The sequence below is a fragment of the Pseudomonas resinovorans NBRC 106553 genome, from assembly GCF_000412695.1.
Classification (GTDB): Bacteria; Pseudomonadota; Gammaproteobacteria; order Pseudomonadales; family Pseudomonadaceae; genus Metapseudomonas; species Metapseudomonas resinovorans_A.
Genome location: NC_021499.1, coordinates 2,261,464 through 2,317,644, shown reverse-complemented (window position 1 = coordinate 2,317,644; position 56,181 = coordinate 2,261,464). Strand labels below are relative to the sequence as shown.

Genomic DNA, 56,181 nt, shown 5'->3' with positions numbered 1-56,181 from the left:
AATCGCTGTGGGGGTAATCGCAGGCACGCAGCCCCGCCAGCAGCTTCGCGCGCAGGCCATCGTCGTAGGGGTGGCTGAAGTCGATATGGGTCACATGGTCCAGGTCACCCTCGAAGAAGGTGCCGATGCGGCCATGGCTGTAGTCGATCAGTTGGTGCGGCACCACCAGGTGGCCGCTGCCCATGGCCGGATGGATGCCGCCCACGGCGTTCACCGCGATCACCGCCTGGGCACCGGCATGCTTGAGGGCCCAGAGGTTGGCGCGGTAGTTCACCTGGTGCGGCGGGATCCGATGCGGATGGCCGTGGCGCGCAAGGAAAAGCACATCCTGGCCAGCGTACTCGCCCTGGACGATACCGGCCGAGGGGGAGCCGTAGGGCGTGTCAGGATGGAGCAGCGCTTTCATGCTCAGGCCGTCGAGCTGGGTCAGGCCTGTACCACCGATGATGGCGTAGACGGTCATGTCGGTTCCTCAATCGATCAGCTGGGCTTCGCGCAGGGCCGCGACGGCCTGCAGCCAGCGGGGTTCCTGGCGGTATTCGATGCCGGGGAACGCGCGGCGGCGCATCCGCGCAAGGCTCTGTGGCGGCGTGGCGCCCAGGCGCTGCAAGCGCTCCAGGGCCAACTCGGCGGCGGCGCGGTCATTGCAGACCAGGCCCATGTCGCAGCCGGCACGCAGCGCCGCTTCGATGCGCTCGGCGGCATCACCCACCACGTGGGCGCCGGCCATGGACAGGTCATCGCTGAAGATGACGCCGGAGTATTTCAGTTCGCCGCGCAGGATGTCCTGCAGCCAGCGACGGGAGAAGCCGGCAGGCTGGTTGTCCACCTGCGGGTAGATGACGTGAGCCGGCATCATGCCGTCCAGCTCGGGGGCCAGGCGGGCGAAGGGAACCAGGTCGCTGCTGCGGATCTGCTCCAGGCTGCGCTCGTCGGTGGGAATGGCGACGTGGGAGTCCGCCTCCGCCCAACCATGACCGGGAAAATGCTTGCCCGTGGCGGCCATGCCGGCCTGGCGGAGCCCGCGAATGAAGGCACCGGCCAACGCCGTGGCGCGCGCCGGATCACCCTCGAAAGCACGACTGCCCACCACCGCACTGCGCTGGTGGTCGAGGTCCAGGACCGGCGCGAAGCTGATGTCCAGCCCTACCGCCAGCACCTCGGTGGCCATCAGCCAACCGCACTGCTCGGCCAGCGCCTCGGCGTTGTCGTTATCGGCCAGGGCGCGCATGGCCGGCAGGCGCAGGAAGCCCTGGCGCAGGCGCTGCACGCGACCGCCTTCCTGGTCCACGGCGAGGATCAGGTCGGGACGCACGGCGCGAATTGACGCGCAGAGCTCGCGCACCTGGCGCGGGCTCTCGATGTTACGGGCGAAGATGATCAGGCCGGCGACTTCCGGCTGACGGAGGATCTGCCGATCCTCGGCGGTCAGCCAGGTGCCGCCGATATCCAGCATCAGAGAACCTTGCATGAAAAATCCTTAAGAGAGTTGAGTCGCGGCCCAGACCGGGCAAGGCGCTTCGTCTATGCGTACCGCACAGTGGACGGGCACGCGCTCGAAGAGTTCCAGCACATCGGCATTGCGCAGACGAATGCAACCGTGGGAACGGGGCACGCCCATGGGCTCGGTATCCGGTGTGCCGTGCAGGTAGATGTAGCGGCGGAAGCTGTCCACCTTGCCGAGGCGGTTGCGGCCGGGCTCGCAGCCACTGAGCCAGAGGATGCGCGTGAGTATCCAGTCGCGCCCCGGGAACTGCGCATGCAGCTCGGCGTTCCACACTTCGCCGGTCCAGCGCCGGCCACGCAGCACGGCGCCACGAGGTAGTCCCTCGCCGATCCGCGCACGGACCTGGTGCAGGCCACGGGGGGTGCAATTGGAGCCATTGGTTTCACCGGCACCGTTCAGGGCGGTGGACACGGACACGCGCAACACCAGCTGCCCGTCGGCGAAGCCATAGAGCTGCTGGTCGGCAATGGAGATATGCAGGAGATCGAGGTTTTGCATGGGCCGCAAGCTTAGCCGATCAGGCAGCCTGCGCCCATATGGTTTTATGCCTTGGCAGGTACGGCCGGGGCCTTGTTGCGAGGTTTGAGCACCGCGCCGGCCAGGGCTTCGTCGGTCAGGCCGGTTTCGGCGCGCATGCCGGCGGCCAGGAATGGCACCATCAGGCGCATCACCTGTTCGATGGAGGTGTTCACGCCGAAGTCGGTCTCGGCCATCGCGCGCAGCGCCTTGATGCCGGACATGCTGAAGGCCGCGGCGCCGAGCATGAAATGCACCCGCCAGAACAGCTCGAGCGGCGGCACCCTGGGCGCGGACTCGTTCACCAGCAGCATGTAACGGCGGAACACCTTGCCGTAAACCTCTTCGAGGTACTTGCGCAAGTGACCCTGGCTCTGACTGAATGCGAGACCGAGCAAGCGCATGAAGATCGACAGGTCGTTGCCGCTCCGGGGCTTAACCGCCAGCGCCTGCTCGACGAGCATCTCCAGCAGTTCCTCGAGGCTGGCCTTGCTCTCGGCCTTGCCCTGGCGACGATCGAGTTCGCGCTCCAGGCTCTGGCAGAAAGGCCCGAGGAAGCGCGAGAAGACCGCCTGGATCAGGGCCTTCTTCGAGCCGAAGTGGTAGTTCACCGCCGCCAGGTTGACCCCGGCCTTGCTGGTGATCAGACGCAGCGAAGTCTCGGCGAAGCCTTTTTCCGCGAACAGCTGTTCCGCAGCATCCAGAATGCGTTCAACGGTTTCCGACTGGGCCATGGCTCCTCCACCTGACAAACACTTGTTTGAAACATACGTTTCAGCCGGACCGTTTGTCAAGCCGCACACACCATTATCTGACGCAACGGTCATCTCGCCAGGCACAGCGCCCTGTCTCGGCCACGAATGCGCGAGCGCCGAAAAAGAAGCGTTGCCAAGACCGGATCACTGTATATAATCCCAGTCACTGTATAAAAAAACAGAGCGCCGCCATGCTGAAACTGACGCCCCGCCAAGCCGAGATTCTCGCATTCATCAAGCGCTGCCTTGAAGACAACGGCTTCCCCCCGACCCGCGCCGAGATCGCCCAGGAGCTCGGCTTCAAGTCACCCAACGCCGCCGAGGAGCATCTGAAGGCCCTGGCACGCAAGGGTGCTATCGAGATGACCCCGGGCGCATCCCGCGGCATCCGTATCCCAGGCTTCGAACCCGGCGGCCATGAAGTAGACGGCCTGCCGGTGATCGGCCGGGTCGCCGCCGGCGCCCCCATCCTCGCCCAGCAGAACATCGAGGAATCCTGCCGCATCAACCCCGAGTTCTTCCATCCCCGTGCCGACTACCTGCTGCGCGTTCGCGGCATGTCGATGAAGGACATCGGCATTTTCGACGGTGACCTGCTCGCCGTGCACAGCACCCGCGAGGCCCGCAACGGCCAGATCGTGGTGGCGCGCCTGGGCGACGAAGTGACGGTCAAGCGTTTCAAGCGAGAGGGCGACAAGGTATGGCTGATTGCCGAGAACACCGAGTTCGCCCCAATCGAAGTGAACCTGGATGAACAGGACATGGTGATCGAAGGTTTGAGTGTCGGCGTGATCCGCCGCTAAAGGAGGCCTTATGCAGTTCCCGCAGTCCCTTGGTCGTTCGCAGCTCCCGCTGTTCCACGATGCCATCCTGGCCAACCCCGCCGTTGTGCCGATGCTGACCGACGTGGTGGAAGAACCCCGCCCGGAAGAACCGGAAGCCTTCAGCGAGCTCTCGCTGCGCGGCGCCACCGGGCACTGCCGTAACCTGCTGGCTTCCGTGCTGCGGGAACTGAGTGAAGAACAGGATGCACGCTGGCTGACGCTGATCGGCGCCCCGGCGGGCCTGACCCGCGACTGGCTGCGCGACTCCGGCCTCAACCGCGAACGCATCCTGATCCTGCAACCGCGAGGCGAACAAAGTGCGCTGGAACTGACCTGCGAAGCGCTCCGCCTGGGCCGCAGCCATACGGTGGTCAGCTGGTTGCAGCTGGGGCAGAAAGCCAAACGCCAGCTAGCCCAAGCGGCACGCCAGGGCGGCGCGCAAAGCCTGAACATTCTGCTGGGTTGAGAGGAAGCGGGCGCCGGGCGCTGGCCTGGCCCCTGAGACATCAGCCTGTAACCGAATCAGTGCAGGATTCGGCTACGAACCTCAATGCAGAACGCGCGGACCTTCCTGGTGGTCCATATCACCCTCGGCCAGGCGGCCGGCCATCTGCACACCAACGTTCAGCATGGCTTTGGCGACTTCCAGGTGATGCCCTTGAAGAAACGCCTTGGCATCAGCGGAAAAGTCCAGCGTTACCAACGCCTCCTCGTCCTCGGCCCGGCGCAGGATAATGCGCCCATCAGGCAGTTCGACTATTTCCAGAAAGGACGTAGGCATAGATTCAGCTCTCCACGAAAGGCGGCCATTGTAGCAGCGAGCCGCCATCACGCCCTAGTCCGTCGATCAAATCAGCACTCGCTGAGGGTTTCTCGGAAGCGCAAGGCCAGGGATTTCAGGTTCTGCCGCCAGGACTCCAGCGTCTCCCGCGACAGCGGAGCCGCATCCTCGTCCACACTGACCGCCACAATCAGCGGCAGGGTCGGGTCAACCTTGGCTTGCTTGGGCGCCTGCGGCGGCTGGAACAACGCGCCATAGGCGGCCAGCAACTCGGCCAACCAGGTTTCACGCTGCTGGGCCAACTCCACCAACTCGGCGAGCTCCGGACTGGGCGCCATCGCCAGCACATCTGCCGTCAGCAGCAGCTCCACGCGCGGGGCATTCGCCTCGGGCAGGCGGTAATAGCCGGCGATTTCATGGCACAGGCCGAGCGTCGCGCCGTAGAGGTGGAAGAGCGAAGCCTCGCGCTCGGCTTGCACCAGTGCCTGGGCGTTCATCGCCCGCCCCTCCTCCGCCTTGCGCCAGGACTCCAGCGACAGACCGGCGAAGAAGAGTTTCTGGTTCGTGCGGGTATACAGCTCATGGGCCATGACGGCGCCCTCCACAAGTGACTCGGGCAGTATATGCGCGCCCATTGCCGGGCGCGCTGCAGTCGGTCAGCGCTTGTCCTCGACCTTCCACTTGCCGCCATCGTAGAAAGCACGCCAGCCAGTGGGCTTGCCATCCACTTCGCTCTGCACGTACTGCTCCTTGGTCTTGCGGCTGAAGCGGATCACCGCCGGACGCCCTTCGGGGTCATTCTTCGGCGCATCGAGCAGGAAGTGGTACTTGGCGTCCAGCTCATCCTTGTGCGGGATCAGCTCCAGCACCAGCGGCGCGCGCGTCTCGCGATTCTTCGGGAACTGGCTGGCAGCCAGGAACAGTCCGGAAGCGCCATCACGCAGCACGTAGGTGTCGTCCACCTTCTCGCACTTGAGCTCCGGCATGCGGATCGGGTCGATCTTCGGCGGTGCGGCCTCGCCGCTCTTGAGCAGCTTGCGGGTGTTCTTGCAGCTGGCGTTGGTGCAGCCGAAGAACTTGCCGAAGCGGCCGGTCTTGAGCTGCATCTCGCTACCGCACTTGTCGCACTCCAGGCTTGGACCCTCGTAGCCCTTGATGCGGTACTGGCCCTGCTCGATCTCGTAGCCCGTGCAATCCGGGTTGTTGCCGCAGATGTGCAGCTTGCGGGTTTCATCCAGCAGGTAGGCGTCCATCGCGGTGGCGCAGATCGGGCAGCGATGCTTGCCGCGCAGCACGCGGGACTCGGACTCACCCTCGTCGTCCGCGGCGATCTCGTCGCCCGGCACCAGGTTCACTGTGGCCTTGCAGCGCTCTTTCGGCGGCAGGCTGTAGCCCGAGCAACCCAGGAACACGCCGGTGGAGGCGGTACGGATCATCATCGGGCGGCCGCATTCGCGGCAGGGAATATCGGTCGGGGTCGGTTGGTTGGCGCGCATGCCCAGATCAGCACCCTCGGCCAGCTCCAGCTTCTTGCGGAAATCACCGTAGAACTCGTCCAGCAGGTGCTTCCAGTCGCGCTCGCCCTGGGCCACATCGTCCAGGTGCTCTTCCATGCCGGCCGTGAAGCCGTAGTCCATCAGGTTGGCGAAGCTTTCGTTGAGGCGCTCGGTGACGATGTCGCCCATCTTCTCCGCGTAGAAACGGCGGTTGTGCACCGTCACGTAGCCACGCTCCTGGATGGTGGAGATGATCGCCGCGTAGGTGGACGGGCGGCCGATACCGCGCTTCTCCAGCTCCTTGACCAGGCTGGCTTCGGAATAACGCGCCGGCGGCTTGGTGAAGTGCTGGCTGGGGTCGAGCTTGAGCAGGTCGAGCAACTCGCCTTCGTTCATCTCCGGCAGCACGTCGTCCTCGCCCGGCTTGCTCTGCTGCGGCAGGACACGGGTGTAACCGTCGAACTTGAGGATGCGACCCTTGGCGCGCAGCTCGAACTTGCCGGCGGCGACGCTGACGCTGGTGGACAGGTACTCGGCCGGCGGCATCTGGCAGGCCACGAACTGGCGCCAGATCAGCTCATACAGGCGCTCGGCGTCACGCTCCATGCCGGACAGCTGCGTGGGACGCAGATTCACGTCGGACGGACGAATCGCCTCGTGAGCCTCCTGGGCGCCTTCCTTGCTGGAATAGACGTTCGGCTTGGACGGCAGGTACTTCTGGCCGAACTCGCCCTCGATGAAGCTGCGCACCATGGAAACCGCGTCGGCCGAGAGATTGGTCGAGTCGGTACGCATATAGGTGATGTAGCCGGCCTCGTAGAGACGCTGGGCCATCATCATGGTCTTCTTCACCCCGAAGCCCAGGCGGTTGCTCGCGGCCTGCTGCAAGGTGGAGGTAATGAATGGCGCGGACGGACGGCTGGAAGTCGGCTTGTCCTCACGCTTGGCCACGGTGTAGCTGGAGCTCTTGAGCTTCTCCAGGGCCGCCATGGCCTGGGCCTCGTTCAGCGGCTTGAAGGCCTCGCCGTTCTCGCGGGCCACTTCGAAGCGCACCTTGGCGCCCTTGCCGGTGCCGAGGTCGGCATGGACTTCCCAGTATTCTTCCGGGACGAAGGCGCGGATCTCGCGCTCGCGCTCCACCACCAGCTTCACCGCCACCGACTGCACACGGCCGGCGGACAGGCCACGGGCGATCTTCTGCCACAGCAGCGGCGAGACCATGTAGCCCACGACGCGGTCGAGGAAGCGGCGCGCCTGCTGGGCGTTGACGCGGTTGATATCGAGGTCGCCCGGCTGGGAGAAGGCTTCCTGGATCGCCTTCTTGGTGATTTCGTTGAACACCACGCGCTTGTAGCGGCTGTCGTCACCACCGATGGATTCCCGCAGGTGCCAGGCGATGGCCTCCCCTTCGCGGTCCAAGTCGGTTGCGAGATAGATGGTGTCGGCATCCTTGGCCAGGCGGCGCAGTTCCTCGATCACCTTCTCCTTGCCGGGAAGGATCTCGTACTTGGCCTTCCAGCCGTGCTCGGGATCTACCCCCATGCGCGCAACCAGCTGGCGCTTGGCCTTTTCCTTGGGGGACAGCGCCGGGGCTTCGGCAGCGGCGGCCTTGCCGCGCTTGGCCGGCTCTTTGGCGGCGCTCGCCGAACCGCTGGTGGGGAGGTCACGGATATGGCCGATACTCGACTTCACCACGTACTGGTTGCCCAGGTACTTGTTGATGGTCTTGGCCTTGGCCGGGGATTCCACGATGACCAGCGATTTGCCCATTGATCGGTTTGTTCCTGAATGAAGAAGGTAAAAAGCAGAAGCCGCCTGTCGCGGCACCGCTATATATAGTGGCCAGCGCGGCGCGGTCAAGCGCGCCCCTGGCAGTGCCCGCGGCCATCAGGGCCGCGGAAAGAGGTCCGACTCGGCGTTCACCAGGGCGAAGCGCGCGATCTGCTCGCCGTTCACCTGCACGGTTTCGGTGAACATGCTGAGCGGGCGAACCCAGAGGCCGTACTCGCCATAGAGGGCCTGGTACACCACCAGCTCCTCTTCCGTTTCGGAATGCCGGGCAACACCGATGACTCGATACTGTTGACCCTTGTAATGACGATAGAGACCCGGTTGCAGGCTCATGGTTGCCTCACAGTAATAAATGCAGGCTACCCCGCAAAGGTTGCGCATGGTGCCGTGTGATGCGGCGCGAAGCCAGCCCTTGCTCGAAATTTCCTGCGAAGTCTCTCCACATGAAAGCAAAAACCGGGGCACTTGGCCCCGGTTTGTTCATCATTCAGGCATTCAGAGCCGGTTCACGATCTTGCGAGCTAGCGCCATGCAAGGCAAAAGCAGGCGAGGACGCGGAGTTTACAGCTGTAAATGAGCAGTCCGAGCCTGCTTTTAACGCAGCAGGGCCGACGCGCAGCTGATCGTGTACCGGTTCTTAGACGCGCTCGAAGATGGTGGTAATGCCCTGGCCGAGGCCCACGCACATGGTGGACACGCCCAGGTTGCCGCCGTTTTGCTTCATCACGTTCAGCAGAGTGCCGGAGATACGCGCTCCGGAGCAGCCGAACGGGTGACCCAGGGCGATGGCGCCGCCGTGCAGGTTGACCTTCTGCTCCATCTTGTCGAGGAGCTTGAGGTCCTTCAGCACCGGCAGGGCCTGTGCGGCGAAGGCTTCGTTGAGCTCGACGAAGTCGATGTCGTCCATGGTCAGGCCAGCGCGCTTGAGCGCCTTCTGGGTGGACGGTACCGGACCGTAGCCCATGATCGCCGGGTCGACGCCGGCAACCGCCATGGCACGTACGACGGCCATGGGCTGGATGCCCAGGTCCTGGGCGCGCTGGGCGCTCATGACGATCATGCAGGAAGCGCCGTCGGTGATCTGCGAGGAAGTACCCGCAGTCACGGTGCCGCCTTTCGGGTTGAACGCCGGCTTCAGGCTGGCCAGGCTTTCCAGGGTGGTTTCCGGACGAATGGTCTCGTCGAAGTCGAACACCTTCAGGAAGCCGTTCTCGTCGTAGCCTTGCATCGGGATGATTTCATCCTTGAACTTGCCTTCGACGGTGGCCTTGTGGGCCAGTTGGTGTGAACGCACACCGAACTGGTCCTGGGCTTCACGGCTGATGCCGTGCATCTTGCCGAGCATTTCGGCGGTCAGGCCCATCATGCCCGAGGCCTTGGCGGCGTACAGGGACATGTGCGGGTTCGGATCGACGCCGTGCATCATGCCGACGTGGCCCATGTGCTCCACACCACCGACCACGAAGACGTCGCCGTTGCCGGTCTGGATGGCCTGCACGGCGGTGTGCAGGGCGCTCATGGAGGAACCGCACAGGCGGCTGACGGTCTGGCCGGCACTGGTGTGGGGGATCTGGGTCATCAGCGACGCCATGCGTGCGATGTTCCAGCCCTGCTCCAGGGTCTGGTTCACGCAGCCCCAGATCACGTCCTCGACTTCCGCCGGGTCGACCTTGGTGTTGCGCTCCAGCAGCTTGCTGATCAGGTGGGCCGACATGTCCTCGGCACGGGTGTTGCGATGCATGCCACCCTTGGAGCGACCCATCGGGGTGCGGCCGAAGTCGACAATGACTGCATCTCTAGGATTCAGGCTCATATTCTTCACTCTCGCTCAATTAGCCGAAAAACTTCTGGCCGTTCTTGGCCATTTCGCGAAGCTTGGCGGTCGGGTGGTACAGCGCGCCCAGGTCGGCGTACTTGTCGGCCAGGGCCACGAACTCAGCCACACCGATGCTGTCGATGTAACGCAGCGCACCACCACGGAAGGGCGGGAAGCCGATGCCGTAGATCAGGCCCATGTCGGCCTCGGCAGCGGTCGATACGATGCCGTCTTCCAGGCAGCGCACGGTTTCCAGGCACAGCGGGATCATCATGAAGTTGATGATGTCCTCGTCGGTCAGCTCGCGCTGTTCCTTGACGATCGACTTGAGCACTTCGTAGGCAACCGGATCGGTGACCTTCTTCGGTTTGCCACGCTTGTCGGTTTCGTAGGCGTAGAAGCCCTTGCCGTTCTTCTGGCCCAGGCGATTGGCTTCGTACATCACGTCGACGGCGGTCTTGCCTTCCACGGCCATGCGGTCCGGGAAGCCTTCAGCCATCACGTCACGGCCGTGGTGGCCGGTGTCGATGCCGACCACGTCGGACAGATAGGCCGGGCCCATGGGCCAGCCGAACTTCTCCATGATCTTGTCGATGCGGACGAAGTCGACGCCGAACTCCAGCAGCTTGGCGAAGCCACCGAAATAGGGGAACAGCACGCGGTTGACCAGGAAGCCGGGGCAGTCGTTGACCACGATCGGGTTCTTGCCCATTTTCTTGGCGTAGGCAACGGTGGTGGCCACGGCCACGTCGCTGGACTTCTCGCCACGGATGACTTCGACCAGGGGCATCATGTGCACGGGGTTGAAGAAGTGCATGCCGACGAAGTTCTCAGGACGCTTCAGCGCCTTGGCCAGCAGGCTGATGGAGATGGTGGAGGTGTTGGAAGCCAGGATCGCGTCCTCGCGTACCACGCCTTCCACTTCAGCCAGCACGATCTGCTTGACCTTGGGGTTCTCGACCACGGCTTCGACGACGATGTCGACAGCGCCGAAGTCGCCATAGGACATGGTCGGGCGAATGGCGGTCAGGGCCTCGGCCATTTTCGCCGGGGTCATGCGGCCTTTCTCGACGCGCTTGCCGAGCAGCTTGGAAGCCTCGGTCAGGCCCATCTGGATACCCTCTTCGCGGATATCCTTCATCAGGATCGGGGTGCCCTTGGAAGCCGACTGGTAGGCGATGCCGCCGCCCATGATGCCAGCGCCCAGCACGGCAGCCAGTTTCACGTCGCGAGCGATCTCATCGTGCTGCTTGGCTTTCTTCTTCAGTTCCTGGTCATTCAGGAACAGGCCGATCAGGCTTGCCGCAACCGGGGTCTTGGCCAGCTTGACGAAGCCGGCGGCCTCGACTTCCAGGGCCTTCTCGCGACCGAAGTTGGCGGCTTTCTGGATGGTCTTGATGGCTTCGACCGGGGCCGGGTAGTTCGGACCGGCCTGGCCGGCGACGAAGCCCTTGGCGGTCTCGAAGGCCATCATCTGCTCAATGGCGTTGAGCTTGAGCTTTTCCAGCTTGGCCTGGCGCTTGGCCTTGAAGTCCAGCTCGCCGGCGATGGCGCGCTTGACCAGGTCCAGGGCACCGGCTTGCAGCAGCTGGGGAGCGACCACCGCATCGACAGCGCCGACTTTCAGCGCGTCTTCGGCACGGTTTTCCTTGCCGGAGGCGATCCACTCGATGGCGTTGTCGACACCGATCAGGCGCGGCAGGCGCACGGTGCCGCCGAAGCCCGGGTAGATGCCCAGCTTGACTTCCGGCAGGCCGATCTTGGCGGCGCTGCTCATCACGCGGTAGTCAGCCGCCAGGCACATCTCCAGGCCGCCGCCCAGGGCAATGCCGTTGATCGCGGCGACGGTGGGGACTTCCAGGTCTTCGAAGGCGCTGAAGATCTTGTTGGCCTCGAGGTTGCCGGCAACCAGCTCCTCGTCGGGCAGCTGGAAGTTTTCGACGAATTCGGTGATGTCGGCGCCGACGATGAATACGTCCTTGCCACTGCTGACGATCACGCCCTTGACCGAAGCATCGGCCTTGATGGCTGCAACCGCATCGCGCAGTTCGTTCAGGGTGAGACGGTTGAACTTGTTGACGGACTCACCCTTGAGGTCGAATTTCAATTCGACGATACCGCCCTCAAGAGCCTTAACCGTGATGGCTTTACCTTCGTAAATCATCAACTGATTCTCCACGGTTTGGGAAACTGGACTGTACGCATCGGAGCCAACCGGCGGACTGGCCTCCGGCGCTGCCGGAGCATAGTCCCGATCGATCGGGCACACCCGCCGACGCGATATTCGGGCTGCATCGGAAGCGTCAGACAAGACAAACGCTTGATTCATACGCCCGTTTGATTTGGGTGAGCGCAGATTCAGGGAAAAGTCCGTACTTGTCAATCTCGCAACGTGACCGACCAGCCACTATAAAAACGGCTCTGCGATTGGCCCCGCAGCAAATCCGGGAACCGGGGAATGGAAGATTCATCCGAGCGATGACACTCCATCACGGCCATCACTGATAGGCGAAAAAGCTCGCGGGAGCCCGCTGGCAAATTGCCTTTTGCCCTAGTACATTCGTGCCACTCGGGCCGTCAGGATCCGATCCCAGAACAACAACAAACAAGGCCAACGGCCCACGGAGAAGCACCAATGACGAGCCGCCTGCTTGCCATTCTGCTCGGTACCCTGCTCACCCTTCCCGCCTTCGCTACCGCCCAGCCCACCTCGGCGGACAGCCTTCTCAAACTGCACCAGATGCGCCTGGCCGCCCAACGCAGCCTTGGCGACTTCTATATGTTCAACGGCATGGAAGGCGACCAGCGCTATGCGCGCCAGATCGATGAGTCAACGCAAAAGGCCGATGCCCGCCTGAAGGAACTGGGCGAGATGCCTGGCGAAGCCTCCAAGGCCCTGCGCGCCCAGCTCGCCCAGGAATGGCAGAGCTACAACAACGAATTGGGCGGCCTGGTCAGCGCCCTCCGGCAAAAAGGCTTCACCGACCTGCAACCGGTAGCCGACCTGACCGAGCGCAACAAGCGCCTGATGGATCTCGCCAACGAGCTCTATACCAAGATCCAGCAGGAAGGCAGGGCCCAGGTGCCGCCGCTCACCCAGCGCAGCCGCGACCAGAGCCTGCTGATGCAGACCATCGCGGTGGACTACGCCTCGCGCAGCGCCTCGGTGGGCGGCAGCTTCATGGGAGGTAACGGCGGCAAGGCCATCGACGAGCTGGCCGGCGAGTTCGCCAATCAACTGGCCGGCCTGGAAAAGGCACCGCAGAACAGCCCGGAAATCCGCCAGACCCTGGACGGCATCAGCACCAAGTGGCGCTACATCGAGAAATCGCTGAAGAACTACAACGAAAACAGCGTGCCGTTCCTGATCAACAAGTATTCGGACAGCATCATCGACGGCCTGGAGAACGTCTCGGCCCAGTACCTGGCCGCCAGCAGCTGAGGCCCCGGAACCCGGTGCGACGGCAAGACCGCCGCACCCCGCTCCGCAGAACCCGTTTACGAACTAGCGATCGTAAAAGGTTCTCAGGCCAGCGCCTTCAGCGTATCGGCGATGCGCTGGAGGTCTTCCGCCGTACCGCGCTCCCCCCAACAGAGGGCGATCATCTGCGAGCTTGCCTCGACCTTGTAGACATCCCCGGGCAAACCACTCAGGTGCGCCAGCACTGCCGCATCTTCGCAAGGCTCGCGCCACTGGTTCAGCCAGATGCCCGGCTCGCTCTGCCAGTAGCACCAGGCTTCGCGCCCGCGCAGGCGCGGCCGATGGTACTGGGCGCAGGCGGTTGGCGGTTCCCGGACCAGCCAGTGAGGCCAGTCCTGGCGCGACAACTGCATCGACATCCCCATCCGCCGCGCCGCCAGGCGCAGTTCCATGCGTCCCCGCTGCCCCCGGGACGGAATCAGCCAGACAAGCGGACTGACCACCGCCAGGAGGAGCAATAGGACGATCCAGAAGGTCATAAAGGTAAACCCCGCGCAAAAGCCTGTGTTAAACGTTCCGGACAGCCATACTTGTGATCATGCGCAACCTTAAGGAGGAGTCACCCATGCCCTACCAGCACATTCTGGTCGCCGTCGACCTGACCGATGAATGCCATCCAGTGGTGCGCCGCGCACAGCTGCTGGCTCAGGCCAGCAACGCCAAGCTGTCGCTGGTGCACATAGTCGAGCCCATGGCCATGGCCTTCGGCGGTGACGTACCCATGGACCTGTCCATGCTCCAGCAACAGCAATTCGAACAGGCCCGCGAGCGGCTGCAGAGCTTCGCCGGCATCTACTCCGAACTGACCGCCGACCAACGCCACCTGGCCTACGGCCAACCGCGCCAGGAAATCCACCGACTGGCCGAAGAACAGGGCTGCGACCTGATCGTTGTCGGCAGTCACGGCCGCCACGGCCTGGCCCTGCTGCTCGGTTCGACCGCCAACGACGTACTGCATGGCGCGCCTTGCGACGTGCTGGCGGTACGCCTGAAGAAAGCCGAATAAATAGAAGAACCGCGGGCGTGGGCTTCAGTCGAAGCCTTCGCCCGCACTCATGACCAGGGGCCGGACCTTCTGCAACTGGGTTTCCAGCGAATAGGTCATGCTGGATGCCATGGAGAAGAAGGTCAGGAAGGCCTTGAGGTTGGAGTCCCCTTCGCAGGTATCGTGGATACGCTGCCAGAACGCCTGGTTCACCAGCTGCAACTGCTGGAACAGCCGCACCAGCCCTTTCAATTCCCAGTCCGCATGGCGCCCTTCGCGGAAGTTGAAATACTGCCGCGCCAGGTAGAGCGACACCGCCCGCAGGATGAACTCCTGGTTGCTGGCGAACGGCAGGTGCTGCTGGGCCATGGGCTTGAGCTTGCCCAGCACCGGACAGGCGCTGGTGGCCATGATCACGCCCAGCAAGGCCCGCAACCCCTCTTCCAGCCCCACCTGCTTGGTGTACTCGCGCTCAGGCGTGCGCACCCAGACCTGCACCTTCTTGAAGGCCGGCAAGCCCTGGAAATCCTCGATCACCCGGTGCAGGTCAACGGCCGCCGGGCAATGGCTGTAGGCCTCGCGACTGAGGGGGCAATTGCTGCACTGCTGATGCTCCAGTCGCGTCCACTTCGGCGCGACGGACGCGCCTTCCGGGTCGTACTCACGATCCAGCTCGATGCGATAGCTGAACTCGTGCAGGTCATTCAGGCTGATGCGGTATTCGATGGCCATCGGTGCTCCGGCTCAGATCCTCAACTGTCTTCCAGTTCCGCCCAACGCTCGATCAGGCGGTCCAGGTCCTTCTGCAAGCCATCCAGACGCTCCAGCACCGCGCGGGTCTGCTCCTGCGGACGCTGGTAGAACGCCGGGTCGTTGACCTCTCCCTGCAACTTCTCCTGCTCCGCCTCCAGGGCTTCGATCTCCCCCGGAATGGCTTCGAGCTCGCGCTGCAGCTTGTAACTGAGCTTCTTCTTCGGCGCCTCCGCCACCGCCGCAGCGACCACCGGAGCGGCCTCGACCGGCTTGGCGACGTCGGCCTTGGACTCACGGGTATCGCCTACGCCCAGCAGGCGCGGCGAGCCACCCTGGCGCAGCCAGTCCTGGTAGCCGCCAACGTACTCGCGCACCCGGCCCTGCCCCTCGAACACCAGGGTGCTGGTCACCACGTTGTCGAGGAAGGCCCGGTCGTGGCTGACCATCAGCACGGTGCCAGGGAAAGTCAGAAGAACCTCTTCGAGCAGCTCCAGGGTTTCCACGTCCAGGTCGTTGGTCGGTTCGTCCAGCACCAGCAGGTTGGCCGGCTTGCTGAACAGCTTGGCGAGCAACAGACGTGCCCGCTCGCCGCCCGACAGCGCCTTCACCGGTGTGCGGGCCCGCTGCGGGCTGAACAGGAAGTCGCCCAGGTAGCTCAGCACATGGCGATTCTGGCCGTCGATGGTGATGAAGTCGCGGCCTTCGGCAAGGTTGTCGATCACGGTCTTGTCGAGATCGAGCTGGTGACGCAGTTGGTCGAAATACGCCACTTCGAGGCGAGTACCCACCTCGACCGCGCCGCTGGTGGGCTGCAGATCGCCAAGCAACAGCTTGAGCAGTGTGGTCTTGCCGGTGCCGTTGGCACCCAGCAGGCCGATTCGGTCGGAACGCTGCAGGACCATGCTGAAATCACGGATCAACGGCTCGCCACCCGGATGGGCGAAGCTGACGTTGTCCACCACCATCACCTGCTTGCCGGACTTTTCCGCCGCTTCCAGCTGGATGCTCGCCTTGCCCTGGCGCTCGCGACGCTCGGAGCGTTCGACACGCATGGCCTTGAGCGCACGTACCCGGCCTTCGTTACGGGTACGGCGGGCCTTGATGCCCTGGCGGATCCAGACTTCTTCCTGGGCCAGGCGCTTGTCGAACAGCGCGTTGGCCGTTTCCTCGGCCGCCAGCTGCTGCTCCTTGTGCACCAGGAAGCTTGCATAGTCGCCGTTCCAGTCGATCAGGTTGCCGCGATCCAGTTCGAGGATGCGGGTGGCCAGGTTCTGCAGGAAGGAACGGTCGTGGGTGATGAACAGTACGGCGCCGTTGAAGCCCAGCAGGGCTTCTTCCAGCCAGGCGATGGCGCCGATGTCCAGATGGTTGGTGGGCTCGTCCAGCAGCAGCAGGTCGGGCTCGGCCACCAGGGCCTGGGCCAGCAGCACACGGCGGCGCCAGCCACCGGAAAGCTCGGCCAGGGTCTTGTCGGCCGGCAGCTGCAGGCGGCTCAGGGTGCTGTCCACCAGTTGCTGCAGGCGCCAGCCGTCGCGGGCCTCCAGTTCCTGCTGGACATGGGTGAGCTTGGCCAGATCTTCGTCGGTGTGGATGTTCTGACTGAGGTGGTGGTATTCGGCCAGCAGCGCGCCGACCCCGGCCAGCCCCTCGGCCACCACATCGAATACGCTACGGTCGTCGGCGCGCGGCAGTTCCTGCGGCAGTTCGCCGATTTTCAGAGCAGGAGCGCGCCAGATCTCGCCGTCATCGGAGAACTGGTCGCCCTTGACCAGGCGCAGCAGGCTGGATTTGCCGGTGCCGTTGCGGCCGATGATGCACACGCGCTCGCCCCGGGCAATCTGCCAGGACACCTTATCCAGCAGCGGCATGGCGCCGTAGGCAAGGGATACATCGGTGAACTTGAGCAGTGTCATGAAGGGGCCTCCTGAATCAGGGCGCGCATTCTACCCGACTTGCCGCACCGTCTCTCGGGCATTTTTTACCGCCGGTTTCCCTAACTGGCACAATGCTTTAACCGCCCCTGCCTAACGGCTAAGCTAGGCGCTATTCGATGCCCCGAAAGGGGCATTCATAACGATATATCTGCCCCGGAAGTGTCATGCGCGGTCGTCTGCTCAGCCTGTTCTCCTGTCTGCTCCTCTCCTCGGTCGGCCTGTATGCCGCCCAGGCCTCCGCGGCGTCCCTCGCCCAGCAGCGCCTGATGTACGACGAAGCCAAGCGCGCGCTGGCCAAGGGCGATACCGGCCCTTACCGGCGCTACGCCGACGATCTGCGCGACTATCCGCTGGAGCCCTACCTCGCCTACGACGAGCTGACCGCCCGTCTGAAATGGGCCAGCAACGACGAGATCGAGAAGTTCCTCGCCGAACATGGCGACCTGCCCCAGGCCGGCTGGATGAAGCTGCGCTGGTTGCGCTGGCAGGCCGAGCGTGGCGAATGGCAGACCTTCGCCAACTACTACGACCCCAAACTCAATTTCACCGAACTGGACTGCCTGTTCGGCCAGTACCAGCTCAAGCACGGCATGAAACAGGAAGGCTACGCCACCGCGGAGAAGCTCTGGCTGGTGGGCAAGTCCCAGCCCGAGGCCTGCGACGTGCTCTTCGGCATGTGGAGCGCCGACGGCAAGCTGACCGAGGAGCTGCGCTGGAAACGCGCCAAGTTGGCCGCCGAAGCGCGCAACTACGGCCTGGCCAACCACCTGGTGAAAGCCCTGCCGCACCTGGCCACCCAGGGCAAGCTGATGGTGGAAGCGGCGCAGAAGCCGCAGATACTGAGCCAGACCGCCCGCTTCACGCCCGCTGATCGACACATGGCCGACGCGGTGGGCCTCGGCCTGCGTCGCCTGGCCCGCCAGGACCCGGAAAAGGCCCTCAGCCTGCTGGATGTCTACGCCACCCGCCTGCCCTTCTCCAAGGAAGAAAAGGTCGCCATCGCCCGCGAGATCGGCCTGACCCTGGCCAAGCGCTTCGACTCCCGCGCCCTCAAGGTGATGACCCAGTACGACCCCGAGCTGCGTGACAACACCGTGAGCGAATGGCGCGCGCGCCTGCTGCTGCGCCTCGGCCAGTGGGACGACGCCTACCAGTTGACCAAGCGCATGCCCGAGGACCTGGCCAAGACCAACCGCTGGCGCTACTGGCAGGCACGCAGCCTGCAACTGGCCCAGCCGCAGAGCCAGCAGCCGACCCCGCTCTACCAGCCGGTGGCCCGCGAGCGTGACTTCTACGGCTTCCTCGCCGCCGACCGCATCGAGGCGCCCTACCAGTTGAACAACAAGCCGCTGGCCCTGGACCCCAAGGTGATCCAGAAGGTGCGCAACACCGCCGGCATCCGCCGCGCCCTGGAGTTCCACGACCGTGGCGAGATCGTCAACGGCCGCCGCGAGTGGTACCACGTCAGCCGCCTGTTCAACCGCGATGAAATGGTGGCCCAGGCCAAGCTGGCTTACGACCGCCAGTGGTACTTCCCGGCCATCCGCACCATCAGCCAGGCCCAGTACTGGGACGACCTGGACATCCGCTTCCCCATGGCCCACCGCTCGGCGCTGACCCAGCAGGCCAAGCTGCGCGGCCTGCATTCCAGCTGGGTGTTCGCCATTACCCGCCAGGAAAGCGCCTTCATGGCCGATGCCCGTTCCGGCGTCGGCGCCATGGGCCTGATGCAGCTGATGCCGGCCACCGCCAAGGAAACCGCGCGCAAGTTCGGCATTCCCCTGGCCTCGCCGCAGCAGGCGCTCAACCCCAACATCAACATCCAGCTGGGCGCCGCCTACCTGAGCCAGGTCCACGGCCAGTTCAACGGCAACCGCGTGCTCGCCTCGGCCGCCTACAACGCCGGCCCCGGCCGTGTGCGCCAGTGGCTGCGGGGCGCCAACCACCTGTCCTTCGACGTCTGGGTGGAAACCATTCCCTTCGACGAAACCCGCCAGTACGTGCAGAACGTGCTGTCCTACTCGGTGATCTACGGGCAGAAACTCAACGCCCCGCAGCCCCTGGTGGACTGGCACGAACGCTACTTCGACGATCAGTGAGCATGAAAAAAGGGCGCCCATCGGCGCCCTTTTTCATCGATTGCGGCACTTCCCATTAGCCAAAGTGCGCTGCATTCATCGCACGGATTCAATCCGTAGATACCATCTCTCCGATCAGATGCAACCGACCCTATCAGGTCGGTTGCGGCTGATAGGGTGTCTGCGTCTTGAGCACGCCATAGGCAATCTGCAACAGCTTGCGCATGGCGGCACCCAGGGCGCTCATCTTGGCTTTTCCCCGCGCCAGTAGACGTTGGTAAAGCGCTCTAACCGTGGGGTTGTACTGCTTGGCGACAATCGCGGCCATGTAGAGCTTGGCCCGCAGTCGAGGCTGCCCCGCCTTGGTCAAACGAGGTTTGCCCTTCACCGATGAGCCGGAGTCCCAAGGTCGTGGCACCAGGCCCGCAAAAGCCGCGCATTGTCGGGCAGTGCCAAAGTCGCGGCTGTGCAGAAACGCCAGCAGATGACGGGAGAGGACATCCCCGATGCCCTGGATGCTCTGCAGCAGCTGTCGGTTGCGTTTGAGCTGGTCGTGCCGGTCGATGTGATCGTCGATCTCTTGTTTCAGGCGCTCGGCTTCCTGGCGCAACGCACTGAGCATCGTATCGATGGAGGCCATTACGCTGAGGCTGGCCTGACTGACCTCGGCCTTTTCCCGCCGGTTCAGTTCGCGCTGAAGGTCCTCTTGCAGCGCCTCATAGCGCACGATCATCGCTTTCAGCTCGCGGATTTCCCGCGCTTCCGGCAACCAGCGCCGGGCCTTCTGGGTTGCGCCAAAACGGGCGAGCACCAGGCTGTCTTGTTTGTCCGTCTTACCACGAATGCCCTGGCTGCGCGCATAGTCGCGGACCTGCGCCGGGTTCAGGACAAAGACTTGAACGCCGCGCTCGTGCAGGTAATACGCCAAGGATTCGTGATAGACCCCGGTGGCCTCAAGGAACACCTTCAGTTCCCCGGCTGTGGCTCCGGTGTGCGTGCAACACCAATCAACCAACGCGGCGAAGTCGTCCACTTGATTGGTAAATACCTTGGTTTTGACCTTCAGACTTTCCGGGTCGCGTAGCCACAGACAGTCGAGCTTTTGCTTGCTGACATCGATTCCAATAACCGCCATCTCTCGATCCTTGCCTTGTTCATACAGCCTCACTCCGCTGGAGGGGCTTGGATACCATTCAGGAGTTGGAGAAGTGGGCCGGGAGCACAATCTACGAAACAGAGTCAGGCTCTCAGGATGGGAACGGCTTTCCCGGCCCTGGGCATCAAGGTAGCTAACCTCATTGCCCTGGAGAGATACAAGGATGGGTAGAGCCTGCGAAACCCATCGAATCGTGGCCGCATGGGTTTCGCTCCGCTCTACCCATCCTACGTCCCTCCCAATAGGCGTCGCGCCAGCTCGTAGGATGGGTTGAGCCTGCGATACCCATCGTTCGATGTGATGGGTATCGCTTCGCTCAACCCATCCTACGATTCGGTACGGTGAGCCCCCTCTCGGAGCCTGTGGCGCCCTACTCCAGCACCTCGACCGCCATCCCCACTTCCAGCACGCCGTTGCTGCGGTTGATCAGGTTCTGCCCGAAGTACACCTCGCCTTCGCGCTCGCGGTAGCCCTTGAGCGTGGTCAGCGGCTCGCGGTCGGCACTGCGCTCGCCGGTGGCCGGGTCGATGGTGGTGAGGATGCAGCGGCTGCAGCCTTTGGCCACGCTGAACTCGACGCCGCCGATGCGAATCCGCGTCCAGCCGTCCTCGGCGTAGGCCTCGCTCCCCTCCACCACCAGGTTCGGGCGGAAGCGCAGCATTTCCAGCGGCCGCCCCACCCGTGCGCTGAGGTCGTCCAGGGAAGCCTGGCCGATCAACAGCAGGGGAAAGCCGTCGGCGAAACCTACCTTCTCCTCGGGCAACAGGCTGCCCGGGATGTCCCGCGCGCGGTGCTCGGGCACCTGGACCAGGCGACAGGCCTTGCCGAGGAAACCGCTGAGCCACTGTGCCGCCTCGTCGCCGGCATCCGGGACGAACATCGGCGCACCCCAGACGAAGGTGCCACGCAGGTTGGCGTCCGGTTCCGGCAGCGGCACGTCGAGGTCCGGCAGGCCCTCGGCCTTCAGGCTGAGCCCGCCGGCCGCGTTCCACAGGGCCGACAGCTGGGACATCCGGGGAAACGCGCGCTGGGTCAGGAAACGGCCGTTCTCGGCGTCCACCAGCATCCAGCGTCGATCGCCCGCCAGGCCCAGGGCATCGACCTGGGCCTGCTGCAAGGGCTCGCCCTTGGCGGATTTCATCGGGAACCGGTAGAGGGACGACAGACGCAACATGGCAGCTCTTCCTGAGGGCGTTCGAACGAAGCCCTCCTTATACGCAGCCGGCGGGGTTCAGCTCAAGTTCATTGATCCCGCTTGAGGCGGTCGATCACCACGTCCACCAGCTTGTCGGGCTGGAACTTGGAGAGGAAGTTGTCGCAGCCGACCTTCTTCACCATGGCGTCGTTGAAGCTGCCGGACAGCGACGTGTGGAGCACCACGTAGAGATCGCGCAGACGCGGGTCGTTGCGGATTTCGGTGGTCAGCCGGTAGCCGTCCATCTCCGGCATTTCCGCGTCGGTGAAGATCATCAGGAGTTTCTCGGTCATGTCTTCGCCGCTGTCGGCCCAGGCCTTGAGCATGCGCAGCGCCTTCAGACCGTCACTGGCCACGTGCAGGCGCATGCCGAGCTGGGACAGGGTCTCGCGCAACTGGGTCAGGGCCACGGTGGAGTCGTCCACCAGCAGCACCTCGCGCCCCACCGCCATCTGCAGCAGCGGATTGTCCAGGCGATCGGCGGAAACCTTGGTGCTCATGGGCACGATCTCGGCCAGCACCTTCTCGACGTCGATGACTTCGACTATCTGCTCATCCACCTTGGTGATGGCGGTCAGGTAGTGCTGGCGGCCGGCGCCACCGGGCGGCGGCAGGATGGATTCCCAGTTGAGGTTGAGGATGCGATCCACCCCGCCCACCAGGAACGCCTGCACCGAACGGTTGTACTCGGTGACGATGATGGTGCTGCGCTCATCCGGCACCAGCGGACGCATGCCGATGGCCTGGGAGAGGTCGATCACCGGCAGGGTCTGGCCACGCAGGTTGACCACGCCGCAGACCACCGGGTGGCGCTGGGGGATGAGGGTCATCTTCGGCAGCTGCAGGACTTCCTGCACCTTGAACACGTTGATTGCGAAGAGCTGGCGACCGCTCAGGCGGAACATCAGGATTTCCAGCCGGTTTTCACCCACCAGTTGAGTGCGTTGATCGACGGTGTCGAGAATGCCGGCCATGGAACTTCCTCTGCTGCGAATGCGATGGTGGGCAGAACTGCCATGGCAGGTTGTCGGCTAGGCAGCGGAAAACTGAAGACATGGCACCGAGCCATCATGCCGCAGCCAATCCCATGACGCCAGCGCCCTGACGATCAATCCAACCGCAGCAGCGGAGACAGGTTCGGCAGATGCACTCGCAACGCTCCCGCCCGCGCGGTGATACGCAGGCGCACGGTTTCCAGCGGCTCACCGTCGAGGTTGAGGTCCAGCCCTTCCGGCGCCTCCACCTCGACCCAGGGCAGACGGGCGCTGACCGATACCGCCTCGAGCCCGAGGATGCCGCCGGACAGCAGCGTGGTCAGGGTGCCCACCACGTCCTGGGGCGCTGGAATGATGCAGAGGTCCAGCAGGCCATCGTCCACCACCGCCTGCGGGCACAAGGGATGGCCGCCACCGGCCTGGCGCCCGTTGCCGATGCCCAGGGCGAGAAACTCCCCTTCCCAGCTGAAATCCGGACCACGGAAGCGGCCGAAGGCCGAATGCACCTCGGGAAAGTGGGTCAGCCCGGTGAGGAAGTACGCGGCGCCGCCGAGGACCTTCTTCAGGTCCTCCGAGGTGTTGGCGGTGATCTTCGAGCCAAAGCCGCCGGTCGCCATATTGAGGAACAGATGGCCGTCGGCGTCACCCAGGTCGATGGCGCGCGGAGGCACCTCGAGCAGCGCCAGCGCGCCCATGGGATCCAGCGGCACGCCCGCGGCGCGGGCGAAGTCATTGGCCGTGCCCAGGGGCAGCAACGCGAGGCTGGCGTCGCTCCCCGCCAGGACCATGGCTTCGGCGACCTCGCGCAGGGTGCCGTCGCCACCGCCGGCGATCAGGGTCGGGTAGCCCGCCGCCAGCGCCTCGGCCACCAGCCGCCGGGCATCGCCGGCCTCCCAGGTGACTCGCACGGCCAGGTCCCAGCCTGCATCGCGGCGCACCTGGACCGCCTCGCGCACCTCATCGTTGCCGGCTTGCTTGGCATGCAGGATCAGCAAAGCCTTGCGCTCGTCCATGATCAGCTCCTTGGTTCGTCAATGGCCCGAGTATAGGACCGCACCGAACGGGAATCGGCGTCAGTGGCGTTCGGAAAGCCCATTATCACATCGAATTTATCGATATAAATCCTGGAAAAATTACGCTTTTACCTGGTTATATGATGATTGATCATGCGCCCCATTCCTCCCGGAGAACTCCCTCCGCGAGCTCACAGGAGACTCGAACATGATCGAAGTACGCCCCTTCGCCGAACTCGGTGGTGCCCACCACGGTTGGCTCAACGCCAAGCACCACTTCTCCTTCGCCAGCTACTACGACGCCCAACGCATGAACTGGGGCCAACTGCGCGTCTGGAACGATGACGAGATCGCCCCGCAGTCCGGCTTCCCGCCGCACCCGCACCAGGACATGGAGATCATCACCTACGTTCGCGAGGGTGCGATCACCCACCAGGACAACCTGGGCAACAAGGGCCGCACCGAGGCCGGCGACGTACAGGTCATGAGCGCGGGCACCGGCATCGCCCACAGCGAGTACAACCTGGAAGACGAAACCACCAAGATCTTCCAGATCTGGATCATGCCGACCCAGCACGGCGCAGCCCCCTCCTGGGGTGCCCGGCCCTTCCCCAAGGGCGAGCGCGCCGGCAGCTTCGTGACCCTGGCCAGCGGCATCGATGACGGCGGCGACGCACTGAGCATCCGCGCCAACGCGCGCCTCGCCGCCGCCACCCTGAAGGCCGGCCAGAGCGCCGAGTACCGCCTGGAGAAGGGCCGCAAGGCCTACCTGGTGGCCGCCAAGGGCAGCTACGAGGTGAACGGCATCAAAGCCCAGGCCCGCGATGGCGTGGCGGTGCGCGATGTCGAGGTACTGAGCTTCACCGCCAGCGAGGACAGCGAAATCGTCCTGGTGGATGTGGCCTGACATCGCCCTGTGGGGGCCCGGATCGGTCCACCATCCGAGGCCCTGCCTTGCACCGCTGGTGGATGGAAAGCAACGTAGGATGGGTTGAGCCTGCGATACCCATGCTGTCCGTGGCAGAGCTGATGGGTATCGCTTCGCTCAAGCGGAACGCCGCCCGCCACATCCTACGAGTTTCATCCTGACAGCCGGGCAGCTCAAGCGTTACAAGCAGAGCCGATGACTCATCACCACGTCCTAAGGACGTGGCTTCCCAAGTTCAAATGAATTCGCTCCTGCAACCCTTAACGCCGGGTAACCGGTGATCTCGCGGATCTTTCGATACAGCGGCCGCAGCTGCTTGTACATGCCCTGGTAGACCTCCCGGTACAGCCGCTCGTAGGTGCGCTGCGCCTGGGGATCGGGCTGGAACACCTGCCCCACCCGGGTCATGGCGCGAATCGCCGTGGGGAAGTCCGGGTGCAATCCCAAGCCCACCGCGCAGTCGATGGCGGCCCCCAGGCCAGAGGTCTCGTACACATGGGGACGCTCGGCCGGCAGGCCGAAGATATCGGCGGTCAGCTGCATGGCGGCATCGCTCTGGGAGCCGCCGCCCGACACCCGCAGGCGCGTGATGGCGGTGCCGGAGCGCTTCTCGATGCGCTCCTTGCCCTGGCGCAGGGCATAGGCCAGGCCTTCGAGGATGGCGCGATAGATGTGCGCCCGCGTGTGCACGTCACCGAAACCGATGATCGAGCCCTTGGCCTCCAGCCCCGGCTCGCGGATGCCCGGCGACCAGTACGGCTGCAGCATCAACCCCATGGAGCCGGGCGGCACGCCGTTGACCAGTTCGTCGAACAGCGCCTCCGGCTCCACCCCCAGTTCCTTGGCCCGCTGCATTTCCCGCAGGCCGAACTCCTGCTTGAACCAGCTGACCATCCAGAAGCCCCGGTAGATCATCACCTCGGTATTGAAGTGATCGGGTATCGCCGCCGGATAAGGCGGGATCAGCGGGATGGTTTCCAGGTACTTGTGGCGGGTGGTGTTGATGGTGGCGGTGGTGCCATAGGACAGGCAGGCCACGCTCGGCTCCACGCCGCCGGCGCCGATCACTTCGCAGGCCTTGTCGGCCCCCGCCGCGATCAGCGGCAGCCCCTCGGGAATGCCGGTATGGCGGCTGGCTTCGGCGCTGATGCGGCCCAGTCGCTCACCCGGCTTGAACAGCTCCGGCAATTGTTCGCGACGTACCGGCATGGACTGCCACTTCCAGTCCCGTGGCGCGGCCCATTGCAGGCGCTTGTAGTCAAACGGCAGATAGGCCACCTGGCAGGCCACCGAATCGACGAACTGGCCACACAACCGGTGGCTGAGAAAGCCCGACAGCAACAGCACCTTGTGGGTCTGCGACCAGATCTCGGGCTGCTGTTGCGCCACCCAATTGACCTCGGCCTGGGCGCGGAAGTGATCCACCGTGCCTTCCAGGCCGGTTGCCCGGAACAGCCACCCCCAGGGCCCCTTGAGTCGACCCTCGACCTCGGCCTGGCGCTGGTCGAGCCAGAGGATCGCCGGACGCAGCGGCTTACCCTGCTCGTCAACGTTGATCACCGTGCCGCGCTGGGTGGTCAGGGAGACGCCTCGGATCAGGCTGCGATCGATGTCCACCGACTCCCAGAGCAACCGACAGGCTTCGCCCAGGCTGGCCCAGTAGTACTCGGGGTCCTGCTCGGCCCAGCCTGGCTGGCGCGAGTAGTAGGCCTCGAGGGGCACCTTGCCCTTGCCCAGCAGATTGCCCTCCAGGTCGAACAGCAGCGCGCGCACGCTCTGGGTTCCGTTGTCGATGGCCAGCAGGTAGTTCTTCTCGCTCACGATGGGTCCTTGTTCTTGTTATTCGGGCAGGCTGTAGCTCTTCCGCCAGAGCGCCAGGTAGTCGGCCTCTTCCCGCACCCAGCGTGGGTCGTCCCAACCCAGCAGCGGCTGGCACAGCGTGCGGATGCGTGGCAGCTCCGCGCGCGCGCCTTCGGGCAGCAGCAGGCCGAGACGGGTACGGCGCAGCAACAGGTCGTCCAGGTGCAGCACCAGCTCGCCCTCCGCCGCCCAGGCCAGTTCGGCCCAGAGCGTGTCGGTGGTACCAACGCGCTCACTGCCCAACTCGCCGACCCAACGGGCCAGCTCCGCCACGGCTCGACCATGGCGTCCCAGCAGGCGCAGGCGCTGGGTCGGCGACAAGGCCGGTAATGCCGACGCGGCGCAGGGCTGGAACACCGGGCCATCGCCCTCCGCCAGATGTCGACCGGCAAAGCTCGCGCAGGCCCGCAACACCTCCAGCGCCAGCAGGCGGAAGGTGGTCAGCTTGCCGCCGGCCAGGGTGACGCAACCGGGCTCGACCCAGAGCACGTGCTCGCGTTTCTCGTCCGAAGGCTTGAGGCGCGCCTCACCTTCGCTCACCACCGGCCGTACCCCGGCCCAGCTGGAGAGCAGATCGGCGCGGCCGATACCCGCCGCCGGGAACTGCAGGGCGCAGGCCTGGAGCAGGTAGTCCACCTCCGCCGCACTGATGCGTGCGTCGTCATCCAGGCCGTCTGCGTGGTCGAGGTCGGTGGTGCCGATCACCGTCGCGCCTTCCCAAGGGAAGACGAATACCGGTCGCCCATCGGCCGGGTGCATGAAGCTGATGGCGTGGGCCAGCGGCAGCCGCCAGCCTGGCAGCAGCAAATGGCTGCCACGCAGCGGGCGGATATGTTCCGCGCCCTGTGCCGTGCGCAGGCGATCGGCCCAGGCGCCGGTTGCCACGGCCAGGGTACGGGCGCGGAAGCTGAAACGCTTGCCGCTTTCCAGGTCCTCGGCCTCAAGGCCGGTCACCCTGCCCTGCTCCCGCTGCAAGGTCGTCACGCGCATGCCGTTGAGCGCTTCACCGCCTTCGCCGCGCGCCTCGCCCAGCACCCGCATGACCAGCCGGGCGTCGTCGGTCACCGCATCGAAGAAACGGGTGCCGCCCAGCAGGCCCTCTTCGCCGAGGCCGGGCACCAGGTAACGCAGTTGCTGCAAGGGGTAGTAGAGATGGTTGCGGCGCCCGGCCAACGCGTCATAGACCGCCAGCAGGCCGCCGAATACCCGTGGCCCGGGGAAGCCGCCACGGTGCGGCATAACGAAGCTCAGGGGCTCCACCAATCCCGGCGCCTCGGCCAGCAGGCGCTGGCGCTCGCGCACCGAGGCGCGGGTCAGGCCGAACTGGCCCTTGGCGATGTAGCGCAGGCCGCCATGGACCATCTTCGAGGAACGGCTCGACGTGCCCCAGGCGAAATCCCGCTGCTCCAGCAGCAGGCATTTCCAGCCTTGGCGCGCGGCCTCCCGCAGGATGCCGGCGCCGCAGATGCCGCCGCCCACCACTATCAGGTCCCACTCTTGGCGGGCCAGTTCCGGCAGCGCGACGCGGCGCCATTCGGCGTTCCAGGCGCCCATGTTCAATCCTCGAGCAACACGCCGGGGGCGAGACGTCCCTCGGGGTCGAAGTGTTGCGCCAGGCTGCGCAAGGCGGCCATGCCCAGCGGGCCCTTCTCCACCGGCAGCCAGGGCGCATGGTCGCGGCCGACGCCATGCTGGTGGCTGATGGTGCCGCGATTCTGCGCTATCACCTCGCTGGCCACGCGCTTGAGCCTGCTCCAGCGCTCCAGGGCCGCCTCAAAGCTGCCGCCGGGGCGGTAGACGTAGGTGGTGTAGATGCTCGATCCCTCGCCGTAGACGTGGGACAGGTGGGTGAACACATGGACCTGTTCGCCGTCCTCTTCAAGACCGCTGCGCAGACTGGCCTCGATCTTGCCCAGCAGGCTGTCGACATTGACCCAGTCGGTGGCGGTTTCCAGGGTGTCCACCACGTAGCCGGCGCTCCACAAGGCGTGGCGCAGGTAGGGGAAGCGGAAGCGGTTGTGCTCCCACTTCTTGCCCAGCAAGGTGCCGGTGAACACGCCACCGAAGCCCTTCAGCAGGCGCCTGGCCTGTTTCAGCGAGGCGGCGTTCTGCATCCGGCTGCCGGTGACGCCGAAGGTCAGCATGCACTTGCCAGCCCCCCGCGCCGCGCAGGGCCAGGTACTTTTCCAGCAGGGCGATCTGCCCCGGATGGCCGGCCAGGGCCAGCTGGGTTTCCGTTTCGATGGCATTGGACAGGCGCAGCATGGACAGCGGCACCCGGGCCTGGGCCAGGTGGCGAATACCCGACAACGCCTGCTCCCAGCTGGGCAGGAACACCGCGTAGAAGGACTCCTGCTCGGCCAGCCGGCTGACCCGCACCCGCACCTCGGAAATCACCCCGAAACGCCCCTCCGAGCCCAGCACCAGCTCGCGCAGGTCCGGCCCCGCCGCCGAGGCCGGGAAGGTGGGCAGCTCCATGGGGCCGGCGAAGGTTTCCAGGGTGCCGCCGGCGAACAGCTGCTCGATGCGCCCGTAGCGCAGGGACTGCTGGCCGCTGGAACGGCTGGCGACCCAGCCGCCGAGGGTGGACAGCTCCCAGGACTGCGGAAAATGGCCCAGGGTGTAGCCACGGGCGCGCAGCTGGCTTTCCACCTGCGGACCGCTGGCGCCGGGGCCGAAGGTGGCGATCAGGCTGTCCTCGTCCAGCTCCAGCAAGCGGTTCATGTGCGCGAGGGAGAGCGTCAGCACCGGTCGCTCGCCGGCCTGGGGGTTGATATGCCCGGCTACCGAGGTGCCGCCGCCGTAGGGAATCAGCACCAGGTCGCGCTCGGCGGCCAGGGCCAGCAACTGGCGGATCTGCTCCGGGGTTTCCGGGAAGGCCACCCCATCGGGGAACTGGCCGAAGTCGCCTTCGCGCATGGCCAGCCAATCCGGCAGGCTCTGGCCACGGGCGTGACGCACACGGGTTTCGGCGTCCAGGCTGATCAGCGGATGCGCCGCCAGGCGCGAGGCCGGTACGCGCGCCAGCACCTGCTCCAGGCTGGCGTCGGGCAGGGGCTGGCCCGCTCCGATGCGCCCGGCGAGGAAAGCCGCTCCATTGGCCGGCAACTCCACCACGGTTGCCTCATCGCCCCAGCCATTCCAGCGTCGCATGCCGTTCTCCTTGTTCGGGTTGTTTCGGAGGATTTCGATGGCTGCCTATACTAGCCAGCCGCCCGAAGGCGTCACTGTCGAATCGGGACAGCGGCCATCGCCAATCAGGACATAACAAGAAAACGCATGCACGCACTCGGCTATACCTCGGTTCCCGCCCTGCTCAAGTACCTGCGCCACGCCGAACAGCTCGGCCTCGACCAGGCGACCACCCTCATGGCCGCCGGCATCCGCCCGGAAGACCTGGCGGACAACGGCCGACGCCTCCCCAGTGAAGTCCATGAGCGGCTGCTGGCCCACCTGATCCGCGAGTCCGGCGACCGATTGTTCGGCCTGCACGCGGCGCGCTACGTGCAGCCCGGCTCCTGGAGCGTGCTCGGCTACATCACCATGAACTGCGCCACGCTCGGCGAGGCCATGAGCCGCATCGCCCCCTACGAGAAACTGGTGGGCGACATGGGCGTGAGCCGCGTGGAGGCCGAGGGCGACGCTGTACGGATGATCTGGAGCTGCCGCCACCAGGACCTGGCCATCCGCCGGCACATGGTGGAGAACGTGCTCGCGTCCTGGCTGCTCTACGCGCGCTGGATCGCCGACACGCAGCTATCGCCACGGGAGGTCTGGTTCGAGCACCCCCAGCCCAACGCCACCGGCATCGAGGACTACGAGCAGGTGTTCGGTTGCCCGGTGCGCTTCGAGCAGCCCTGCAATGCGCTGCTGGTGCCCATGGACTACCTGTCGATTCCCCTGCGCCAGGCGGATGCCAATCTCCTGCGCACCCTGGAGGAACACGCCCTGGCGCTGATGGCCGGGCTGGACGATGACGAGCCGCTGCCGCAGCGGGTGAAGAACGCCCTGCGCCTGCTGCTCAAGGACGGCCTGCCGCGCAAGGAGCGAGTGGCGGAGAAATTCCACATGACGGTGCGCACCCTGCAGCGCCACCTGCAACAAGCCGGCACCAGCTACCAGCAGATACTCGACGAACTGCGCCAGGAACTCGCCGAGCACTACCTGTTGCGCAGCGACCTGCCGATCCAGGACATCGCCACCTACCTGGGTTTCACCGAGTCCCGCTCCTTCCACCGCAGCTTCAAGGCATGGACCGGGCAGACGCCGGGGGAGTTTCGCGAGGCGAAGCGCCAGGGCTGAAACCCGGTAGGGGCGATTTCAATCGCCAAGCAGGACGCAGTCCTGCCCCGCGACTCCCGGAGGGCAGTTGCGCCGCCCTTGGCGAATGAATTCGCCCCTACAAGAAGGCAGCGCCGATCAGGCCTGCAACTCGCTCAGCGGAATGAAGCGCAAGGTATCGCCCTCGGCCAGGGTCGTGCCTTCCAGCACCTCCACCAGCCCCTCGGCCCAGGCCGCGCTGCGCAGCACACCGGAACTCTGGTTCGGGTAGATCACCGCACGGCCATTCTCCAGCCGTGCCCGCAGGTACTCGCGGCGATTGCCGGGTTTGCGCCAGGTGAAACCGGCGGGTACGGCGAAGCCCAGAGGCTGTACCTCTTCCACCCCCAGACGACGCAGCAGGTAGGGTCGCGCCAACAGGCCGAAGGTCACCAGGGTGGAGGCCGGATTGCCCGGTAGCCCGATCACCGGCACGCCGCGGAAATGCCCGAAGGTCAGCGGCTTGCCCGGCTTGATCGCCAACTTCCACAGGGCCAGCTCGCCTTCCTCGCGCAGGGCCACGCCGAGGAAATCGGCCTCGCCCACGGACACGCCGCCGGTGGAGAGGATCAGGTCCACGTCCGCCAGCTCGGCCAGGGCCTTGCGGGTCAGCTCCAGGTCGTCGGCGAGGATGCCGGCATCCAGCACCGCGCAGCCCAGGCGCTTCAGCCAGGCGATCAGCAGGCTGCGATTACTGTTGTAGATCTGCCCCGGCCCCAATGGCTGGCCAGGCGGCACCAGCTCGTCGCCGGTGGAAATCACCGCCACCACGGGACGGCGGCGCACCACCAGCTCGGCGGCTCCCAGGGAGGCGCACAGGCCCATCTCGATGGGTCCCAGGCGGGTACCGGCGGGCAACACGGTTTCACCCGTGCGGGTTTCCTGGCCACGGGGCCGTACGTTCTGCCCGGTCTTCAGGGGTTCGAGGAAGCGCACCCGGCCATCGGCCAGGACCTCGGCGTTCTCCTGCATTTCCACCAGGTCCGCACCCGCCGGCAGCGGCGCGCCGGTGAAGATGCGCGCACAGGTGCCCGGCTGCAGCGGCTGCGGCGCACTGCCGGCGAGGACCCGCTGGCTCACCGGCAGCGGCTCGCCTTGCCAATCGGCCAGGCACAGGGCGTAGCCGTCCATGGCGCTGTTGTCCCAGGGCGGCAGGTCGAGCCCGGCCACCAACGGCTCGGCCAGCACGCGGCCATCAGCCTCGGCCAGGGCCACGCGTTCGCAAGTGCTGATCGGGGCGCCTTCGGCCAGCGCCAAAAGGCGCGCCAGGGCGTCTTCCACCGGCATCAGGCCGGGGTGATCGCACCTACTCATCCGCGGCTCTCGCAGGCATTGGCCTGGGTCAGGTGCGGTACGAAGTTGCAGGGGCGATGGCGATTGTCCAGCTGCTCGGCGAGGATGCCGTCCCAGGCGGTACGGCAGGCATTGGTGGAGCCCGGCAGGCAGCACACCAGGGTGCCGTTGGACAGGCCGGCCAGGGCACGGGACTGCATGGTGGAGGTGCCGATATCGGTCACGGATATCTGCCGGAAGTATTCGCCGAAGCCATCCACCTGCTTGTCCAGCAGGCAGGCCACCGCTTCGGGGGTGCTGTCGCGGCCGGTGAAGCCGGTGCCGCCGGTGATCAGCACCACCTGCACCTGGTCGTCGGCGATCCAGGTGGCCACCTGGGCGCGGATCTTGTACAGGTCGTCCTTCAGCAGCACCCGCGCGATCAGGGAGTGGCCGGCGGAGGTAAGGCGATCGACGAAGAGCTGGCCGGACGTATCGGTCTCCAGGCTGCGGGTATCACTGACGGTAAGAACGGCGATATTGAGCGGCACGAACACCGCCTCGGCCTTGTGACTCATGGCAGGCTTCCAGTTGTAGGAGTGAATGCCCGGTGTTATATCACAGCGCCGCCCCGGAGACTCCGACATGACCGCCACAGCCCAGCCGCCCTGCTCTGTCCTGCTGCTTTCGGGCGGTCGTGGCCAGCGCCTGGGGGGGCGTGACAAGGGTCTGGTGGACTGGCACGGCCGGCCGCTGATCGCCTGGCTGCACGACCGGGTGCGTTCGCGCACCGACGACCTGATCATTTCCTGCAATCGCAACGACGACCGCTACGCCGCCTGGTCCGACCAACTGGTGCACGACGACAGTCCCGACTACCCCGGACCACTGGCCGGCATCCGCGCCGGCCTGGCGGTGGCCCGACACGAACAGGTGCTGGTCCTGCCCTGCGACGCCCCGCAGGTGGATGACGCGCTGATCGACAGCTTGCTCGCCGCCACCTGCGAGCGGCCGGTGATGGTCCGCCAGGGCGCGTTCTGGGAGCCGCTGTTCTGCGTCCTGCCCCGCGCGGTTCTGCCGGCCCTGGACGCCGGTTGGCAGGCCGGAGAACGCAGCCCGCAACGCATCCTCCGCCAGCTCGACCCCGTCGCCCTGACCTGCCCAGAGGGCGATCCACGGCTGGCCAACCTGAACACGCCGGAGCTGCTCGAAGGCACCCGACACGGGCATTGAGGCATTTCCTTGAACTTTGCCGGCCCCTGCATCGTCAGAACGTTCGTACGACTAGCGTAATCATCAAGGAGATGACGATGAATCAGCGGATAGCCCCCGCCTTCCTGCTCGCACTGGGTCTTTTCACCCTCGCCGGCTGCTCGACCCCCACCGTGCTCACCCTCAATGACGGGCGTGAACTCCAGGCCGTGGACACCCCCGAATACGACGATGACTCGGGCTTCTACGAGTTCGAGCAACTGGATGGAAACCGCGCCAAGGTGAACAAGGATCAGATCCGCTCCATCAAGGAACTCTGATTCCCGCGGCCCGCTCCTGCATGCGCAGCGACGCGGGCCTTTGCCATCCTCCGGCAACCCCGCGCCATTCGCAGCCTCCCGCGCTCCACTCGGTTCCCGCACAACGCCCGTTAAAAAATTTTCAGCTAACCCCTTGTAGGCCAAAAGTTTTTCTGTAGAATGCGCGCCACACAACGGAGCGTAGCGCAGCTTGGTAGCGCGTCTCGTTCGGGACGAGAAGGTCGCTGGTTCGAATCCAGTCGCTCCGACCAAATCCCGAAAAACCCGCCTAAATGGCGGGTTTTTTATTGCCTGGGATTTTTCCCAAGCGCACGTAGGCCTACTTTGGCTCTTGCGAATCGCCGGCTTGTTCCTTGGTTCGCGCAGCTGCCGGACGGTCCGGCCTTGGCTTGCTCATCTCTTCCCCCATTTCCTCGCCGAAAATTTCACCCAGCACTTCGCCGGCGGGGCGCGCACGGGCGAAGTCTTCCGCTCGCCACTCGGGATTTTCGTTGTCGATCCGCTCGGGATCATGTCGTTTGCCCATGGCGTTTCATCCTGTGGTCATGAGTCAGGGCACCGGCTTGCCAGCCCCTCCCCCTCATCTTATAGTCCGCCCGCCACGGTCAATCCCGTGGCCGACCTTGGCCGGTCGAGAATCTCTAGGCGCACAGGCGCCCACATGACCATTGCAGGCGCTTTTTTGTGCCTGCAACGCTTTGTCATGGCAGCTGTGCGCGGGACACCTTCGGGTGTGCCGGGTGCCTAGAGTCCCGGTCGGCCAACCCGCGTGCAGCTGTCACCCAAATTCGCTTGGCCGCGAACGGTGACAGCTCCAACCACTCTGGGAGCTTCACCATGGACGATTCCCGCTTCATTCCCCTTTCCGAAAATGCCATCCAGGCGCCCGTGCTGCTGCTCGATGCAGGCGCGGCCTACCACGACCTGCAGGATTGCGCCGAACAGCGCCTGCACGCCGCCAAAAGCCTGCTGCTCAGCTTTACCTGCATGCGGATCGATATCGCCGAAAGCCGCGATCTGGTGAGTGTGGCCAATGCCGCCCACCTGCTGCTGGCGGACGCCAGCGACCTGCTCGCCGCCGCGCGCAAGGCGGCGCTCAGGCAATCAAGGTAAAAGGCTCAGCTGGAAAGAAAGGCCGCCACGGCACTGGCATCGAAGGGCCAGCCCAGCTCGCCGCCGGTGTCGCAGCGGCGCAGCACCGGGATGCGTAGGCCATAGACTTCGACCCACTCCTCGGACTCGGCGATGTCCACCAGTTCCACCAACAAGCCGCGCTCGACGAAGGGCATGAGCACGCCTTCGGCCACTTCGCACAGGTGGCAGCCGAGGGTGCCGAAGAGTTGGCATTCAGGAAGCATGGCGAGGCGCCTCAAGGGTCAGCGAGGCGCGAATTCTAGCACGCGGTCAGGCCTTGGTGGATTGGTCCTGGGCCTTGTCCAGCAAGGGCTGCAGGCCATCGAGCAGGCGCCCGTTGAAGGCATCCGCCTTGGCCAGCTGGGCCGGGTCGAAGCGCTCGTCGAGGGCGAAGCCGCCCTTGAGCAGTTGCTCCAGGGTGCCACGGCCGTTCTCCGCCAGTTCGCTGGCGCTGCGCAGGGCGTCCAGCAGGCTGTTGGCGTAGTCCTTGAGGCTGCCGTTGACCGCACTGGCCGCCTGGCCGCCCTGCTGCGCAACGGCACCATAGGCGTCGGTGGCCTGGCTCACCTTGGTCTGGGTCAGGTGCAGGGACATGGATGCCAGTTGCTCGCCGTCCATGTCCAGGGCCAGGGCGCGATCGAAGGCGCCGGCCAGGTCGCCGGAGTAGAACTTGCTGGAGATGTCCTGGACCTGGCCGAGCAGGTCGCGGAGAGCGGCCTTCTCCTCGTCGTCCAACTCCCCTTCCACGTCGATCTGCCAGGCGCCGATCTGCAGGCTGGAAGACTGGCTGCTGGCCGACACCACCGAATTCGTGCCGTCACTGGCCGCCGTCACGCTGCTGCGCGAAAAGGACGCCGATGCCTGGGCGACGGATATGCGCAGCTTGTCGCCGTCGCGGGTTTTCACTTCCAGGTCGAAGGTTTGCGCCTGGGCGGCGAAGCGCTCGCTGTATCCGGCGACCGCCGCGACGCCGCCCGGCTGGCTGGGCTGCGCCGGCTGGGTGTAGGTTTTCTGCAGTTGGTCCAGGCCGTCCTGGATGCGGCCGAAGGTGTCGTCGATGTCGTCGGCCACCTTGCCGCCGAGCACGCCGAAGCCATCGAGTATCTTGCGCGCGTCGTCGAAGCCCTTCTGGATGCCGGCGCGGGCCTGGTCCAGCAGCCCCTGCAACTTGGTCGGGTCAGCGCCGTTGGCCGCCTCGCTGCGCAGTCGCTGGTCAATGAAACCGAGCACGCGGTCGGCGACCTTTTCCGGGCTGTAGTCGGATGCCTTGCCACTGAGCGCGCCGGGCTCCAGGCCAAGACGCTCGCCAAGGCGGCCGGCCAGGGTCTCCTGGGCATCCGCCTGCTTGCGCGCAGCGGCTGCAGCCTGCCCGGGGAAAATCGAGCGTTGGGGGGAGGAAGCGAGAGAGGCCAGGGCATTCATGTCGGGGCATCCGAAGTCGTCGGTGTCCCCGGCTTGGCGGCCGCAGGCCGAAAAACTTGAGTGATGCCCCGACCAATGGAGCGGTTTTCAGACTCCTGCGGCGCGCAGCAACTGCTCGGCGGCGTCCCGGGCGTCCAGCGCCTGGTCGGCCGGCCCCTCGATATGGGCCATGCTCACCGCCCCTTCCATCAGGTACTGCAGCTGGCGCGCCAGGCGCTCGGGCTGTACCACCCCCAGGCGCTCCAGGGCACCCCGGAAGTAATCCTGGGTGGCGGCCTTGTAGCTCGCGGCCAATTGATGCACCGGGTGGTCGCGTCGATGGAACTCGGCCGCCGCGTTGATGAAGGCGCAACCGCAGAACTCGTCCTGGCGGAGCCATTCGTCCAGGCCGTCGAACACCCGCAGGATGGCGTCCCGTGGCGGCAGTTCCGCGAAGGCCCGGGCCATGCGCTCGGCCGCGGGCGCGAAGCGCGATTCCAGGGCGGCGATGATCAGCTCGTCCTTGGACTTGAAGTGGTTGTACAGGGTCATCTTGGCCACGCCCGACTCCGCGAGGATGCGGTCGATGCCGGTGGCGTGAAAACCGTCGCGATAGAAGAGCGCGAGGGCTGTGCTGACCAGTTGTTCGCGTTTGCTCGATGCCATTGCAGCCTCCTGAACCGCCGCATTATGCGCATCCGCCCTTGCCGGCTCAAACCGCTGTCGCGGCGGTGCAACAGTCGCGCTTGAAATATACAGACAGGTCTGTCTACCATCCAGCGCCACTACCAACAACCGCGAGGGACTCGCCATGCAGCTCCATGACTTCTACCTTTCCGGCAATTGCTACAAGGTCCGCCTGTTTCTCGGGCTGATCGGCCAGCACGCCGAGTTGCTGACCCTGGACCTGCCCAACGGCGCGCAAAAGCGTCCCGAGTTCCTCGCACTCAATCCCCTTGGGCAAGTACCGCTGCTGGTGGACGACGGCCAACCGCTGGCCGACTCCCAGGCCATCCTGGTCTACCTGGCGCGACGCTATGCGGATGAGCACTGGTTCCCGCTGGATGCCCTGTCCCAAGGCCAGATCGCCGGCTGGCTGAGCCTGGCCGCCAACGAGATCCACAACGGCGTGGCCAAGGCGCGGATTGGCCTGAAATTCGGCCGCCCGGTGGACCTGGAGGACGCCCAGGCCCGCGGTCGCCAGGTACTGGAGCTGGTGAACGCGCACCTGGCCGGGCGCGACTGGCTGGTGGGCGAGCGGCCGAGCATCGCCGACGTGGCGGTCTACCCCTACCTGGCGCTGGCTAACGAAGGCGGCCTGGACCTGGCGCCCTACCCTGAATTGCACAGCTGGTTCGCGCGCATCCGCGCCCTGCCCGGCTACCTCGACCTACCCTGAGGACATCGACCCCATGCGCCTGCGTTCGTATTTGTTATCGCTCCTGCTCGCCGCCAACTGCCTGAGCGCCCAGGCCGAAGGCCTGCGCTTCGCCCTGGTGAAAACCGCCGAAACCGAAACCCTGGACGCCTTCACCGTGGAAGGCGGCAACTGGACCGAGAAGGTCAAGGCCAATCACGTGGCGGTGTTGATCCAGCACCACGCCGCCACCCTGCTGTTCGACACCGGCCTCGGCCGCCAGGTGGACAGCCAGTTCGGCAACGAGATGCCCTGGTGGGACAAACCGCTGATGCAGTACGGCGCGGTGACCCCGGCCCGCGACCAGCTGGATCGCGACGGCATCCGTGTCGACCGCATCCTCCTCAGCCATGTCCATTGGGACCATGCCTCGGCCTTGGCGGACTTCCCAGAAGTACCGGTGTGGGCGCCCTACGAGGAAATCGAGTTCAGCGAGATCGCCACGCCGCCGGCGCTGCTGCCCAGCCAGTTCGCCCACGGAGTGAATTGGCGGCCCTTCACCTTCCTGCCCGTCCCTTTCATGGGCTTTGAGGAAAGCCTCGACCTGTTCGGCGACCGCAGCCTGGTGCTGGTGCCGCTCAGTGGCCACACCCCGGGTTCGCTGGGGTTGTTCCTGACCCTGGCCGACGGGCGGCGGTTCTTCTTCACCGGCGATGCCAGCTGGCGCCTGGAAGGTTTCACCGGGCCGAAGGAGAAGTTCTGGGTCAGCCGCAAGCTGGTGGACAACGACCGTGAAGCCACGCGGGCTCAGCTGCAGAAGGTTCACGACCTGCTGCAGAAGGAAACCGCGCTCATCGTGGTGCCCGCCCACGACGCCAAGGTCCAGGACCAGCTGGGTTACTACCCGCAGTGGGTCCAGTGAGCTGCCGACCATCGTCTAACTGCAAAAAATGTAACGAAATGCTTTAGTCAACTTGTTGTAACAGGACGACCCGACCGACCTGCAACCCAACGAGGAGACAATAACAATGAGCAAGACCTCGCTTGCGCAAGCCGTGGCCCTGGCCACGCTCGGCGCCAGTATCACCGTACCGGGCATCGCCCAGGCTGAATTCATCAAGGACAGCAAGGGCAGCCTGGAACTGCGCAACTTCTACTTCAATCGCGACTTCCGCCAGGACAATGCCTCGCAGTCCAAGGCCGAAGAATGGGCCCAGGGCTTCCTCCTGCGTTATGAGTCCGGCTTCACCGAAGGCACCGTCGGCGTGGGCGTCGACGCCATCGGCCTGCTCGGCGTCAAGCTCGACTCCAGCCCCGACCGCAGCGGCACCGGCCTGCTCAAGCGCGACCGCGAAACCGGCCGCGCCCAGGACGAATACGGCGAACTCGGCGCCACCGTCAAACTGCGCGCCTCCAAGAGCGTGCTCAAGGTCGGCACCCTGATGCCCAAGCTGCCGGTGGTCCAGTACAACGACTCGCGCCTGCTGCCGCAGACCTTCCAGGGCGGCCACCTGAACTCCATGGAAATCGACGGCCTGACCTTCGATGCCGGCCGCCTCAACCGGGTCAACCAGCGTGACTCCTCCGACAACGAGGCCATGACGGTCACCACCGGTGCCGCCCGCGCCATCACCTTCCGTCCCGGCACCACCAGCGACGAGTTCAACTTCGGCGGCGCCAGCTACAAGTGGAACGACAGCCTCACCACCGCCTACCACTACGGCGAGCTGGATGACTTCTACAAGCAGCACTACCTCAGCGTCGTTCACGTGCTGCCGCTGGGCGACAAGCAGTCCCTCAAGAGCGATATCCGCTACGCCCGCTCCACCGACGACGGCACCAGCAACGTCGACAACAATGCCTTCGGCGCCATGTTCACCTACGCCCTCGGCGGCCACGCCTTCGGCCTCGCCTACCAGAACATGAGCGGCGACACCGGCTTCGCCTACATCAACGGGACCGACCCCTTCCTGGTCAACTACGTGCAGATCGGCGACTTCGCCAACAAGGACGAAAAATCCTGGCAGGCCCGCTACGACTACAACTTCGCCGACATCGGCATCCCCGGCCTGACCTTCATGACCCGCTACCTGTCCGGCGACAACATCGACCTGGGCGCCGGTCGTTCCGATGGCAAGGAATGGGAACGCAACATGGACATCGCCTACGTCGTCCAGGAAGGCCCGCTGAAGAACTTCGGCGTCAAATGGCGCAACGCCACGGTACGTTCCACCAACTTCGGCAACGACCTCGACGAGAACCGCCTGATCCTCAGCTACGTGATGCCGCTCTGGTAATTCACCCCGCCATGAAAAAGCCCGCCGATCGGCGGGCTTTTTCATGAAGCCGGCAGCATCAGTCCTGGGACGTGGCGCCGATCTTGTGGATGGACAGGTCCGCGCCGTAGTACTCCTCTTCCTGGCTCAAGCGGATGCCCATGGTGGCTTTCAGCAGGCCGTAGACCACGAAGCCACCGACCAGGGCCACCAGCACGCCCAGCGCGGTGCCGATCAGCTGGCTCACCAGGCTGACCCCGCCCAGGCCACCCAGGGCCTCCTGGCCGAAGATGCCACAGGCGATGCCGCCCCAGACCCCGCACAGGCCGTGCAACGGCCAGACACCGAGGACATCGTCGATCTTCCATTTCACCTGGGCCGCGGTGAACGCCCAGACGAACAGGCAGCCCGCCAGCGCGCCAGTGACCAGGGCACCCACCGGGTGCATCAGGTCGGAACCGGCGCAGATTGCCACCAGGCCGGCCAGCGGGCCGTTGTGCAGGAAGCCGGGGTCGTTGCGGCCCACCAGCAGCGCGGCGATGGTGCCGCCGACCATGGCCATCAGCGAGTTGACCGCCACCAGGCCGCTGACACCCTGCAGGGTTTGCGCGCTCATCACGTTGAAGCCGAACCAGCCGACGATCAGGATCCAGGAGCCCAGCGCCAGGAAGGGGATGTTCGACGGCGCGAAGGCCACCAGGCGCCCTTCGCGGTAGCGCCCGTTGCGGTGCCCCAGCAGCAGCACCGCGCCCAGGGCCAGCCAGCCGCCCACCGCGTGCACCACCACAGAGCCGGCGAAGTCGTGGAAGCTGGCGCCGAAGCTGTCCTTCAACCAGTCCTGCAGGCCGAAGTTGCCGTTCCAGATCAGCCCCTCGAAGAAGGGATAGATGAAGGCGACTATCAGCAGCGTGGCGCACAGCTGCGGGCAGAACCGGGCGCGCTCGGCGATGCCGCCGGAGATGATGGCCGGAATGGCCGCGGCGAAGGTCAGCAGGAAGAAGAACTTCACCAGGGCGTAGCCATGGTCGGCCGCCAGCACGCTGGCCGGCTCGAGGAAGGTCACGCCATAGGCGATCCAGTAGCCGACGAAGAAGTAGGCCAGGGCCGATACGGCGAAGTCGGAGAGAATCTTCGACAGGGCGTTGACCTGATTCTTCTGGCGCACCGTGCCCACTTCGAGGAAGGCGAAGCCGGCGTGCATCGCCAGCACCATCACGGCACCCATCAGGATGAACAAGGTGTTGGAGCCGTGGATCAAGGTCTCCACGGCACTGTTGAGGTTTTCCATCGGCGAAGGCGACTCCGGCAGTGAGAAAAAGCACCAAAGCGGTTCAAGCTCGAGATCCTGCGCACCATCCTGAAGCCAGTACGCACCATGAAGGATCGAGGCCATAGCCCGATCTGGTGCGCGCAGGCCGCCACAAGACATTTCTCGAACGGCGTTTCTCTATTGTTTTCATCAGGTTGGACGTGCTTTCCGGCTTCCGGCGGCCCATCCAGGGCGCCCCGATCCGGCGCATCGCGCCACAACCGCGCACCGACCCGATGCAAGCGCTATACCAGTAGGCCGCTGGCAAATTTGCAGTGAACCCTGCGCAAAGGCACCTACTCTTAGGCTTTGAGTCCCAAAAGGAGAATCACCATGCCCCGCAAGACCGCCACCCGCGCCCAGGACGACCTGTTGGCAGACTTCCAGGCCCTGGTCACTGACACCGAGAAACTCTTGCACGACAGCGCCAACCTGGCCGGCGAACAGGCCGACGAGTTGCGCCTGCAGATCCACGAGAGCCTCAAACGCGCCCGCGACACCCTGCGCGACACCGAGCAGAACCTGCGTGAGCGTGGTCAGGCCGCAGTCGACGCCACCGAGGACTATGTCCAGACACACCCCTGGCAAAGCGTGGGGGTAGCCGCCGGTATCGGCTTCCTGCTCGGCCTGCTGGCTTCCAGGCGTTGACCATGAGTGAGGAAACGCCCGAACGCGGTCCCTCGCCCAGACGTCTCAGCGCTTCCCTGCTCGGCCTGCTGCACGGCCATGTGGAACTCTTTGGCATCGAACTGCAGGAGCAGAAAGCCAAGACCCTCTCCATGTTGCTGCTCGGCGGGCTGATGCTGGTCTTCGCCCTGCTTCTGCTGATCGCCTTGTCGGTGCTGGTGCTGGCGCTGCTCTGGGACAACTGGCGCCTGGAGGCCACGATCGGCCTCGTCCTCTTCTACCTGCTGGCCACGCTCTACTGCGGCTGGCGCCTGCGCGCCGCGGTGGATGACGAAGCGTCGCCCTTTGGCGCCACCCTCGAAGAACTGGCCCGCGACAAGGAGCGCCTGCTGCCATGAGCACGCCGCAATTGCCTCGCAAGGCCAGCCGCCGCGACATGCGCAAGGCCCTGATACGCCTGCGCATGGAAATGCATCGCCAGGAACTGCGCCACGAAGGCCTGCGCCTGACCCAGCCGCTGCGCCAGGTGCGGGACTTCACCCGCCAGCTGGACATTCCCCACGCGCCACTATGGGGCATGGCGGCAGTGGCGGCGCTGGGCTTCCTGGTGGCGCGCAAGGGCAGCCTGAAGCGCGGGCTGCGCCTCGGTGGTGCGCTCTACCCCTTGCTCCGCGCCCTCTTGCGCACTCCGCCCCGGGAGGGACCCGGCTGATCGCGCTCCGACAGGAAGGCAACTGGCCACATTCTTGCTACAGGTGAGCGGCCCGCCGCACCAGGCATGGGCATCTCGCTGCGCTGTGCGCAAAGCCAGGCCTTCCCACTAAGGAGTCAACGTGATCGATGGGCAACCGCTTGCCTGCTTCCAGCCCTTCATTGATACCGCCACAGGGCTGATTGCCGGTGTAGAGGCCCTGGGGCGGTTGCGCCAGGCCGATGGCAGCCTGCAGTCGGTCGGTCCGCTGTTCGTCGATTCCAGACTGTCGCCGGCGCTGTTGCGCCGCCTCGACCGGCAACTGCGCGAAGACGCCCTGCAACGGTTGCACGAAGCGCCGGCGGACTGGTTCCTCAGCCTGAATATTTCTCCCCGCTGGATCAGCCGCCTGCGGCCGGGGCAGATGCTGCCCAGCCTCAAGCAGTTGCAGCGCTTCGGCGTGCCGGCCGAGCGCATCGTCTTCGAGATCACCGAGCTGGGTGGCGCCAGCCAACGCCTGGCCGAGGTGGTGGCCCGCTACCGCGAGGCGGGCGCGCGGATCGCCATCGACGACTTCGGCGCCGGCTATTCCCAGCTCGACCGGGTGCTTGCCCTGCAGCCGGACATCCTCAAGCTGGACATGCGCCTGTTCCAGGCCGCGGCCAGGGGCGGCCCCAGCGGCGAGGTGGTCAAGGCCCTGGCACAGATGGCCGAAAAAACCGGCTGCTGGATCATCGCCGAAGGCGTGGAAACCGAAGCCGAGCTGGATTTCGCCCTGGAATGCGGTGCGCGCTACGTGCAGGGTTACCTGTTCGCCGAGCCGAGACTGGAATTCTTCAGGACCGACGCCTTCGTCGAGCGCTTTGGCCGCCTGCGCGACCGCTACGTGCAGAACAAGCTGGCCGAGCGCGCCCGGCTGATGAATCTGCGGCGCAGCCTCAATCAACTGATGGCGCAACTGCGCGGCTGGGCCGAAAGCAACGCCCCGGTCGCCAGCCTGGCCTGCCCCGCGGACTACCCCTGGCTGCTGCGCATCTACCAATGCGACCGCAATGGCACGCAGCTCACCCCCAACCTGCACTGGGAACCGGGCGGCTGGCAGGAAGACCCGAGCTACCGGGGCCACAACTGGTCGTGGCGGCCCTACTTCTACCAGTTGCTGGCCGAAGGCTGGGAAGAGCGCCGCCTGACCCTGTCCAGCACCTACCGCGACGCCACCACCAACCAGTACTGCCTCACCGCCGGGCAGTTCATCGATGACGGCCGCCGCCTGCTGCTGGTGGATATCGACGCCGCGTGCCTGGCGATGGACTGAGCCGCCGGCCGAGGCTTGGGTTAGAGTAGGGACTTCGGCCACTGAACGGCGAGGACAGGCCTTGGACTGGCAGACCCTGCTCACCCGCGAACGACTCGGCAAACCGGCGCACAGCACCGACGAGCTGGGCCGCAGCCCCTTCCACAAAGACCACGATCGCATCATCTTCTCCGGCGCCTTCCGCCGCCTCGGGCGCAAGACCCAGGTGCACCCGGTTTCCAGCAACGACCACATCCACACGCGCCTGACCCACTCCCTGGAAGTCAGCTGCGTGGGCCGTTCCCTGGGCATGCGCGTGGGAGAAACCTTGCGCGATGCGCTTCCGGGCTGGTGCGATCCGTCGGACCTCGGCGTCATCGTGCAGTCGGCCTGCCTGGCCCACGACATCGGCAATCCACCCTTCGGCCACTCGGGCGAAGACGCCATACGCCACTGGTTCGAGCAGGCCGCGGCAAAGGGCTGGCTGGACGCCATGAGCGACGCCGAGCGCGCCGACTTCCTCAGTTTCGAAGGCAACGCCCAGGGGCTGCGGGTACTGACCCAGCTGGAGTATCACCAGTTCGACGGCGGCATGCGCCTGACCTACGCCACCCTCGGCACCTACCTCAAGTACCCCTGGACCTCCCGCGATGCCGAGGCCATGGGCTACAAGAAGCACAAGTTCGGTTGCTACCAGAGCGAGCTGCCGCTGCTCGAGCAGATCGCCGCCAAGCTCGAACTGCCGCGCATCGGCGAGCACCGCTGGGCACGCCACCCGCTTGTGTACCTGATGGAGGCCGCCGACGACATCTGCTACGGCCTTATCGACCTGGAAGACGGCCTGGAAATGGAGCTGCTGGATTACGCCGAAGTCGAGTCGCTGCTGCTGGGCCTGGTGGGCGACGACCTGCCGGAAACCTACCGCCAGCTCGGCCCGCTGGACTCGCGCCGGCGCAAGCTGGCGATCCTCCGTGGCAAGGCCATCGAGCACCTGACCAACGCCGCCGCGCGGGCCTTCGTCGAGCAGCAGGACGCCCTGCTGGCCGGCACCCTGCAGGGCGACCTGGTGGAACACATGCACGGTCCGGCCAAGCGATGCGTGCTCAAGGCCAAGGCCATCGCCCGCGAGAAGATCTTCCAGGACAAGCGCAAGACGCTCCATGAGATCGGCGCCTACACCACCCTGGAAATCCTCCTCAACGCGTTCTGCGGCGCGGCCCTTGAGCAACACGGCGGGCGTACGCCGTCGTTCAAGCACCGGCGCATCCTCGACCTGCTCGGCAACAACGCACCCGATCCGTCCTGGCCGCTCTACCGGTCGTTCGTCCGGGTGATCGATTTCATCGCCGGGATGACGGACAGCTACGCTACTGAGATGGCCCGTGAGATGACTGGCCGCTCCAGTCCGACCTGACGGAATAGCGCCGATGCGAACCTTGTTCAGACGTAGCCTGCGCTGGCACGCCGGCCCACCGGCCTGGGGTCCGGCGCTGATGGCCGGGATGGGCTGCGGCTTGCCGCTGATGCTGGGCCTGTTCACCAGCCACAGCGGTTTCCTCTGGGCCGCCACCGGCGCGTTCCACGCCGCCCTGGCCAACCCCTACCACCGCCTCGGCATGCTGCGCATGCTGCTGCTCACCTGGCTTGGCGCCGTCTGCGCCGGGGTGGGGTTCTGGGTCGCCAGCCACCCCCTGCTGAGCCTGACCAGTTTCGCCTGCATGGGCCTGTTGCTGGCCGTGCTGCAGCGCTACGGCAGCGAGCTGGGCAAGCTCGGCGTCGGCCTGGCGGCCTGCCTCTGCCTCGGGCAGGGCCAGGCGGGTCTGGGCAACCTGCACAATGGGCTGGCGGTGGGTGCGCTGTTCGCCATCGGCGGGCTCTGGGTGATGCTGCTGGCGTTCGGCCTGCGGGCGTCCCGTGGCATGCGCCTGTGGCCGCTGATGCCGCGCCTGGGCAGTTTCGCCAGGGTCATGCGGCGCCACGCCCAGCGCCTGCCCCAGCGACTCTGGTTGATCCACGCCCTGGCCTGCACCCTGGCCGCGGCGCTCGCCGGCCTGGCGGTGAACCTGTCCGGCATGCCCCGGGGCTACTGGCTGACCTTGACGGTGATCTCCACCATCCAGATGGACCTCGACAGGAGCATGGAGCGTGGCATCCAGCGCTGCCTCGGCAGCCTTATCGGCGCACTGATCCTGATCGGGCTAGGCAGCTGGCTGCAGGACCCCACCGTGCTGGTGGCCTGCATGCTGCCGCTGATCGTGCTCAGCCGGGCCTTCATCGCCCAGCACTACGGACTCTTCGTGGTGCAGACCACAGTGTCCTTCGTGCTGCTGGCCGAAAGCCTGTCGCAGGACTGGCACCTGCCGGAGCTGCGCCTCTACAACACCCTGCTGGGTGCCGCGCTGGCCCTTGCGGTGGCCTTCCTCGCCCATCGTGCCCGGCGCCGCTGGGGCAGTCCGGCGCCGCAGGCAGGAGAGCTGCGCCAGGGCGAATGACCCTGACGCGTCAAACCTGCAGGTGTCGCTCCAATGCCCCTTGCAGGTTGTCCAGGTGATTTCGCACCGCTTCGGCCAACGGCTCCAGCGCGGTGCCGGTGGCGCCCGTGCGGTGGGCCTCGCAGAAGGCGACGCAATGCTCCACCAGGGCCTGCGCGCCGATGAGTTTCACCGCCCCCTTGATCTTGTGCACCAGCCGTTCCAGCTCGTCCCAGTGCCCACCCAGCAGCAGTTCGTGGAGCTCCCGGGCATCGGCCTCGTTGGCCCGGTGCAACTCCGTCAGCAACAGGCGCACCACCTCCGGCGAACCACCCGCGGCGTGCCCCAGCAAGCCCGCATCGAACAGCTCGCTCGCCGCGCTCTGCGCCTCGGCCCGCCGAGTACCGGCCACCGACAGCTGCCCCAGGTAATGCTGCAACCCATCCAGGCCGATGGGTTTGAACAGGCAATCGTCCATGCCGGCTGCACGGCAGCGCGCCAGCTCTTCAGGCTGGGCGTTGGCGGTCAGGCCGATGATCAGGCAAGGCCGGGCGCCGCGTTCACGCTCCCGCTCGCGGATGTTCCGCGCCAGCTCGTAGCCGTTCATCACCGGCATGTTGCAGTCGCTGATCACCAGGTCGAAGTTCGACCGCTCCCAGGCCTGCAACGCCTCATGGCCATCGCCCGCCGACTCGGACAGGTGGCCGAGGAACTCCAGTTGCTGCACCAGCATCAACCGGTTCACCGGATGGTCGTCGGCCACCAGCACACGGAACACCTCGGTTGCGGGCGTCTCGGCCGACGGTTGTTCCGCCTTGCGTTGCTGGGGCCGCAAGCGCGGCAGGCACAGGCTGACGGTGACCCGCGTACCGATGCCGGGTTCGCTGTGCAGTTCCAATCCGCCCTCCATCAGGCCCACCAGCCGGCGGCAGATGCTCAAGCCCAAGCCGGTGCCACCGCGCTCCACGCTCATGCTGCCAGCGAACTGGGTAAAGGGCTGGAACAGCCGTTTCTGGTCCTCCCGGGAGATGCCGATGCCGCTGTCCTCCACCACCAGGGTCAGTTGCAGCTGGTCGGCGCCAAAGGGTGTCGCTCGCAGGCCGACACGAATTGCGCCGCGGTCGGTGAACTTGATCGCGTTGCTGATGAGGTTGGAGAGGATCTGCTTGAAACAGGACGGGTCCAGCATCGCCTCATCCTGGCTTTCCAGGTCCAGCTTCAGCGATAGCTCCAGGCCCTTCTGCCAGGCCAGTCCTTCGAACACCCGCACCACCGATTCGACCAACGCGCGCGGCGAAGACCGCCGGGGTTCGAGCACCAGACGCCCGGACTCGATCTTGGCGATGTCGAGGATGTCGCCGATCAGCGCTAGCAGGGAATCCGCCGAATCCCGCGCCACCTGCACCGCCTCGCGGTCCAGCCGATCGCGCTTGAGGGCCAGTTCGAGCATGCCGGTGATGGCGTTCAGCGGCGTGCGGATCTCGTGGCTCATGGTGGCGAGAAAGCGGCTCTTTGCCACATTGGCGGACTCGGCCTGCTCCTTGGCCTGGCGCAGTTCCTCCATCAACCGGTTGCGTTCGGTGATGTCGACCCAACCGCAGATCAGCCCACGGATGCTCTGCTGGGCGCCGCGATAGGGGATCGCCCAGTAGGACACCTCCAGGCTGTTGCCGCGCAGGCTCAGGCGCTGGTCGCTGAACAGCGACTCGCCGCTGTCCAGGGCCCGCAGGCTAAGGTTATCCAGCTCCTCCAGGGTATTGGCCTGGATGCCCGGCACCTCCAATAGGCGCTTGCCGATCAGGTCGTCCCTCTGCACGCCGATGGCCTCGACGAAGCTGAGGTTGCAGGTGATGGTGCGCCCCTGCAGGTCACGCACCTGCATCGGGAAGGGAATGCCGTCGATGAGCGAGCGCTTGAACGCCAGCTGGTCGTTCAGCCGGCGCTCCTCGCGCTCGCGCCGCTGCACCTGGCCACGCAGACGCAACGCCCAGACGGCGAAGGCCAGCGCCAGCAGCAGGAACAGGCCGCCGACCTGGTGGACCCGCGCGCGGTAGTCGCTCCAATCGCCATCGCCCGCATCGGTATTGGTGTGCCAGCGATTGATGATGCCGCCCAGTTCGTCCGGAGAAATCGACAACACCGCCTTGTCGAGGATGCTGAGCAGTTCGGGCTCGTTCTTGACCACCGCGAAGACATAACGCGCCGGGTCACGCCCCAGGGTGTCGGCGATCTGCAACTGGCCGGGGTAGTTACGGTTGATCAGGAAGCTCGCCGACACCATGGAATGCAGCGCGGCGTCGGCGTTGCCCTCGGCCACGCTGGCCAGCGCCTGGGCGCCGTTGCCCACCTCGAGCAGCCGCACCCTCGGGTAGGTCTCGCGGATGTAGCCGGTCAAGGCGTGCCCGGCGGGCAGCGCGAGGGTGCGCCCGGCAAGCTGATCGATGTCGGTCAGATCCTTGCTGGTACTGCGCACCACGATCACGCTGCTGCTGCTGAAATAGGGCCGGGTGAAGCGCAGGTACTGGCTGCGCTCGGGCGTGGCGACCAGGGTCGCGGCGAAATCGGCCTTGCCGTCGCGCAGGCTGTCGAGCATCCCGACGACACTGGAACTGTTCTGCACCTCGAACTCCAGGCCGGTCTTGTGCCGGATCAGCTCCAGCAGGTCCGGCACTATCCCGCGCAGGCGGCCCTGGGGGCTGAAGAAGCTCACCGGCTCGAAGCTGCCATCCACCACCAGCCGGGCCGGGCCATGGCGTTCCAGCCAACGCTGTTCGCGCTGGGTGAGCTTGAGCGGCTCATTGCCGAGGAAGAACCCCGCCCCGCCCCCCCAGCGGCGCAGGATAGCGGCCCGCTCGGCCTCGGGAACGGTCTCGATGGCGCGGTTCAGGATGCGTTGCAGGCGCAGGTTGTCGGGTGCCAGGGAAAAACCGAAGCCGCTTTCGTCGATGCCGGCGAAGTTGGTCATGCGCAGATTGACCAGGTAACTCTGGCCGATCAGGTAGCTGGCGGTAATGGCGTCGCCGATGAACACGTCGCTTTGGCCAAAGGCCACCGACTGCAAGGCGCTGCGCACCGAACCGTGCAGGCTGAGCTCGGCACCGGGATAAAGCTGGCGGATGCGCCGGACGCCGTCGCCCTCGCCGAACAGCGCCAGGCGCAGGCCGGAGTTGTCATCGTCGAGAGAGCGCTTGTCGTCGATGCGCATCACCATCACGGGCTGATGCTGCACATAGGCACGGGTCTGGATCAGGCCCTCGGCCAGGCTGTCGCTCCCCAGGCTGCTGCCCAGCAGGTCGATCCGGCCGCTGCGCAGGGCCTGGCGCGCCTCCTGGCGATCGGCGAAGCGCAACACCTGGACCTTCACCCGCAAGGCCTGGGCGATCAGGTGCAGGTAGTCGGCCGTCAGCCCCTCGTAATCACGATCACTGGCGGTGATGTCGAACGGCGGGAAGTCCGGCTCGCTGGTGCCGATCCGCAACACATCCCGGCTCCGCAGCCAGTGCTCGTCCTCGGCCTCCAGCTGCACCTGCAGACCCTGCAGCTGGGAGCGACCCAGCAGGCCGAGGTCGGTGGCTTCCGCGGCCTGACCCCACAGCGGAAGAAAAACCAGCAACAGCGCGAGCAAGCGCATGGGAAGAATCAGATCAAGGCGTTGCGGTTGGCGAACTCCACCAACTCGATCAGCGAGCGGGCGTTCAGCTTCAACAGCAAGCGGGTCTTGTAGGTGCTGACGGTCTTGTTGCTGATGAACATCTCCTCAGCGATTCCCTTGTTGCTGTAGCCATTGGCGAGAAACTTGAGCACTGCCAGCTCGCGATCGGAAAGGCGGCCGATCATCTCGATCTCGTCGGGCAGCCCCACCTGGCGCTTGCCGGACTTGATCACGTCGCTGGGGAAGTAGCTGTAGCCCGAAAGCACCGCGCGCACCGCCGCGGTGACTTCGGAGAGATCGCCCTCTTTGCAGACGAAGCCCGCCGCGCCGGCCTGCATGCAGCGCGTGGCGTAGTGGTTGGGGTTCTGCCCGGTCAGCACCAGGACCCGCAGGGGCAGGTCGAGGGCCTGCAGCCGCGCGATCACGTCGAGGCCGCCGAGCTTGGGAATGCCGATGTCGAGGATGACCATGTCCGGCAGGTGCTCCCGCGCCAGCGCGATGGCATCCACGCCGTTGTCCGCCTCAGCCACGATGGCGTAGCCCTCGCGGTCCAGCAACAGGCGCACCGCCAGGCGAATGACCGGATGGTCGTCGACGATCATCACCTTGTAGGCGGACTCGCCTCCGGTCTCGAGAAAATCATCCAGGTTAACCAGCTTGCTCATGGCATCTCTCCCTTGGCCCGTTGAAGGCTGTCAAGATAGAGAAGCCCTTCGCACTGTCGACCCCTGGGACCCGCCGCCGGCCCAATTCAAGAAGCCACCTACTCGAACTTGCACCCCGTCCTACGCAAAGCGTCCGATTTCGGCGAAACCCATCACTTGCTTCCGAAGTATTGAGTGGACCAACCCACGGAACCCAGCACCTACCGCTGAAGGGAATTTCCGTACCCATCGGCGCTCGGGGCTGTCTGGCAAGGCAATTTGCACGACGCCGGGCAGCACCCTCATCTATGCTCCTTTAGCCCTCAGGGAGGGGGCTAAAGGAGAGTGCCGCAATGCCGCAAAAGTTCTCGGAGCGTCGTTTTCCGCTGCATGTCCATATCAGCGCGCTGTTCACTCTCCTCCTGGTCCTCACTGGTGTGGTCCTGGGCCTGTTCAACTACCGCCAGACCAGCCAGATCATCCTCTCCAGCAGCGACGAACTCTTCGGCCGCATCAGCGAAGAAGTGGAAACCGACCTGCGCCACACCTACCAGCCCATCCACCACCTGCTGAACCTGCTGGCGCTGATCGGCGGCGACCAGAACCAGGGAACCTTCGAACGCGTGGACAGCCTGCTCAAGCCCCTGGCCCAGGCCCTGCAGGACAACCCCAAGCTCGCTTCGCTCTACTTCGGCTACGACGACGGCGACTTCCTGATGGTCCGCCCTCTGCGCGACGAGGTACTGAAGAAAGCCTTCGACGCCCCGCCCAAGGCCGCTTACCAGGTCTGGAGCATCGAGCGCGACAACAACTACCGAGCGCAATCCACCAGCATCTTATTCGACGACAAGCTCCAGGAAATCAGCCGCCGCCAGAACCTCAAGGAGGGCTATGACCCGCGAGGACGACCCTGGTATTACCGGGCCCTGGAGCAGGACGGCAAGATCACCACCGCGCCCTATGTGTTCTTTTCCAGCGGCGCGGTGGGCACCACCCTGGCCAGACCCAGCGGAACCGACGCGGTGATCGGTGCCGACCTGACCCTGAACGATCTCTCCGCCACCCTGGCCAAGCACAAGGTCACCCCTTCCACTGAAGTGGCGCTCTACCAGCCGGACGGCCATGCGGTGGCCTACCCCGACGCCGGCAAGCTGATCGTTCGCAGCAACGGCACGCCCGAGCTGAGCAACGTCAAGGACCTCAGCCCGAACCTCGCCGTCGTCGGCCAGTTGCCCGGTGACGGCGACCTGCGCACCAGCCTGGAGTTTGGCGACCGGCGCTGGGTGGTGACCCGCCAACGCCTGAGCGACGGCGGCCCGCAAGGCCTGCAACTGGTCATGCTGACCCCCGAGGACGAGCTGTTGGACGACGCCTACCGCATCCGCTGGCAGAGCGCGATGCTGACCCTGGGCATCCTGTTGCTGTGCATCCCGCTGGGCATCCTGCTCTCGCGCATCCTGGTCAAGCCGCTGCACGCCCTGGTGACGCAAGCCGAGGCGATCCGCAGTTTCAACTTCGACCTGCCGGCCATGGGCCGTTCGCCGGTACTCGAGGTGGACCAGCTGGCCGTGGCCATGGCGCGGATGAAGGACACCATCGCAAGCTTCCTCGAGATCGCCTCCAGCCTTTCGGCGGAAACCCGCTTCGACAACCTGCTGCGCCGCGTACTCCACGAAACCATCGAAATCAGCGAATCCGCCGGCGGCCTGCTGTACCTGATCGACAACCAGAACGGCCGGCTGGAGCCCCACGGCCTGTTCCTCAACAACCAGGAGCAGGATCTGGAGACCCACGGCATCCGCAGCTTCGGCCTGGAGAGCCCGAGCATGCCGCGCTGGCTCGACCTGCCCGCCCACGGCGGACCCAGCCAGCAATGCTCCTTCGGCTACGACCAGGCCGGCGCCTACCGCGACCTGCTGCAGACCCTGGCCAGCCCACGGGTGCACCTGGTCAGCACCGGGCTGCACAACCGCCAGGGCGTGACCATCGGCGTGCTGGTGCTGCTGCACCGTGACACCGGCAGCGAGTCGCGGTCGAATCTCCTCAGGCCGGAGCGCATCGCCTTCGTCGAGGCCATCTCCGGGGTCGCCGCGCTCTGTATCGAAAGTCAGCGCCTGCTGGAGAAGCAGAAGCAACTGCTCGATGCCTTCATCCAGTTGATGGCCGGCGCCATCGACGCCAAGAGCCCCTATACCGGCGGCCATTGCCAGCGCGTGCCGGAGATCACCCTGATGCTGGCCCGGGCCGCCGCGGACAGCAAAGAGCCCGCCTTCCGTGGCTTCAACCCCACAGACGAGGAATGGGAAGCGCTGCACATCGCCGCCTGGCTGCACGACTGCGGCAAGGTCACCACCCCGGAGTACGTGGTGGACAAGGCCACCAAGCTGGAAACCCTGAACGATCGCATCCACGAGATCCGCACCCGCTTCGAGGTGCTCAAGCGCGATGCCTGGGTGGATTACTGGCAGGGCCTGGCCCAGGGCGCGGACGAAGGCGAAGCGGCACGGCTGCGGGATGAGGCGCTGGCGGCGCTGGACGACGACTTCGCCTTCATCGCCCGCTGCAACCTGGGTGGCGAAGCCATGGCCGAGGCCGACCAGGAACGCCTGAAGCGCATCGCCGCGCGGACCTGGACGCGCACCCTGGACAATCGCCTGGGGGTTTCCTGGGAAGAGGCGCAGCGCCTGGCCCGTACACCGCCGGCGGTCCTGCCGGTACAAGAGCAGTTGCTGGCCGACCGCCCTGACCACCTCCACGAGCGTCCAGCCAGCGAGTTGATCGCACCGGACAATCCCTGGGGGTTCAAGCTGCAGGTGCCCCTGCACAAGTTCAACCGGGGCGAGCTGCACAACCTCTCCGTTGGACGGGGCACGCTGACCGACGAAGAGCGCTACATCATCAACCACCACATCGTGCAGACCATCCTGATGCTCAACCACCTGCCCTTCCCGCCGCACCTGGCGAACGTGGCGGAGATCGCCGGTGGGCACCACGAGAAGATGGACGGCACCGGCTACCCGAAACGCCTCACCCGCGACCAGATGAGCCTGCCCGCGCGCATGATGGCCATCGCCGACATATTCGAAGCCCTGACGGCCGTGGACCGCCCCTACAAGAAGGGCAAGACCCTCTCCGAGTCCCTTGGCATCATGGCCGGCATGTGCCGTGGCGCCCATGTCGATCCAGACCTGTTCGGCCTGTTCATCGTGTCCGGGGTGTACATGGACTATGCCCGGCGCTTTCTCCGGCCGGAGCAGATCGATTCGGTGGACGAGGCGGCGGTGCTGGCCAAGGCCGGGCTCGACTGAACCCGCGCAAAAACGAAAAAGGGCGCCACAAGGCGCCCTTTTTCATCGGTGAATCCGTCAAGCGTTGACGGAGTTCTCCGGGTACCACACGTCCAGCAGCTGGCTGACGGTGAAGGCCGCCACTTCGGCGTGGCCTTTCTGCAGCCAGGCTTCGACCTGGCTGCGCTGCTCGGCGGTCACCGAGCCACGCTTGCCGAGGCAGACGAAGCCGTATTCTTCGGAGCCGATGAAGCCCAGGCCGTTACCCTCGACTGCTTCCTCGATGAAACGATCGAAGAATGCCGAAGCCGCTTCCGGGTCAACGCCCTCTTTGTAGTTGAGGGTGAGCTCGAAACCCAGTTCCTGGAATTCGTCGACGCACAGTTTCTTGCGCAGGCGGCGGGAGCGATTGGTGGCCATGTGGCAGTTCCTCGGTAAATGACGGGCCGCACTCTACCAGTTTCCGCCGCAACTTGCCCGTCCGAAGCCGTTCGAGCGGCCCCTGGCGGACGAAATGAACAGCGAACTCGCGCAGCACGGGAAGGCTTGCGGCATAATGCGCCGATTTCCTGAACCCTCATGGGAACAGCTGCCATGCCGACCGTTTTCGTTACCCGCCCTCGCCTGGAGGGCAAGCCTTGATGCTCAAGTCCATCCGTACCCTCGCGCTCACCGCCCTGATCCTGCCCTGCGCCCTGCCCCTGCATGCCGCCCAGGTCAACACCAGCCTGCCGGCCAAGGTGCAGAAGGCGCTGACCGCCAACAAGATTCCCGCCAATTCGCTGTCCCTGGTGACCCTGCCGCTCACCGGCCCGGGCGCCCAGACCCTGGTCAACGCCGACCTGTCGGTGAACCCGGCCTCCACCATGAAGCTGATCACCACCTTCGCCGCCCTCGAGCTGCTCGGCCCCACCTACCAGTGGAAGACCGAGTTCTATGCCGACGGCCCGCTGAAGAACGGCGTGCTCAACGGCAACCTCTACCTCAAGGGTGGCGGCGATCCGAAGCTGAACATGGAGAAGCTCTGGCTGCTGATGCGCGACCTGCGCGCCAACGGCGTCCGCCAGATCACCGGCGACCTGGTGCTGGACCGCGGCTACTTCGTTCATCCGCAGCTGCCGGCCTTCAACGATGACGGCGGCGACCACAACAAGCCCTTCCTGGTGGGGCCGGACTCGCTCCTGGTCAACCTCAAGGCGGTACGCCTGATCGCCCGCGCCGAAGGTGGCAAAGTCAACCTGGCCATGGAACCGCCGATCGAAAGCATCCGCATCGACAACAAGGTGCAGGTGACCAAGGCCGCCAAGTGCCCGGCCTGGCCGGACGTACGCTACAACCCGGTGACCCAGTTCGACGGCACCACTTTGATCGCCAGCGGCAAGCTGCCGGAAGGTTGCAGCGCGCAGACCTACATGTCGCTGCTCGACCATCCCGCCTACGCCGCCGGTGCCGTGCGCAGTTTCTGGAAGGAACTGGGCGGCAGCATCGACGGCAAGGACCGTCTCGGCGAGGTACCCAAGGACGCCAAGCTGCTGGCGCGCGCCTTCTCGCCCGACCTCGTGGAAGTGATCCGCGACATCAACAAGTACAGCAACAACACCATGGCCCAGCAGCTGTTCCTCAGCATCGGCGCGCGTTTCCGCACCAGCGCCGACGGTGATGACGCCAAGGCCGCCCAGCGGGTGATCCGCGACTGGCTGGCCAAGAAGGGCATCACCGCGCCGCACCTGGTGATGGAGAACGGCTCCGGCCTGTCGCGCAACGAGCGGGTCAGCGCCCGTGAAATGGCCGCCATCCTCCAGGCCGCCTGGCACAGCCCCTACTCCGCCGAGTTCATTTCCTCGCTGCCGCTGGTGGCGATGGACGGCACCATGCGCAAGCGCCTGAAACGCACGGCGCTGGAAGGCGAGGCCCACATCAAGACCGGCACCCTGAACACCGTCCGCGCCATCGCCGGCTTCAGCCGCGACAGCAACGGCAACAGCTGGGCCGTCGTGGCCATCCTCAACGACCCGCGCCCCTGGGGGGCTTCGTCGATCCTCGATCAGGTGCTGGTGGACCTCTACCGCCAGCCCAAGAGCGTCGCCAACGCCAACTGAGCCCGGACTGGCCGCCCCTAGCGGGCGGCCATGTCCTCAGCAACGTAGGATGGGTCGAGCGAAGCGATACCCATGCTGTCCGTGGAAGCTGATGGGTATCGCTTCGCTCAACCACATCCTACGAATGTCATCCTGATAGCCAGGCAGCTCAACCGTCACAGGCAGAGCCGATGACTCATGACCACGTCCCAAGGACGTAGCTCCCCAAGTTCGAATGAATTCGCCGCTACAACTCCTGTAACTCAATCCGAGATACGGATCTGGTCACGCCCACCCTGCTTGGCCGCGTAGACCGCGGCGTCCACGCGCCGCAACAGGTCGTCGGCATTCTCCCCGTCACGCCAGGCGGCACAACCGAAGCTGGCGGTGACCCGCCCCACGCCCGCCACATCCTCCCGCGTCAATGCCTGCAACAGCGCCTGGGCCACCTGGAAAGCCTGGTCGACGTTGGTGTCCGGGCACAGCACGACGAACTCCTCGCCCCCCAGCCGGCACAGCACGTCGATCCGCCGCAGGCGCTCACCCACGCGCAGGCACAGGGTCTTGAGCACCCGGTCGCCCGCCTCGTGGCCGTGGCAGTCGTTGATCTGCTTGAAGTGGTCGACATCCAGCATCACCAGCGCCAGCGGACCTTCGCGGCGTTCGGCACGGGCGATCTCCAGGTCCAGGCGCTCCTGGAAATAGCGCCGGTTGTAGACCCCGGTGAGGGCGTCGGTGACGGACAGTGCGCGCAACTCCTGCTCCACCAGCTTCAGGCCGGTGATATCGGTGATGTAACCGTGCCACAGCAGCGCGCCGTCCTCGCCGCGCTCGGGCACCGATTCACCACGTAGCCAGCGCAGGCCCTGGCGCGGCAGCAGAATGCGAAAGTCCTCGCGCCAGGCGGTAAGCATCTCGCCGGAGCGTCGAATGGAAGCCTGCACCCGCTCCTGGTCGTCGGGGTGGATACGT

51 protein-coding genes, 1 tRNA gene and 1 pseudogene (2 of these 53 cut by a window edge) are annotated in these 56,181 nt (G+C 65.5%); 22 read left to right on the top strand and 31 right to left on the bottom strand.

What is annotated here, in order from left to right; all coding sequences use genetic code 11:
- The 4 genes in view from PCA10_RS10500 to PCA10_RS10485 are tightly spaced (at most 44 nt apart) and all read right to left on the bottom strand, a layout consistent with a single transcriptional unit that may run on beyond the window.
- On the bottom strand, positions 1-463 hold the 5' portion of the coding sequence (locus tag PCA10_RS10500) for an S-methyl-5'-thioinosine phosphorylase (RefSeq protein ID WP_016492053.1). It extends 275 nt beyond the left edge of the window; 463 of the gene's 738 nt are visible here — the first part of the coding sequence; it begins with the start codon at positions 461-463; the stop codon falls past the left edge of the window.
- Between the two features lie 9 nt (positions 464-472).
- Positions 473-1,471: a beta-N-acetylhexosaminidase gene (nagZ, locus tag PCA10_RS10495; RefSeq protein WP_016492052.1), complete on the bottom strand. Its 999-nt coding sequence runs from the start codon at positions 1,469-1,471 to the stop codon at positions 473-475.
- A gap of 9 nt (positions 1,472-1,480) precedes the next feature.
- Positions 1,481-2,005, bottom strand: a complete 525-nt coding sequence (locus tag PCA10_RS10490) for a L,D-transpeptidase (RefSeq protein ID WP_016492051.1) — start codon at positions 2,003-2,005, stop codon at positions 1,481-1,483.
- Between the two features lie 44 nt (positions 2,006-2,049).
- Positions 2,050-2,757 carry a TetR/AcrR family transcriptional regulator gene (locus tag PCA10_RS10485; protein ID WP_016492050.1) on the bottom strand — a complete coding sequence of 236 codons (708 nt, stop codon included), beginning with the start codon at positions 2,755-2,757 and terminating at the stop codon, positions 2,050-2,052.
- A 212-nt stretch (positions 2,758-2,969) separates the two neighbouring features.
- Here PCA10_RS10485 and lexA point away from each other — a divergent pair, with 212 nt between their 5' ends.
- Positions 2,970-3,581, top strand: coding sequence for a transcriptional repressor LexA (gene lexA / locus PCA10_RS10480; protein ID WP_016492049.1), 612 nt, complete (start codon positions 2,970-2,972; stop codon positions 3,579-3,581).
- Positions 3,582-3,591: 10 nt separating this feature from the next.
- On the top strand, positions 3,592-4,068 hold the full coding sequence (gene sulA, locus PCA10_RS10475; RefSeq protein ID WP_016492048.1) for an SOS-induced cell division inhibitor SulA: 477 nt from the start codon (positions 3,592-3,594) through the stop codon (positions 4,066-4,068).
- Positions 4,069-4,149: 81 nt separating this feature from the next.
- On the opposite strand, the gene PCA10_RS10470 is transcribed toward sulA, so the two are convergent.
- From PCA10_RS10470 to fadB, 6 genes are all read right to left on the bottom strand, one after another.
- Positions 4,150-4,383, bottom strand: coding sequence for a hypothetical protein (locus tag PCA10_RS10470; protein ID WP_016492047.1), 234 nt, complete (start codon positions 4,381-4,383; stop codon positions 4,150-4,152).
- A 71-nt stretch (positions 4,384-4,454) separates the two neighbouring features.
- Positions 4,455-4,973, bottom strand: a complete 519-nt coding sequence (locus PCA10_RS10465) for a DUF6586 family protein (protein ID WP_016492046.1) — start codon at positions 4,971-4,973, stop codon at positions 4,455-4,457.
- A gap of 66 nt (positions 4,974-5,039) precedes the next feature.
- Positions 5,040-7,649 carry a type I DNA topoisomerase gene (topA, locus tag PCA10_RS10460; RefSeq protein ID WP_016492045.1) on the bottom strand — a complete coding sequence of 870 codons (2,610 nt, stop codon included), beginning with the start codon at positions 7,647-7,649 and terminating at the stop codon, positions 5,040-5,042.
- Positions 7,650-7,766: 117 nt separating this feature from the next.
- Positions 7,767-8,003, bottom strand: a complete 237-nt coding sequence (locus tag PCA10_RS10455) for a DUF1653 domain-containing protein (protein ID WP_016492044.1) — start codon at positions 8,001-8,003, stop codon at positions 7,767-7,769.
- Positions 8,004-8,307: 304 nt separating this feature from the next.
- Entirely contained in the window at positions 8,308-9,483 is a 1,176-nt protein-coding gene (fadA, locus tag PCA10_RS10450) for an acetyl-CoA C-acyltransferase FadA (protein WP_016492043.1), read from the bottom strand.
- Between the two features lie 19 nt (positions 9,484-9,502).
- Positions 9,503-11,650, bottom strand: coding sequence for a fatty acid oxidation complex subunit alpha FadB (gene fadB / locus PCA10_RS10445; protein ID WP_016492042.1), 2,148 nt, complete (start codon positions 11,648-11,650; stop codon positions 9,503-9,505).
- A gap of 471 nt (positions 11,651-12,121) precedes the next feature.
- Here fadB and PCA10_RS10440 point away from each other — a divergent pair, with 471 nt between their 5' ends.
- A complete protein-coding gene (locus PCA10_RS10440) occupies positions 12,122-12,928 on the top strand; it encodes a hypothetical protein (RefSeq protein ID WP_016492041.1) in 807 nt (268 codons plus the stop codon).
- Positions 12,929-13,011: 83 nt separating this feature from the next.
- Here the strand turns inward: PCA10_RS10440 and PCA10_RS10435 are convergent, their stop codons facing one another.
- Positions 13,012-13,446, bottom strand: coding sequence for a hypothetical protein (locus PCA10_RS10435; RefSeq protein ID WP_016492040.1), 435 nt, complete (start codon positions 13,444-13,446; stop codon positions 13,012-13,014).
- Positions 13,447-13,532: 86 nt separating this feature from the next.
- Between PCA10_RS10435 and PCA10_RS10430 the strand changes: the two genes are divergently transcribed.
- Positions 13,533-13,973: a universal stress protein gene (locus PCA10_RS10430; RefSeq protein ID WP_016492039.1), complete on the top strand. Its 441-nt coding sequence runs from the start codon at positions 13,533-13,535 to the stop codon at positions 13,971-13,973.
- 24 nt (positions 13,974-13,997) lie between these two features.
- On the opposite strand, the gene PCA10_RS10425 is transcribed toward PCA10_RS10430, so the two are convergent.
- Both PCA10_RS10425 and PCA10_RS10420 read right to left on the bottom strand, forming a co-directional pair.
- On the bottom strand, positions 13,998-14,684 hold the full coding sequence (locus tag PCA10_RS10425) for a DUF6901 family protein (protein WP_016492038.1): 687 nt from the start codon (positions 14,682-14,684) through the stop codon (positions 13,998-14,000).
- Between the two features lie 20 nt (positions 14,685-14,704).
- On the bottom strand, positions 14,705-16,618 hold the full coding sequence (locus PCA10_RS10420; RefSeq protein WP_016492037.1) for an ATP-binding cassette domain-containing protein: 1,914 nt from the start codon (positions 16,616-16,618) through the stop codon (positions 14,705-14,707).
- A 185-nt stretch (positions 16,619-16,803) separates the two neighbouring features.
- Between PCA10_RS10420 and PCA10_RS10415 the strand changes: the two genes are divergently transcribed.
- Positions 16,804-18,738 carry a transglycosylase SLT domain-containing protein gene (locus tag PCA10_RS10415; protein ID WP_016492036.1) on the top strand — a complete coding sequence of 645 codons (1,935 nt, stop codon included), beginning with the start codon at positions 16,804-16,806 and terminating at the stop codon, positions 18,736-18,738.
- Between the two features lie 133 nt (positions 18,739-18,871).
- Here PCA10_RS10415 and PCA10_RS10410 read toward each other — a convergent pair whose 3' ends face one another.
- The 4 genes from PCA10_RS10410 to yegS all read right to left on the bottom strand — a co-directional run bounded on the left by PCA10_RS10410 (position 18,872) and on the right by yegS (position 23,076).
- Positions 18,872-19,852, bottom strand: coding sequence for an IS110 family RNA-guided transposase (locus tag PCA10_RS10410; RefSeq protein ID WP_016492035.1), 981 nt, complete (start codon positions 19,850-19,852; stop codon positions 18,872-18,874).
- Positions 19,853-20,243: 391 nt separating this feature from the next.
- Positions 20,244-21,047 (bottom strand): MOSC domain-containing protein, encoded by an 804-nt coding sequence (locus tag PCA10_RS10405; protein WP_016492034.1) that lies wholly within the window; start codon positions 21,045-21,047, stop codon positions 20,244-20,246.
- Positions 21,048-21,115: 68 nt separating this feature from the next.
- The gene (locus PCA10_RS10400; RefSeq protein WP_016492033.1) at positions 21,116-22,042 is read right to left on the bottom strand and encodes a chemotaxis protein CheV; all 927 of its coding nucleotides are present in this window, start codon (positions 22,040-22,042) and stop codon (positions 21,116-21,118) included.
- A gap of 134 nt (positions 22,043-22,176) precedes the next feature.
- Positions 22,177-23,076, bottom strand: a complete 900-nt coding sequence (gene yegS, locus PCA10_RS10395; RefSeq protein WP_016492032.1) for a lipid kinase YegS — start codon at positions 23,074-23,076, stop codon at positions 22,177-22,179.
- Positions 23,077-23,284: 208 nt separating this feature from the next.
- Here yegS and PCA10_RS10390 point away from each other — a divergent pair, with 208 nt between their 5' ends.
- Entirely contained in the window at positions 23,285-23,983 is a 699-nt protein-coding gene (locus tag PCA10_RS10390; protein ID WP_016492031.1) for a pirin family protein, read from the top strand.
- Between the two features lie 234 nt (positions 23,984-24,217).
- Here the strand turns inward: PCA10_RS10390 and PCA10_RS10385 are convergent, their stop codons facing one another.
- The 3 genes and pseudogenes from PCA10_RS10385 to PCA10_RS10375 form a co-directional block, all read right to left on the bottom strand.
- Positions 24,218-25,825 (bottom strand): FGGY-family carbohydrate kinase, encoded by a 1,608-nt coding sequence (locus PCA10_RS10385; protein WP_016492030.1) that lies wholly within the window; start codon positions 25,823-25,825, stop codon positions 24,218-24,220.
- Between the two features lie 18 nt (positions 25,826-25,843).
- Positions 25,844-27,418: a glycerol-3-phosphate dehydrogenase/oxidase gene (locus PCA10_RS10380; protein ID WP_016492029.1), complete on the bottom strand. Its 1,575-nt coding sequence runs from the start codon at positions 27,416-27,418 to the stop codon at positions 25,844-25,846.
- Between the two features lie 2 nt (positions 27,419-27,420).
- Positions 27,421-29,017: pseudogene (locus PCA10_RS10375) on the bottom strand (FAD-binding oxidoreductase).
- A 126-nt stretch (positions 29,018-29,143) separates the two neighbouring features.
- Here PCA10_RS10375 and gliR point away from each other — a divergent pair.
- Positions 29,144-30,166 carry an AraC family transcriptional regulator GliR gene (gliR, locus tag PCA10_RS10370; RefSeq protein WP_016492026.1) on the top strand — a complete coding sequence of 341 codons (1,023 nt, stop codon included), beginning with the start codon at positions 29,144-29,146 and terminating at the stop codon, positions 30,164-30,166.
- Between the two features lie 117 nt (positions 30,167-30,283).
- On the opposite strand, the gene PCA10_RS10365 is transcribed toward gliR, so the two are convergent.
- Positions 30,284-31,498: a molybdopterin molybdotransferase MoeA gene (locus PCA10_RS10365; RefSeq protein WP_041770205.1), complete on the bottom strand. Its 1,215-nt coding sequence runs from the start codon at positions 31,496-31,498 to the stop codon at positions 30,284-30,286.
- A complete protein-coding gene (gene moaB, locus PCA10_RS10360; RefSeq protein ID WP_016492024.1) occupies positions 31,495-32,034 on the bottom strand; it encodes a molybdenum cofactor biosynthesis protein B in 540 nt (179 codons plus the stop codon). The genes PCA10_RS10365 and moaB overlap by 4 nt, the downstream gene beginning before the upstream one ends.
- A 67-nt stretch (positions 32,035-32,101) precedes the next feature.
- Here moaB and mobA point away from each other — a divergent pair, with 67 nt between their 5' ends.
- The 3 genes from mobA (at position 32,102) to PCA10_RS10345 (ending at position 33,239) form a co-directional block, all read left to right on the top strand.
- On the top strand, positions 32,102-32,689 hold the full coding sequence (gene mobA / locus PCA10_RS10355; protein WP_041770203.1) for a molybdenum cofactor guanylyltransferase MobA: 588 nt from the start codon (positions 32,102-32,104) through the stop codon (positions 32,687-32,689).
- Between the two features lie 77 nt (positions 32,690-32,766).
- On the top strand, positions 32,767-32,988 hold the full coding sequence (locus PCA10_RS10350) for a YgdI/YgdR family lipoprotein (protein ID WP_016492022.1): 222 nt from the start codon (positions 32,767-32,769) through the stop codon (positions 32,986-32,988).
- A 174-nt stretch (positions 32,989-33,162) separates the two neighbouring features.
- A tRNA-Pro gene (locus PCA10_RS10345) sits at positions 33,163-33,239 on the top strand.
- A gap of 68 nt (positions 33,240-33,307) precedes the next feature.
- On the opposite strand, the gene PCA10_RS10340 is transcribed toward PCA10_RS10345, so the two are convergent.
- Positions 33,308-33,514, bottom strand: coding sequence for a hypothetical protein (locus tag PCA10_RS10340; RefSeq protein WP_016492021.1), 207 nt, complete (start codon positions 33,512-33,514; stop codon positions 33,308-33,310).
- A gap of 311 nt (positions 33,515-33,825) precedes the next feature.
- Here PCA10_RS10340 and PCA10_RS10335 point away from each other — a divergent pair, with 311 nt between their 5' ends.
- Positions 33,826-34,101: a hypothetical protein gene (locus PCA10_RS10335; RefSeq protein WP_016492019.1), complete on the top strand. Its 276-nt coding sequence runs from the start codon at positions 33,826-33,828 to the stop codon at positions 34,099-34,101.
- Positions 34,102-34,106: 5 nt separating this feature from the next.
- Here PCA10_RS10335 and PCA10_RS10330 read toward each other — a convergent pair whose 3' ends face one another.
- From PCA10_RS10330 to PCA10_RS10320, 3 genes are all read right to left on the bottom strand, one after another.
- Positions 34,107-34,346 carry a glutaredoxin family protein gene (locus PCA10_RS10330; protein WP_016492018.1) on the bottom strand — a complete coding sequence of 80 codons (240 nt, stop codon included), beginning with the start codon at positions 34,344-34,346 and terminating at the stop codon, positions 34,107-34,109.
- A 46-nt stretch (positions 34,347-34,392) separates the two neighbouring features.
- Positions 34,393-35,544: a DUF5610 domain-containing protein gene (locus tag PCA10_RS10325; RefSeq protein WP_016492017.1), complete on the bottom strand. Its 1,152-nt coding sequence runs from the start codon at positions 35,542-35,544 to the stop codon at positions 34,393-34,395.
- An 87-nt stretch (positions 35,545-35,631) separates the two neighbouring features.
- Positions 35,632-36,189, bottom strand: a complete 558-nt coding sequence (locus PCA10_RS10320) for a TetR/AcrR family transcriptional regulator (RefSeq protein WP_016492016.1) — start codon at positions 36,187-36,189, stop codon at positions 35,632-35,634.
- Positions 36,190-36,334: 145 nt separating this feature from the next.
- Between PCA10_RS10320 and PCA10_RS10315 the strand changes: the two genes are divergently transcribed.
- The 3 genes from PCA10_RS10315 (at position 36,335) to PCA10_RS10305 (ending at position 39,177) form a co-directional block, all read left to right on the top strand.
- A complete protein-coding gene (locus tag PCA10_RS10315; protein WP_016492015.1) occupies positions 36,335-36,922 on the top strand; it encodes a glutathione S-transferase family protein in 588 nt (195 codons plus the stop codon).
- 13 nt (positions 36,923-36,935) lie between these two features.
- Entirely contained in the window at positions 36,936-37,802 is an 867-nt protein-coding gene (locus PCA10_RS10310) for an MBL fold metallo-hydrolase (RefSeq protein ID WP_016492014.1), read from the top strand.
- A gap of 106 nt (positions 37,803-37,908) precedes the next feature.
- Complete coding sequence (locus PCA10_RS10305; RefSeq protein WP_016492013.1) at positions 37,909-39,177, top strand: OprD family porin; 1,269 nt, start codon at positions 37,909-37,911, stop codon at positions 39,175-39,177.
- Positions 39,178-39,235: 58 nt separating this feature from the next.
- Here PCA10_RS10305 and PCA10_RS10300 read toward each other — a convergent pair whose 3' ends face one another.
- Positions 39,236-40,444, bottom strand: a complete 1,209-nt coding sequence (locus tag PCA10_RS10300; protein ID WP_016492012.1) for an ammonium transporter — start codon at positions 40,442-40,444, stop codon at positions 39,236-39,238.
- A 354-nt stretch (positions 40,445-40,798) separates the two neighbouring features.
- On the opposite strand from PCA10_RS10300, the gene PCA10_RS10295 reads away from it, so the two are divergent.
- The 6 genes from PCA10_RS10295 to PCA10_RS10270 all read left to right on the top strand — a co-directional run bounded on the left by PCA10_RS10295 (position 40,799) and on the right by PCA10_RS10270 (position 45,569).
- Positions 40,799-41,113 carry an ElaB/YgaM/YqjD family protein gene (locus tag PCA10_RS10295; protein WP_016492011.1) on the top strand — a complete coding sequence of 105 codons (315 nt, stop codon included), beginning with the start codon at positions 40,799-40,801 and terminating at the stop codon, positions 41,111-41,113.
- 2 nt (positions 41,114-41,115) lie between these two features.
- Entirely contained in the window at positions 41,116-41,490 is a 375-nt protein-coding gene (locus PCA10_RS10290; protein WP_016492010.1) for a phage holin family protein, read from the top strand.
- Entirely contained in the window at positions 41,487-41,804 is a 318-nt protein-coding gene (locus PCA10_RS10285; RefSeq protein WP_016492009.1) for a hypothetical protein, read from the top strand. The genes PCA10_RS10290 and PCA10_RS10285 overlap by 4 nt, the downstream gene beginning before the upstream one ends.
- Positions 41,805-41,925: 121 nt before the next feature.
- On the top strand, positions 41,926-43,098 hold the full coding sequence (locus PCA10_RS10280) for an EAL domain-containing protein (RefSeq protein ID WP_016492008.1): 1,173 nt from the start codon (positions 41,926-41,928) through the stop codon (positions 43,096-43,098).
- A gap of 61 nt (positions 43,099-43,159) precedes the next feature.
- Entirely contained in the window at positions 43,160-44,491 is a 1,332-nt protein-coding gene (locus tag PCA10_RS10275) for a deoxyguanosinetriphosphate triphosphohydrolase (protein WP_016492007.1), read from the top strand.
- A 13-nt stretch (positions 44,492-44,504) separates the two neighbouring features.
- Positions 44,505-45,569: an FUSC family protein gene (locus PCA10_RS10270; protein WP_016492006.1), complete on the top strand. Its 1,065-nt coding sequence runs from the start codon at positions 44,505-44,507 to the stop codon at positions 45,567-45,569.
- Positions 45,570-45,579: 10 nt separating this feature from the next.
- Here PCA10_RS10270 and PCA10_RS10265 read toward each other — a convergent pair whose 3' ends face one another.
- Together PCA10_RS10265 and PCA10_RS10260 are read right to left on the bottom strand one after the other, a co-directional pair.
- Positions 45,580-49,179: a transporter substrate-binding domain-containing protein gene (locus PCA10_RS10265; RefSeq protein WP_016492005.1), complete on the bottom strand. Its 3,600-nt coding sequence runs from the start codon at positions 49,177-49,179 to the stop codon at positions 45,580-45,582.
- Between the two features lie 8 nt (positions 49,180-49,187).
- Positions 49,188-49,865 (bottom strand): response regulator transcription factor, encoded by a 678-nt coding sequence (locus tag PCA10_RS10260; protein WP_016492004.1) that lies wholly within the window; start codon positions 49,863-49,865, stop codon positions 49,188-49,190.
- A gap of 332 nt (positions 49,866-50,197) precedes the next feature.
- On the opposite strand from PCA10_RS10260, the gene PCA10_RS10255 reads away from it, so the two are divergent.
- Entirely contained in the window at positions 50,198-53,152 is a 2,955-nt protein-coding gene (locus PCA10_RS10255) for an HD domain-containing phosphohydrolase (RefSeq protein WP_016492003.1), read from the top strand.
- Positions 53,153-53,209: 57 nt separating this feature from the next.
- On the opposite strand, the gene PCA10_RS10250 is transcribed toward PCA10_RS10255, so the two are convergent.
- Positions 53,210-53,551, bottom strand: coding sequence for a YggL 50S ribosome-binding family protein (locus PCA10_RS10250; protein ID WP_016492002.1), 342 nt, complete (start codon positions 53,549-53,551; stop codon positions 53,210-53,212).
- 221 nt (positions 53,552-53,772) lie between these two features.
- Between PCA10_RS10250 and dacB the strand changes: the two genes are divergently transcribed.
- Positions 53,773-55,230: a D-alanyl-D-alanine carboxypeptidase/D-alanyl-D-alanine endopeptidase gene (gene dacB / locus PCA10_RS10245; protein WP_016492001.1), complete on the top strand. Its 1,458-nt coding sequence runs from the start codon at positions 53,773-53,775 to the stop codon at positions 55,228-55,230.
- Positions 55,231-55,472: 242 nt separating this feature from the next.
- Here dacB and PCA10_RS10240 read toward each other — a convergent pair whose 3' ends face one another.
- Positions 55,473-56,181, bottom strand: the end of a protein-coding gene (locus PCA10_RS10240) for a sensor domain-containing diguanylate cyclase (protein WP_016492000.1). The gene runs 2,069 nt beyond the window's last position; 709 of the gene's 2,778 nt are visible here — the last part of the coding sequence; its start codon lies beyond the right edge, outside the window; its stop codon occupies positions 55,473-55,475.

Bases quoted from the DNA above. Each gene is read 5' to 3' on its own strand.
- fadA (WP_016492043.1), bottom strand. From the start codon at position 9,483: ATGAGCCTGAATCCTAGAGATGCAGTCATTGTCGACTTCGGCCGCACC.
- PCA10_RS10365 (WP_041770205.1), bottom strand. From the start codon at position 31,498: ATGAGTAGGTGCGATCACCCCGGCCTGATGCCGGTGGAAGACGCCCTG.
- moaB (WP_016492024.1), bottom strand. From the start codon at position 32,034: ATGAGTCACAAGGCCGAGGCGGTGTTCGTGCCGCTCAATATCGCCGTT.
- PCA10_RS10380 (WP_016492029.1), bottom strand. From the start codon at position 27,418: ATGGGCGCCTGGAACGCCGAATGGCGCCGCGTCGCGCTGCCGGAACTG.
- PCA10_RS10390 (WP_016492031.1), top strand. From the start codon at position 23,285: ATGATCGAAGTACGCCCCTTCGCCGAACTCGGTGGTGCCCACCACGGT.
- PCA10_RS10420 (WP_016492037.1), bottom strand. From the start codon at position 16,618: ATGACACTGCTCAAGTTCACCGATGTATCCCTTGCCTACGGCGCCATG.
- dacB (WP_016492001.1), top strand. From the start codon at position 53,773: ATGCTCAAGTCCATCCGTACCCTCGCGCTCACCGCCCTGATCCTGCCC.
- PCA10_RS10410 (WP_016492035.1), bottom strand. From the start codon at position 19,852: ATGGCGGTTATTGGAATCGATGTCAGCAAGCAAAAGCTCGACTGTCTG.
- PCA10_RS10440 (WP_016492041.1), top strand. From the start codon at position 12,122: ATGACGAGCCGCCTGCTTGCCATTCTGCTCGGTACCCTGCTCACCCTT.
- PCA10_RS10485 (WP_016492050.1), bottom strand. From the start codon at position 2,757: ATGGCCCAGTCGGAAACCGTTGAACGCATTCTGGATGCTGCGGAACAG.
- sulA (WP_016492048.1), top strand. From the start codon at position 3,592: ATGCAGTTCCCGCAGTCCCTTGGTCGTTCGCAGCTCCCGCTGTTCCAC.
- PCA10_RS10290 (WP_016492010.1), top strand. From the start codon at position 41,116: ATGAGTGAGGAAACGCCCGAACGCGGTCCCTCGCCCAGACGTCTCAGC.
- PCA10_RS10430 (WP_016492039.1), top strand. From the start codon at position 13,533: ATGCCCTACCAGCACATTCTGGTCGCCGTCGACCTGACCGATGAATGC.
- topA (WP_016492045.1), bottom strand. From the start codon at position 7,649: ATGGGCAAATCGCTGGTCATCGTGGAATCCCCGGCCAAGGCCAAGACC.
- PCA10_RS10300 (WP_016492012.1), bottom strand. From the start codon at position 40,444: ATGGAAAACCTCAACAGTGCCGTGGAGACCTTGATCCACGGCTCCAAC.
- PCA10_RS10270 (WP_016492006.1), top strand. From the start codon at position 44,505: ATGCGAACCTTGTTCAGACGTAGCCTGCGCTGGCACGCCGGCCCACCG.
- PCA10_RS10250 (WP_016492002.1), bottom strand. From the start codon at position 53,551: ATGGCCACCAATCGCTCCCGCCGCCTGCGCAAGAAACTGTGCGTCGAC.
- PCA10_RS10490 (WP_016492051.1), bottom strand. From the start codon at position 2,005: ATGCAAAACCTCGATCTCCTGCATATCTCCATTGCCGACCAGCAGCTC.
- PCA10_RS10400 (WP_016492033.1), bottom strand. From the start codon at position 22,042: ATGGCCGGCATTCTCGACACCGTCGATCAACGCACTCAACTGGTGGGT.
- mobA (WP_041770203.1), top strand. From the start codon at position 32,102: ATGACCGCCACAGCCCAGCCGCCCTGCTCTGTCCTGCTGCTTTCGGGC.
- PCA10_RS10310 (WP_016492014.1), top strand. From the start codon at position 36,936: ATGCGCCTGCGTTCGTATTTGTTATCGCTCCTGCTCGCCGCCAACTGC.
- PCA10_RS10350 (WP_016492022.1), top strand. From the start codon at position 32,767: ATGAATCAGCGGATAGCCCCCGCCTTCCTGCTCGCACTGGGTCTTTTC.
- nagZ (WP_016492052.1), bottom strand. From the start codon at position 1,471: ATGCAAGGTTCTCTGATGCTGGATATCGGCGGCACCTGGCTGACCGCC.
- lexA (WP_016492049.1), top strand. From the start codon at position 2,970: ATGCTGAAACTGACGCCCCGCCAAGCCGAGATTCTCGCATTCATCAAG.
- PCA10_RS10435 (WP_016492040.1), bottom strand. From the start codon at position 13,446: ATGACCTTCTGGATCGTCCTATTGCTCCTCCTGGCGGTGGTCAGTCCG.
- PCA10_RS10330 (WP_016492018.1), bottom strand. From the start codon at position 34,346: ATGCTTCCTGAATGCCAACTCTTCGGCACCCTCGGCTGCCACCTGTGC.
- PCA10_RS10455 (WP_016492044.1), bottom strand. From the start codon at position 8,003: ATGAGCCTGCAACCGGGTCTCTATCGTCATTACAAGGGTCAACAGTAT.
- PCA10_RS10255 (WP_016492003.1), top strand. From the start codon at position 50,198: ATGCCGCAAAAGTTCTCGGAGCGTCGTTTTCCGCTGCATGTCCATATC.
- PCA10_RS10305 (WP_016492013.1), top strand. From the start codon at position 37,909: ATGAGCAAGACCTCGCTTGCGCAAGCCGTGGCCCTGGCCACGCTCGGC.
- PCA10_RS10405 (WP_016492034.1), bottom strand. From the start codon at position 21,047: ATGTTGCGTCTGTCGTCCCTCTACCGGTTCCCGATGAAATCCGCCAAG.
- PCA10_RS10335 (WP_016492019.1), top strand. From the start codon at position 33,826: ATGGACGATTCCCGCTTCATTCCCCTTTCCGAAAATGCCATCCAGGCG.
- PCA10_RS10285 (WP_016492009.1), top strand. From the start codon at position 41,487: ATGAGCACGCCGCAATTGCCTCGCAAGGCCAGCCGCCGCGACATGCGC.
- PCA10_RS10470 (WP_016492047.1), bottom strand. From the start codon at position 4,383: ATGCCTACGTCCTTTCTGGAAATAGTCGAACTGCCTGATGGGCGCATT.
- PCA10_RS10415 (WP_016492036.1), top strand. From the start codon at position 16,804: ATGCGCGGTCGTCTGCTCAGCCTGTTCTCCTGTCTGCTCCTCTCCTCG.
- fadB (WP_016492042.1), bottom strand. From the start codon at position 11,650: ATGATTTACGAAGGTAAAGCCATCACGGTTAAGGCTCTTGAGGGCGGT.
- PCA10_RS10295 (WP_016492011.1), top strand. From the start codon at position 40,799: ATGCCCCGCAAGACCGCCACCCGCGCCCAGGACGACCTGTTGGCAGAC.
- yegS (WP_016492032.1), bottom strand. From the start codon at position 23,076: ATGGACGAGCGCAAGGCTTTGCTGATCCTGCATGCCAAGCAAGCCGGC.
- PCA10_RS10325 (WP_016492017.1), bottom strand. From the start codon at position 35,544: ATGAATGCCCTGGCCTCTCTCGCTTCCTCCCCCCAACGCTCGATTTTC.
- PCA10_RS10315 (WP_016492015.1), top strand. From the start codon at position 36,335: ATGCAGCTCCATGACTTCTACCTTTCCGGCAATTGCTACAAGGTCCGC.
- PCA10_RS10425 (WP_016492038.1), bottom strand. From the start codon at position 14,684: ATGGCCATCGAATACCGCATCAGCCTGAATGACCTGCACGAGTTCAGC.
- gliR (WP_016492026.1), top strand. From the start codon at position 29,144: ATGCACGCACTCGGCTATACCTCGGTTCCCGCCCTGCTCAAGTACCTG.
- PCA10_RS10320 (WP_016492016.1), bottom strand. From the start codon at position 36,189: ATGGCATCGAGCAAACGCGAACAACTGGTCAGCACAGCCCTCGCGCTC.
- PCA10_RS10260 (WP_016492004.1), bottom strand. From the start codon at position 49,865: ATGAGCAAGCTGGTTAACCTGGATGATTTTCTCGAGACCGGAGGCGAG.
- PCA10_RS10465 (WP_016492046.1), bottom strand. From the start codon at position 4,973: ATGGCCCATGAGCTGTATACCCGCACGAACCAGAAACTCTTCTTCGCC.
- PCA10_RS10340 (WP_016492021.1), bottom strand. From the start codon at position 33,514: ATGGGCAAACGACATGATCCCGAGCGGATCGACAACGAAAATCCCGAG.
- PCA10_RS10265 (WP_016492005.1), bottom strand. From the start codon at position 49,179: ATGCGCTTGCTCGCGCTGTTGCTGGTTTTTCTTCCGCTGTGGGGTCAG.